Source organism: Nostoc sp. (genome assembly GCF_036917675.1).
Classification (GTDB): domain Bacteria; phylum Cyanobacteriota; class Cyanobacteriia; order Cyanobacteriales; family Nostocaceae; genus Nostoc.
Genome location: NZ_JBALCT010000017.1, coordinates 57,672 through 115,342, shown reverse-complemented (window position 1 = coordinate 115,342; position 57,671 = coordinate 57,672). Strand labels below are relative to the sequence as shown.

The following is a 57,671-nucleotide window of genomic DNA, read 5'->3' as shown; positions in this document are numbered from 1 at the left end:
GGGCGGGGTAGTTCATTCCATATTCTTTTATCCTCAAGGCAAACTGTACCCGTTGTCAAAATTTGAATTTGGAATTGCTGACGCAGATGTGGTTTTGCTTACCTTGTTTGCTGCCGTTTTTACGGATATGGCTGGAGCCACAGTTAGGACATTGCATGACCAATCACGCTAGCTTCATACTCCATTATGCAAGACCGGGTCGTCTTCCCAACAAGGTTCAGGTATCAGCCAAAACAAACTCCTGTGGATGTCGGCTTCAATTTCATCACTGTCGTCTCTATCAAATAGTTCTATTAAAGCTGTCCAATCACGTTCTCTCAGAAAGGTTAACGATGGGGCATATATCTGGAGATTATTTGAGTAATTCACGCGCCAAGTTGTGCTTGACAGCCGTAAAAAGTTAGTATATTTATTTGTAAATAGTTAGACTTTAGCTTTAACAACTATAGTTATTTTAATACTATTAAAGATTGAGTACTCTCATCAGTGTCTCACAATTTAAATAAGACTGCTATGGTATTTATTACATAATTACAAGCTGAATTTACTCACACTGGAAAAATCCTTGAGGCTGCGACTCGACTAATTCCACGCCAAACACTTCAGCAAAAGACTGCGCTACATAAAAACGTATTTCTTGACAGGTAATAGCTGGAATCCATTCGGCTAAACTGCCTACAGGTTTATCGGAAATACCGCAGGGTACAATGCGCTCAAAGCCTGTCATGTCTGGACAAACATTTAATGCAAAGCCGTGCATAGTAATCCAACGGCTGACTTTAATCCCAATAGCCGCAACTTTTCGCCCTTCTAACCAAACACCAGTAAAAGCCGGAACTCTTTCTCCCTGCAACCCATAAACTGCCAATACGCGAATTATTACTTCTTCGAGTTGCCGTAAGTACCAATGAAGGTCTTTACAATAACTTTGCAGATTTAAAATTGGATATCCCACTAGTTGACCGGGACAATGGTAAGTAACCTCGCCGCCTCGTTCTACTCTATGCACATCATATGGACTTTTGTCAATATCAAATTTGAGAAAATCTGAGTTGGCTCCTTGCCCCAGAGTGTAGACAGGTGGATGTTCTAGTAAAATTAACACATCATCTAGACTGGGGTTATGGATGCGCTCATTGAGGAGCGATCGCTGCCATCGATGAGCTTCTAAGTAAGGCATTAATCCTTGGTTATACAGCAAACAACGGTTTCTGTGTGGTTCTATACTATGAATCATGCCAAAAATCAACTGTATTGGGAACGAAATATCTTTCAAGTTACAGGATTGGAGTTAAAAAGGTTAAGTTTTGCAAAGGATTTTAAAGGAAAGTCAAGGGAAGCTGCATTAGAAAACACAAAGTGCTAGCTTGAAAAGATAACCTCAATAGGTTTTAGGAGGAATTCTCTGCAATAAGCATCATGCCAAGACAATAAGGACGTATGTACTGGCTGATGACTCTAATTATATTGTTTGAAACATAAACATTATCAAACTTGCACAAAGACTTGTATTATTGAACAACAGCAAGCAAACTTCAATCGAACAGACAAGGAGCAACTATCAACAGTTCTGTAAGCGTTGCTTTATTGGAGTTGGTAGTCATGGGAGCTACCACTCAGGTTTCCTCACCCAAGAGTTTTATGTGGACATCCAATTGGATATCAGCGCAGAGATGAGGAGGGAAATCAAGGTGTACTTAACAACAACTTAGATGCAGCAAGCTTAGAGACAGCTTACCAGCAGTACATACAAATAGGTCACAATTTGTTTTGGCGGGAGTAATAGAGCTTACCGCAACTTCTTTTCATACAAAGCAAATTCACAAATTCAAATATTCAGGGAGAGAGTTTACATGAAGCTTGTCATCCACAGCAAAAATATTGAAATAACCGATGCAATTCGTGAGTATGTACATCAAAAGATTGAAAAATCAGTTAGTCACTTTCAGAGCATTACAAATGAAGTGGATGTGCATCTTAGCGTAGCCCGTAATCCCCGAATTAATACTAGACAAGCGGCTGAAGTAACTATTTATGCTAATGGTAGCGTTATCCGTGCCGAGGAAAGCAGTGAAAACCTCTATGCTAGCATTGACTTAGTTGCAGATAAAATTGCCCGTCAACTGCGGAAATACAAAGAACGGCGTCAAGACCAGAAAACCCATGCTCAGCCAACAGAAGTAGTTGTTCCAGAATCAGTAGTAACAGATTTAATTGGCGATCGCACTCCCGAATTGCCCAACGAAGTTGTTCGCACCAAATATTTTTCCATGCCGCCGATGACCCTTGCAGAAGCCCTAGAACAACTGCAATTAGTCGGACACGACTTTTATATGTTCCGCAATTCTGAAACCGGAGAGATTAATGTAATTTACGAACGTAACCACGGCGGTTATGGTGTCATCCATCCCCGCAATGGTAACGCTCATACTAACGGCAATAATGGCAAGGCAACCCACGCTAATATTGTCATGCCCGAAAAGTCGCACTCGAATAAATAGGGAGTAGGGAGATAGGGTACAAATAACTCCTAACTCCTGTACAGACGCGATTAATCGCGTCTCTCCTAACTCCTACTTAGCTGCAAGTTGTTGCAAAGTTTTCAGCGCTTCCTCAACATGACCTTTAAAGTTAAACATTGAATCAAACACGTATTGCACAACTCCCTGTTGGTCAATGACGTAAGTAACGCGACCAGGGAACAAGCCAAAGACCGCTGTTGCGCCATATAGCTTCCGCACTTGGTCGCCTTTATCAGTTAACAGAGTAAAAGGTAGATTGTATTTCGTAGCAAATCGTTGGTGAGATTCACTGGAGTCAGCACTCACGCCGATAACTTCAGCACCAGTGGTTTTAAACACTTCATACTGATCGCGAAAGGCGCAAGATTCAGTCGTACATCCGGGTGTGTCATCCTTGGGATAAAAATATAGGATAACAGCTTTTTTGCCACGAAAATCTTCGAGGCTAATTGTTGAGCCGTTTTGGGCAGGTAGAGTGAAATTAGGAGCGGTATCTCCAACTTTGATTGGCATAGTTATTCAAAAATCTAAAATTTGTGTGCTTAAAATAACTATTATCATAATTAACAAATTATGATACCTTTAATTCTATATTCAAAGTTTATTTATTTCTCCGGTCTAAGTATATCTTGAAACCCAATCCACTGCCAAATCCGCCGCCAAATATGATAAGTATTTTCAGAATATCCTGATAAACAGCCACGTCTTTATTGACCAAAAAAACCGTTAAAAACACGAAAACAGCCACAAAAATACAAATAGCGACCAAATTATACTTTCTTGCTTCTTGTGCGTCTACAAATGCTCTTTCACTATCTTTTTCTACGCTTTCAAGTATTTTTGTTATGTGCTGTTGATTAATTTTATCTAGAATTGGTGAAATAGACGATGCGGAGAAGCGACCCATAGAAAGAAATGTTCTTATTTCCTTCTTGATTTCTGGCGGAAGATTTAAATTGTCTAATTCTTCAGGGAGTTTTTCTATATATCCACTTTCACTATCTTGCTCATCTTTTTTTTGCTCAAACTCTTTATTTGATTCATTTTCTTGATTAGACATATAATATAAACGTCAAAAATTGAGAGCTAGCTGGCTTTTAATATAGACCTTCACTTCGTAGTAATATATTTCTCCATAGCAGAGGAAAGTTTCGATTCCCAAAAATTTATGATTTTCTGCTCAAAAGCATCTTTAACTCTGGCTTCTACCTCATTTTCAATAAAAATAGAGCAAGCATAACGAACTAAAGCTTCAAATGCTTTATCACTAATTTCTCCATTCATATTCAAATACGAAAAAAAAGATAACATGCTTTTAAGCCTTACTAGATTTGATGCTGGAAAATCAACATTAGTGAATTGCACACCTTTGCTTGATGCTGAATTTGATATTACACTAAATTTTTTGTCTTTTAAAAACACAGGAAAACTTTCCAACTTCATCTTTTGTCAAGATTATCAAAACTACTTTTAAATATATGTTAAATTTTAACCATAATTCTAAAAACTTTACCCTTAATTTAGATTATATAATATTTATTCAATAATACAAATGTATTAAAAAGACGTAAGTTTGAAAGAACAGGGTCATAACTAACCAATTTTACCTTGTATTCGAGTCTATAAATTTTGCTTGATTACCTGCATCAAGCGGGGTATCTTAGATACTCATCCAACATAAAATTCCGCTTATGCGCCTGACTTCACTGGATGTTTTTCGCGGCATTACGATCGCTGGAATGATTCTCGTCAATATGGCGGGTGTCGCAGATGATGTATATCCTCCCTTAGCCCACGCCGATTGGCACGGCTGCACACCAACTGACTTGGTATTTCCCTTCTTTCTCTTCATTATCGGTGTAGCAATGACTTTCTCGCTGTCAAAGTACACTGAAGGTAATAAAGCAACCTCAGCTATTTACTGGCGCATCTTACGCCGCGCTGCCATTCTCTTTGCCTTGGGATTGCTACTAAATGGCTTTTGGAATCAGGGTGTTTGGACTTTTGACTTGAGTAGTATCCGCATTCTGGGAGTGTTGCAACGCATCAGCATTACCTATCTGCTAACTTCCCTAGCTGTTCTCAACCTGCTGCGTAAAGGTCAATGGATACTGGCAGCAGTGCTACTCATCGGCTACTGGCTAACGATGATGTATTTGCCAGTGCCAGAATATGGCGCGGGAGTGCTGACGCGGGAAGGTAACTTTGGCGCTTATATTGACCGCCTAATTATTCCCAAAGCACACTTATACAAAGGTGATGGTTTCAACTTTATGGGAGATCCAGAGGGGCTTTTCAGTACTATTCCGGCAATAGTAAATGTTCTCGCTGGCTACTTCACTGGACAATGGATACGTAGCCAAACTGTACATTCACGCACAAGTATCGGGTTAGGATTATTTGGAGTTGGTTGTTTAATTATCGGTTGGGCGTGGGGGTGGACATTCCCCATCAACAAAAAGCTGTGGACAAGTTCCTATGTAGTTTTTACCAGTGGTTGGGCGTTGCTTTTGCTAGCAGCTTGTTATGAACTGATCGAAGTACGGCTGAATCGTCGCTGGAGTAAACCTTTTGAAATTATGGGCTTAAATGCGATCGCTCTTTTCGTTGCATCAGTTTTGTTGATTAAAATCTTAGTGAAAACCACTATCGGCACAGGCAAAGACGCTCCCAGTACCTACAATTGGATTTACCAGAATTTTTTCACATCTTGGGCGGGGGCGCTGAATGGTTCCCTGTTGTTTGCCATAGTCACCGTGTTGTTGTGGTGGGCTGTTGGTGTTCTGATGTATCGACAACGTTGGTTTCTCAAAGTGTAATCTGAGAATATGTCATTGCGAGTAAAACGACGCGATCGCAAGGTTTTTTTGGGCTTGTTTCCCTAAATAGCGGTAACGCTGAGAAGAAGCGATCGCAATGACAGTTATTTGAGCGAACATGATATAAACTCTGCGTTTTTCTATCAAATGCAAATATGCAAAGTTTTTATTTGTGTAATCTTTTTTCTCCTTTACATTTGAGTGTTCGCTAGGTTACAACAGATATAAAGAAGCGTCTACAAACTTCTCTGTGTGTAGAAAATTCTTATTTATTTTAATTCACTAAATTAATCCATATAAATAATTGTGAGGTAATGAATGCGTCGCATTAGATTTTGGGTATTTTTGCCACTTATCCTAATATTTGGTTGCTCAAATCACCTGTTTCAATCTAGCCCAGCAGTAGTTCAACCAGCCAGTCCGACTTTATTAGCAAAGGCGAGTTACCTTTCATCACTGGAACAACAGGTAATAATTGAAACAAATAAAGTACGAACAAATCCCAAAGCATACCTCCCGATTCTAAAAAATTATAGAAAGCGCTTTGAGGGGAACCGAGTCAAAATTTCTAATAATACGTATTTGCGAACTCAAGAAGGAGTTAAAGCAGTCGATGAAGCGATCGCATTTCTGAAATCAGCACATCCTGTGGGAGGGTTGAGTGCATCTAAGGGTATGTCTTTAGGTGCAAAAGACCACGTTAAAGACCAAGGTCCAAAAGGTGCTACAGGTCATGATGGTAGCGATGGTAGCAGCCCCTTTACTCGCATCAATCGCTATGGTACATGGCAAACAACCGCAGGCGAAAATATCAGTTATGGGCTAAACACTGCCCAAGATATCATCATGCAGTTAATTATTGATGATAGTGTGCGCGATCGCGGTCATAGAAAAAACATTTTTAATGGTGCTTTTAAAGTGTCTGGTGTTGCTTATGGAACTCACAAATCATATAGAACAATTTGTGTAATTGACTACGCTGGCGGATATAGGGAAAAATAATTTTAGGTAGGGAATAGCGAGGAATATAGCTGACGATTTCTAAGATACTGTTGGCGAATTAATCAGGGATAAACGACTTTCTAGAAGTTTAAAATATCTAATGATTCTTCTATTTGTAAATCTAATATTTTTTCTCGTGTATCTTTGAGTGCTTCTAGCTTACCTTCTTGACGATAGATGTCTGCCGCTTTTTGAAAATCTTCAATCGCTCCCTGTTTCTCTGCTATTTCTAAACGGATATTGCCCCGATTGTAATAAGCATCTGCATAATTTGAATTAATCTGTATTGCTTGAGTATAATCTTCAATTGCTCCTTCAAAATCTCCTAAGTCAGAACGAGCGTTACCACGATTGTAATAAGCATCTACATAATTAGAATTAATCTGTATTGCCTGAGTATAATCTTCAATTGCTCCTTCAAAATCTCCTAAATCTGAACGAGCATTACCACGTTTTTTATAAGCTATGGCATCTTTAGGATTAATCTTAATTGCTTGGGGAAATCCCGGTTGAGAACCTAATAAATAACGAGTAATCCCACGGTTTTTATAAGCATCAGCATAATGGGGGTTAATTTTAATAGCCTGGGTATAATCCTCGATCGCTCCTTGATTATCTCCTACATGAGAACGAGCTTCAGCCCGATTTTTATAAGCTACGGCAACATTAGGATTAATTCTGATAGCCTGGGTATAATCATTAATTGCTTCTTCTAATCGCCCTACTTGGGACAGCGCTAAACCTCGTTTGTTGTAAGATTTAGCATCATGGATATTCGTCTGGATTGCCTCAGAATAATCTGCGATCGCCGCTTCATAATCTCCTATTTGATAATGAGCTAATCCTCGTTTATAATATAAATCAACATCGCCCTGGTTAACTTGTAATGCTTGATTATAGTTGGTAATTGCATTCGTATATTCTCCTTTTTCAAAACATTCATCACCCAACCTTACATAAAGTATATTTAAATCTTTATCACGATATTGTAAATAGTTCTCTACTTCAGGTTTAAAAGAAGATTTGAACACTTGATTGTTAGTTTGCTTAAGTGGCATTTCCTGCTTCGGGAGATATTTGTAAATTGGTGGTTGTTGCTTATAAGAATTATTAATAGAAGATTGTAACTGTTCTAGATAGCACCATAAAGCACCACCATACAATAATTGTTCTATCCCAAAGGAAATTTTACCAGTCTTCAACTTAATCATCTGGGTTGGGAGAAAGCCAGCCAAAAAAAGGTGATACTCAGATTGTGCTTCACTCACATCTTCTTGAATCAAAATGCAAACTACAACTGCATTTTTTTCAACCTCTTCAGAACTAATTGACCATCTCACTCTATCAATACTACCGTGACGAGATTTAACCTCGATACCAATAGATGGGTCAGAAGTCAAGGTAAAATCTATATTGCCATCGCCGCCGAATCGCTTTTCATAATCGACTTCGGTAATAAAATCAGCTAAACGTTCTTTGACAACTTCCTCACCCAACTTCCCTTTGAGATAGCTGATAAAAACGTCACGGACTGGCGAAACACGCTTATATTTCTCAGCCATCAGCCAGCAAAATTCCCGTAGTGCCTTTAATCTGTCTCCAGAGATTATAGTTAATTCACTATATTGACCTTCTGTTTCACAATGAAGCAGACAACCAGATGTTAACCTTTTAATAAAATCAGACTGTAGCGATCGCAGTAGTGTAATCCAGTCCATTTATGTTTCTGCGAATCTTTTGATGAGATTATTCTATTAAAATATCCATTCGGCGTAAACCTTTTAATTAGCTTGGGTGATATTCCCAAAAAACTGTTATCTAATTCTTAAAGTGCGTCCATGTCTGATTATGCCAGAGTTTTGACTGCTAGGGAGAGGTCTAAGAGTGCGATCGCTGGGAATAATACATGAAATATTACTAACCACGAATCGCGCAAATGGCCCAAAATCAAGACCCCAAACTAAATCTCACCAACTCCAGTCCCCCCTCCTCGCTTGCGGGGAGGGGGCTAGGGGGTGGGGTTCCAGGATACCCTTGGCAAACCCCACACGAACTTTGGAAAAAACTTAAGCCATTAGCGCGACAGATGCGGTGTGAACCAACTCCAGCAGAAAAGTTCCTTTGGCAGAAGTTGAGAGACAAACAACTTTTGGGTTTCAAGTTCCGCCGTCAGCAAACAATTGACCATTTTATCGTCGATTTTTACTGTAATGAAGCGCGGTTAGTGGTAGAAGTGGATGGCGAAATTCACGACTACACCTAAGAGGAAGATGCAATACGTCAAGAATTTTTGGAGAGTTTGGGGTTGCAGGTTGTGCGATTTAGAAATGAGGATGTTCTAGAGAGGATGGAGGGGGTGTTGCAGGATATTGCTGCTTGGTTGCAGAGATAGAACCCCACCCCCAACCCCCTCCCCGCAAGCGAGGAGGGGGCTAATTATTTGGTTTTTGGTGGTGTGTGCGATCGCTTTGCGTCATAATTTGACAATTATTTCACAGGATAGTGATTTTGATAGTATCTTCAGTTTACTACCAAGGTATTTGCCACACTTTCACTGTTTTGTCATAACCACCACTAGCAACATTTTTACCATCGGGACTAAAAGCTACTGACTCTACATAAGATTCATGCCCAAAAAGAGTGATCATTGTTAGTCCAGTCTGCACATCCCATAGTTTAATTGTTTTGTCATCACTACCACTCACAAGGGTTAGACCATCAGGGCTAAAAGCCAGGGATGTTACTGCATTAGAGTGACCTTTTAAAGTACGCATCAGCCTATTATTTTGCCAATCCCAAAGTATGATGTTATTGTCTTGACTACCACTTGCCAAAGTCTGACCATTTGGACTAAAAGCTATAGCACGAACACTCTGTTGATGTCCTTCTAGGGTATTAATTTCTTTGCCAGTTTGTACATCCCATAGTTTGATAGTTTTGTCGCGGCTTCCACTAGCAAGAATATTATTATTTGGACTAAAAATCAAAGAGTCAATAGAATCCGAGTGACCAGAGAAGCTGCGAATTTGTTCTCCAGTTTCTATATTCCAAAATTTAATGGTTTTGTCATCACTTCCACTAGCTATGGTCTGTCCGTTTGAACTAAAAGCAAGGGAACGAATCCAACCAGAATGCCCTGATATGGTTTTGTCATCACTTCCACTTGCACTAGAACCAAGGGAAAGAATCCAATCAGAATCCCCTGATAGAGTAAGGATTTTTTCTCCTGTGCTGACATTCCAAAGTTTAATAGTTTTTTCAGTACCCGAACTGGCAATAGTTTGACCATCAGGGCTAAAAGTTACAGCAAGAACTAAGCCTGAATTTCCATAAAGTGTTTTAATTTGTTGTCCTGTCTTTAAGTTCCATAGTTTGATAGTTGAGTCTTCACTCCCACTTGCTAAAGTTGTTCCATCAGGGCTGATAGCTACTGACCGAACCGCAGCATTAATTCCTGAATGCCCTGTAAGGTTATATGTTAATAACGCTTTACTATAATCTGCACTGATGTAATCTTTATTTGCTGCTTCTGATTCTCCAAGTTTTTCGTAAGCGATCGCACGTTTATAATATGCTTCATAATACTTAGAATCCAGCTTAATAGCATTACTTAAATCATCGATTGCTTTTTGTACATTGCCTAAATTTAAATTAATAACCCCGCGTTTATAGTAGGCATCTGGATAATATGTACTAGCATCATCTGCCTGATTATCAATAGCCTGAGTAAAGTCTTCAATGGCTTTTTCATATTCGCCCAATTCAGCCCAAACAGAACCACGTTTAAGAAAAGCAGCAGGATAATAGTCAGCAGTTAACTTTAATGCTTCTGATAAATCCTTAATCGCTTGTTGATAATCTTTTTGTTCAATATAGATAATAGCTCTGCCTAAATAAGCATCATAAAAGTCAGGATTTAATTTAACTGCTAGATTAAAATCATCAAGTGCTGCCTGATAATTGCCAAGTTTGATGTAAACAGTACCTCGTCCTAGTAATGGTTCAACATATATATCTTTGTCTTCAGCAAATTTGGGACTAACATTCATTGCTTTAGTATAATCTTCAATAGCTCTTTCCTGATCTCCTAACTCTGAATACGCACGACCTCGGCTTACATGAGCTTCTGCAAATTTGCCATCTTTACTTAAAGCATCGCTATAATGCTTAACAGCACCCTTATAATCTGCTTTTTGTTGAGCCTTTTCGACTCCTAATTTATAAGATTCTAGAGCAGGAGATACAAAGGAATCTTTTTTATCACCTATATTAATCTTAATTAAGTTAACCTCTTGAGCTTCAAAAAAGAAATCTACTCTGCCAATTAAAGATAGAGGAGCGAAAGTTGGTGCGAAAGTTGGCGCGAAAGTTGGCGCGAAAGTTGGCGCAAAAGTTGGCGCAAAAGTTGGCGCGAAAGTTGCCCTTAAAATAGAAATATCTGGAATAAAAGAACTCCCTGTGGTAATAAAATTACTAGCTTTTTGCAAAACTGCGAGTGTCTTTTCTACCTGCAAGGACGATAGATATTTATTTATGGGAACTGCCTCAGCCACTCCGTACTTTGTTATAAATATACTAGGTAAAATAATCTCTGTCATACTCAGAATCGATGCGAGTAAAATACAAAGTACAAGTTTAGATAGGTGCTGCAATACATTAGAAAATTTTCTAAATACAGCCTGTTTTGCTTTTTGTAGTATAATCGAGTTCATGTTTTTAGGAATCCAGTCTTACCTTACAAAGGAATCTCAGTTTAGTATTCCCAGTTGAGTGGCAGAAATCTCAAATCCCTATTAAGTTGCTCTAGTGTAAACCCTTCTCCCGCAGCAGCGCATCCACCCAAGCTGCATCTGCTTCTAACAACGCTGGTACTGACTGTTGACTGTAATCTACTACCAAATCATAACCGTAGATATCATATACCTCATTTAACAATGTCTGCAAATCTATAACTGGTTCCGTATCTTCAGCACGCAAAGGTACGGGAAAAGGTGGAATTATGTCTGGTAAATTAAAAGCATATAAGTCAGCATAAGGACAGCGATCGCCACGACAAACTAAAATTCGCTAGTGACTCTGAATATCATTGCCCATCATTAGCATAGGTTCACCTTTACGCAGTAAATCAATTTCAACTAAATTACTACGGCTGGCTAATACTTGTTCGTGTTTCTCTTGATATGTCTGCCTTCCTTTACCCGGAGGTTTATTGGTAGATGATAGAATTTCAATAATAGTAACTAATGCCTCTGTTCCTACTTCTCGTACTTCTAAATATCCTTATATCTCTCCTTTACTATCTCAGGTATGGGAACTATCACCGTTTTAGGTTGAACAGCAGGTGTAGCTACAGCTATATTCGGTATTTTAGGATTTCTTGCTGTCTGTGAATTTTGTACTATTACATCAGGAATACCAACCAAGAGTTTATCATCGCCAGTAGTTTGATAAATTCGTTCTTCAATGGCGACAAAATATTTAGGACGTAGTTGAGGAGAGAGATAATCTGCGTAGATGCGTTCGCGAAGCGTCTCGAAGAGAAGCAGCTTGTCGTCAGACATCGCTACTATTAGTCTCCCATGTACTCCTGGCCATAATTCAGGATCTTCTAAATACGGGTTCATTTCTGGAAATGGATAAGCCATAACAAATATCTCAAAACCAAAATTTTAAAAGTAATTCTCATAGCCCCCTCCTCGCTTGCGGGGAAGCAGGGTGGTTTCATACAACCAGAGAAAAAATAAAACTGAGTTTCAAAGCCTCTCTCCACTTCGGGGAGAGGAATGGAAGTGGGGTAAAAAGCCATGTCACAAAATGAGAATCAAGACTTATGTATTTTTCTTTCTTCGTATGAAACCACCCTGCTCCTCGCTTGCGGGGAAGGGAGACAAAGCGTAGCTTTGGAGGGGTTGGGTTATTATTTCTGATTTATGAAAGAAGTCTATTGGACAATTCCTCGCTGTTTGATGGTTTGTTCCGTTGCGTGAGACAGACCAGGCCAAGGGATGAAATTCAGCCGGAGAATCCTTTTAGAAGAGTCGTTATCCCAAGCGCTGTAAATATTCTTCCAATCTTCCAAGAAAGATGATTCAAGTTGCCCTAAAGTTTGCACCAGAGAATGATAAACTCGGTCGAGGGTTACTGCATCAGACTCTACACCTTGTCTGGTTTCCAGGTCAAAAGCCAAATATTTCATATCTTCTTCCTCAATAATTCGAGCGCGGTATAGTCCGGTGAGAATCTCATCCAGTTCTTCACATTTCACCACCGCGTCCAGCATATATTCTGTGAGATTATCACCAGCAAGGATTAAGCAACTGTCTGCTCGACCGCTAACAGCCAGCAAATCTGGGAGATCATCACTACTATCTGAAATTATCTTTACCCAAGGTTGATCCTCCAAATCTAGATACTCGGAGGTGAGAACGGCTTGTTTAAATTCTTTCCAGTTGTATAAAGCCACATGATCATAAAGAATGTAGCGTACTAGTGGAATGCCTTGCCAACGAGTTACGCACAGATGACCATCGATACTCTCCACGAAAGTATTAGTTGCAAGGAAATGAAACAAGTGCGGAATCGGGGATTCTATACCGAGGGAACTAGCGAGAGCAGAGTTTCGATATAGTATTTTTCGTAGAGCGATGCTAGCCAGGAATTCTATTCCCAGACCACCCGTATCGGCACTACCATAAAGGGAAAACATAAATGGGATTTTCTCTTCTACCCCTGCACGCTTCTGGAGAGAAATTCGCAAGCTCTCTGGAAAAGGTTCACCAGTAACCATGTACTTTAATTTCTCAAAGGGGAAAGATTTATTTAACTGACTTGCCTTAAGGTGAAGATGAGCGATCGCTGATGGAACCATAAACAGAATGATCTGATCCACAAAGGGGTTCATTTTGTAGACCATCTCGATAATTTCTTCGTGATGGCTACCTGGAGAGAATACATAGAATGGATAAGGCGTATCGATTGCCATATTTTTGATAGACCAGGAAAAAAACTCACCACCCATCCAGGATCCAAGGTTCAGCCCGATAATGGCTAGTGTCTTTTTCTGGTGTACAGCAAATACACCTTCGAGAAGCGTCCTCGTACTAGCCGATGATGACCGATTGTCTGACTTCAGCTGCGGCCAGTAGAAGCTTTGCCCAGATGACCCTGAAGAGCGAAAGATTGTAAAACATTCTTCATAATCATCCCCCAGTAATTCTTCAAATGGGTAAGCGAGGGCGTATGATTTTTTGTCTAACTGGGGTAACTGCTCAAACGTTTCTCCACCTTTAAACCCTTGGCTTTCCAAAAAATGCTTGTAAGCAGGTACAAAACCTTGGGCGCGTTCAGCAATTTCTTCAGCTATCTGTTTCGCTCCCAAAGAGTTTTTCACAAATATCTGATTCATCCAAAGACTCCTTTTGTAACTTAAAAATCAGTGACAGCTTGATTGATAAAAATCAGCCAAGCTGATATTCAGTAGAGATTTTTACCAATCGCTACCTAAAACTTTACCTCATATCATAGCCAAACAAATTCGGGTCAACTTCTCCTAACTGCAACTCTGCTAAACCATACTCCGCCCATCGTCTCTCTACCATCGCCGCTACATCTGGGTCAGATTCCAAGGGCAAACCCCATTCATGGTCTGTTTCTGGCGGAATTTTTGTAGTCGCATCAATTCCCATGCGTCCACCTAAACCAATCTTTTCACTGGCAAAATCCAAGGTATCAAAAGGTGTATTCGGCAAAATAAATACATCCCGCACTGGGTCAACTTTGGAACTAATCGCCCATACCACCTGACGCGGATCGCGAATATTTATGTCTTTATCAACAACAATGACAAATTTGGTGTACGTAAATTGTGGTAAAGCACTCCAAAACGCTAAAGCCGCCCGTCGCGCTTGTCCCGGATATGCTTTATCAATGGAAATAATCGCTGCTTTGTAACTCAAAGCTTCCATTGGTAGGAAGAAATCGACAATTTCTGATACTTGTTGCCGCAGAATGGGGGTATAAATGCGATTTAGCGCGATCGCCATCATCGCTTCTTCTTTAGGTGGACGACCGCTAAATGTTGTTAAATAAATCGGATTTTTCCGGTGCGTCATACACTCAAAGCGAATCAACGGCGAATCTTCCACGCCGCCGTAATAACCCATGTGGTCGCCAAAGGGACCATCTGGTAACACTTCCCCTGGTGTAATCGTTCCTTCCAAAACAAATTCGGAATCTGCGGGAACTTCCAAATCTACAGTTTTGCATTTTGCCAACTGCACACCAGAACCGCCATATAGTCCAGCAAACAGCCATTCTGATAAATCTACAGGGATGGGCGTAGCTGCTGCCATGATAATTAGAGGATCTACACCAAGTGCGATCGCAACTTCTAATTTCTTCCCACGTTCAGCCGCTTTTCGCAAATGCCTCGCCCCACCCCGCACCGATAACCAGTGAACCGTCATCGTATTCTGAGATTGTAGTTGCAAACGATACACACCTACATTTGGAGTACCCGTCTCACAATCTTTGGTAATTACCAGTCCCAGCGTGATAATCTTGCCAGCATCACCACAATAAGGACGTATCAAGGGCAACTTATGTAAATCTAAATCATTCCCTTGAAGCACAACTTGCTGACAAGCAGGGAAAAAGTCACGTCCTGGTTTCGCCTTCACCACATCAAACAATACTTTTGCAAAATCTATCGCCTGGGAAATCTTCTTCGGCGGTTTTGGCTGTTGCAGCATACTCAGTTTTTTCCCCAGAGTTTCCAACTCCTCTGGATGCTGCATATTCATCGCCCAGCAAATCCTTTCCACAGTTCCCATCAAATTCACCGCCACCGGGAAGGAAGCGCCTTTGACGTTTTCAAACAACAACCCTGGCCCACCTTTTTGCAGCATTCGGTTGGAAATCTCAGCAATTTCTAAATCTGGGTCAACTAAAGCTGAAATTCGCCGTAATTGTCCCTTATCTTCCAAAATTTTAATGAATCCCCGCAAGTCTCTCGCCATTGTTCTAATTAAGCTGATTATTTAAGAAGTGTGAAGCGCTTTCTTATATTATGGGGTATTGGGCATTGGGTATTGGGAAGAGACAAGCAAGAAACTTGTTCAATAATTCTCCCTTGTCCCCCTGCTCCTCATTCGCTAAATTGTTAGATTTAATTGTAAATTAACCTATTTAGTAACTTTTCTTAACTGTGTTTTTCAAAGTATTTAGTTATTGTATCTAGGGATACGCAATTATTTTTGATAAATAAGCGTTAACCTAATCAAACATGGCCAGAATATACTATACCTTCCTGGCAGGCGGCCTTGTTATATGGCTCCTGCTGGGTTTATTTATTACAAGCTTGGACTGTGCTTTGCTTTTGGGTTTTTCTGAATTTTTGTGAGTTTGCGACACCGAATAGCCCAACGCAGGCATCGCCAATACCACCTTTTTCCCCCAGCTAAGAGATCCCTGCCCCCTGCCTTATCCCAACGATAATTATTTACCGCCGACCTACTTTCATAGCCCCCTCCTCGCTTGCGGGGAGGGGGTTGGGGGTGGGGTTCTTGTACCTCACTGAACCGAAAACTGCTATATGAATAAAAAATATTTTATTTATAACTAATAATTTTTTGCAACATCATTAAACTAAAAATCCAACACCTAAAATGTGTGAGATATTCAATTAATAATGTTGACTTTACCAGTGTCAATATCGTAACAAGCACCAACAATTTTTAGTTTACCTTCACGGAGCAATTTGGCTAAAATTGTTGAGCTTTCCTGCAATTTTTCAGTCTGATATTGAATATTAGCTATAACTGCATCTTGCATATTATCACCTGTTCTTAACTTTACCCTTTCTAGAGATGGTTTGATGCCTTCAATAATCAAACCAATTCTTCCAGGAAGTGGTTCGTTTTTGATTGCTTCTGCTACTGCACCGCATCTTCTATGACCCAAAACCACAATCAACTGCGAACCCAATACTGTTGTAGAATATTCCAGACTGCCTATAACCGTGTCACTAACGACATTACCAGCAACTCGCACGACAAATAAATCTCCAAGTCCTTGATCGAACACAATTTCCGCAGGTACTCTAGAATCTGCACAGCCCAATATCGCGGCAAAGGGATATTGAGCTTTAGCAACTAATCGCAGATGTTCTAATGATTGATCGGGATATTTGCGTTTTTGATGGATAAATCTTTGATTACCATCAAGTAAGCGTCTGACGGCTTCATTCGGACTGATTGGATTAGGGTTAACTGGGTGAATATCAGCAACAGCAGTTTGCTCTGGATTCCAAAAGTTATCACCAAAAGCAGTAGCCGCAATACCTACCATACTTGCGAACTTTAAGAAATCACGTCGCCCTACAAATCCATTAATTAGACTCATCAATCTACCTAACAACAACAAAGCTGCTCTCAGGAAGATATCAGACTTAAGCAAGATCCAAGAGTACCTGATTACACGATTTAAGAGTCATTTAATCTTCATATTGCATGGTAATTTAGAACTTATCTAATGTAGAGATTGACTATTCTGTGCATCAAGTAAAATCGATTTTATCTGTCAAATTTAAAGCCAGGTTTAGCGATAACCAGGACAGTTTTTCCAATACATCATGTTCTGGTTAGGAAAGAGTATAATTCCTGTCAAAAGCCAAAACCATCTATTGTTTGCATTTCCTGTATTTTTTGGGAATACTTAACACAGTACTGGCTATAGATATGACTTTTTTGACCAAAATAAACTGGAATTTACTACGTAAAAATGCTCCAAATAGCTCTGGGATAGATCCGTCTGCTCCCGGCCAACTACCTGTAGTGCCAAAGAAATCAACAACACCATCAACCCCCAAAAATCTTGCCGAATTAGAGCATGAAATGGAGTTACAAAGGCGGGTTCTCAAAACATCCCCTCAGCAACTGCATAGCAAAGCCAAGCGGGGTATAGGTAGTAGACTTATTTGGATGGCAATACTTATAGGCATTCCCGTTGGTGTAATTTGGGTGGCGAACCAGCCTTATCCGGTGATTCGCCGGCCGATGATGCTCCATGCGCCTTTTTTGTTGCTACCCAGCTACATCAGCATGGATAATCACTATCGGCAGGCGTTGGTATCAGTCGAGCAAGCTGAAGAATTGATTGAAAAAGCTACTAGTCCTGCTGATTTGGCTTTGGGAGAACAGAAGCTACAAGAAACACAGAAACATCTAGATAAGTTACCAACTTCCTTTGTCAACGATTGGTCAGAATATAGGTATTGGTGGTATGACTCGCGCTTTAGCATCTATGGTTTTAATGCATTTCGGAGTAAAGTTGGGCAGCTAGAAGCTCAGGTTTTTCAAGAAAAGAATGCTCAGTCGTTGCTTACCTATAATATGCAGACCTTCTTAAATGCAAAACAGCAATATGAACAGGCTGCAACTGTAACTGATAAACAGACTGCAACAGCTGCTTGGCAAACGGCGCTTAATCAATTCGAGCAGATTCCTGGTCAAACTCTAGCAGGAAAAACTGCACAAAATCAACTAGATAATTATAAGCGTGAGTTTCAGGAAGTTGTTGGATTGGCAGCTGAGAACGATCGCATCAGTGCCTTAATCACCGCAGCACGGCAATTTTCCTGGCAAGCTGCCAAAGCTGGTCAAAATCCGCCGCACGCCGTAACTGAATGGCAACAGATAGAAAATTTGTGGATAGAGGCAATTGAGCGGCTTAAAGAGATTCCTTCAAAAGACGTGGCTGGTTATACCGAAGCACAGAAGTTATTAGCAATTTATGAGGCTAATTTAGGTCAAGTTAAGGTCAGGCGGCAAGCTGAAACAGATGCTGTGGAAGCTTTGGAGGCGGCGCAACGAGAAATAAAAAGCTTGCTGGCTTCAATTCCTGCTAATGCTGATGATGGGGAGCGCAATCGTGTGTCAAGCCAATTGCAGAGTATTATTAATCAATTAGAAAAAGTCCAAAATGGCACAACAGCCTATCTGAAAGCTCAAGAGTTACTACTATCGGCAAATAATAAACTCAGGCAACTACAGGTGAAATAAATGGTGGCGATCGCTTTGGTATGATCCACCTGACTAACTATGTGTTTTCTGTTTGATTTCTAGCCAGTTGTGATGAAGCGGTGACGATTTCGCTGCATCCACGTTAACGTGGTTCGGAGAGCGTGGGCGTCAACAACTGGCCATTGGGTGGGATTTTTGAGACGGGAATCGATCCCTTGTAGAACTTTCTCAATGTCCCTGTAACCCTGTCGATATCTCAATTAAAACTGCAACAGAAAAGTTTTGGATGCCAAATTGCCAAAAGCAATCAACATAATTACTAATTCGTAATTCGTTAGAACTAGCCCTTTCAAGGTGAGCAGATGTACTATCAAACTTTTTACGGCATTTCAGGCATCGGCTGGAATTGAACAAAGAATTTATGCATTAAACTCCAAATTTTTGGAGTGTAAATTAAGCGATGCCTAGGTTGGGCTACGCCTACGCATAGGCCAACATACCAAAATTGGGTTAAAACATCATTTTTCAATAGTACAAACGTTCACTTTGAAAGGGCTAATTCGTTATAACTTACGCATTGACAAAGTAGAAGAAAAATGCAGTCAGGGGGTGCAAGAGAAAAACAGGCGATGCCTACGCTAATCACTAGGGACTTTAACCTGTTCGTAATTAAGAATTAACAATTGTTAATGGGGATTTTGGCAGATCCGAATAATTTACATTTTGGTCAATTTTTCCTGAATGAATGTCCTGTTTTACCTTTCTACTCGCTGTAGATGTGATTAGAAACGCAAGGATTATTGGGGAGAATTCTTTGAGCATCGAAAACGACGGTCGCGGCAGTGGCAGGAAGTGTTATGGCTTTTGTATTAGTTATAGATAGCGTCGGCGCAGCCCAACTTAGCGATCGCTATCTCTTGGTGAAGCTCCCATATTAAACTGGTATTATGTTGAATGGGGCAAGAGTGATTAAAAAGGGTTAATGTCTCTTACCTGCTCCCAGATATAGCTCACCCACTTTCGGGTCATTCAACAATTCTTCACCAAGACCGGAGATCGCATCGCGTCCCGACTCTAATACATATCCACGATTAGCCATCTCTAAAGCTTTACGGGCATTTTGTTCTACCAGTACGATCGCAGTACCCGCCTGATTAATTTGTCTAATCTGCCCAAACACTTGTGTCACCAAGATGGGAGATAAAGCAGCAGATGGTTCATCCAAAATCAGCAAACTAGGTTCCAACATCAAAGCTTTGCCCATCGCTAGCATCTGGCGTTCTCCTCCAGAGAGAGTACCAGCGCGTTGACGACGGCGATCGCTCAGTCTGGGGAACATAGTAAATATTTTATCTTTGATTGGTTTCAGGGGAACGTTAAGCACAAAAGCACCCATCTCCAAGTTCTCTTCAACACTCAGGGAGGGGAAGACATTGGCGATTTGCGGTACGTAGCACATTCCTCGTTGGACGATTTGATTGGACTTTAGCCCCACGATATTTTCACCTTTGAAGGTAATTGTCCCTGTGTGGGGGATCAAAAGCCCAAAAATTGCTTTTGCCAAAGTAGATTTACCCGCACCATTGGGGCCAATCACTGTTACCAATTCCCCTGGTGCAACCCGAAAATTCACACCTTGCAGGATATCTACATCTTTGATATATCCAGCATGGACATTTTGAACATCTAGTAAATAGTCATTTGTCATTGGTCATTTGTCATTTGTCGTTGGTCAACAGTCAAGTCAAACATAACTATTGACTATTGACTGTTGACTATGGACTATTACGGAGTTTTTTGCAACTCTGGTCGTTCTTCTGCAAGAATCGCCCCTTCTACTGGGCAAACTTGGAGACAGATACCACAGTCTATGCAAGTGGCAAAGTCAATCCAGTACCAATCGGTGCCCTTGGCATTTTTGCCTGGACCATCATGAATACAGGCTACTGGACAAGCACCTACGCAATCAGCGACACCTTCACAGACTTCTGTAACAATCGTATGCGGCATGTTCTCGATTCCCTCTCTTCTGTATCGGTTATTTCTAGCCTAGCAGGGGAGTAGGGACACTTCGACAAGCTCAGTGCATCGCTGGAGATTGGAGATACCTCTGTCAAGGTGAGTCTGGATGAGACTGTAATTTCTATTCATTACTAGCTCATAACTCGGAATTTTCAAATTTACCCTTAGTAGTAACAAAATAAAAATTTTTGGCGTAAGTAAGCTGTCTTAGCTATTGCCGTTAGGTTTTATGGAAATTCAGGCAAAAATACTATAATTTGCTTAAAGCGTAACTTAATCCTACTCCTAAAATACCAAATGGCAGAAGTATCGCTCAAGGTATTCTTTTCCTACTCTCACAAAGACGAATCTCTACGGGATGAACTAGCTAATCACCTGAGTGGTATCACACACCCTGGTGTGATTTCAATTTGGCACTCTTCGCCATATATCAGCTGGCGAAGAGTGGGATGACGAGATTAAGGAAAATTTGAAGACAGCCGAGATCATTTTCTTGCTCATTAGTTCAGACTTTATCGCTTCCAAATACTGCTGGAGTGTTGAAGTTAAAACAGCAATAGAACGCTGGGACGATCACAAGATATCATCAGTAGAGGAGTGGGATCACCAGATTAATGACAATTTAAACACAGCCGATATTATTCTGTTGCTCACAATGCTTGCAGAAATTCGTCGCAAAATAGCTGATGATCAATTTGAATTCTCCAAACACGCTCTTGACCAATCTATTCTGCGTGGTATTCACCTACAAGAAATTAAGGAGGCAATTGCTAGTGGTAAAGTTATCGAAGACTATCCAGATGATAAATATGGATCTAGCTGCTTGATTAGTGGCTTGACGCAAGCAAACCGACCTCTTCACGTTCAATGTAGCTATCCCTCTCGCTCCTTAATCAAAATTATTACCCTTTACGAGCCTAACTCCAACCTATGGAACAATGACTTTACCCGAAGGAGAAGCAACGATGAGCAGTAACTCCAATGAGACACTAATAGAGCAAACAGTAACCTACACACTACATATCAATGGTAAATTTTACTTAATTGAAAATGTACCTGCACGGGTAAATCCAGAGACAGGAGAAGAATTTTTCTCACCGTCTACGGTAGAACGGTTGCAGCAGATTATTTACAACCAACAAGAGCCTGTCTGCATTGTTGAAACGCCAGTGTATGACTTTGCTGCTTAGGATAAATCGATAAAGTATTCGGATAGCTAGCTTATTAGCTAAAATCTCAAAATGGGAATTTTGTTAAATTCTCTCAGCATCAATAAATCTAAATCGCCACTTACAATAACTTCGGCATTAGCTGCTACAGCAGGTTTTAAAATTACAGTATCATCTAGGTCGCGTAGCTGGGGAGTGGAGATGGGGGAGATAAAGCAATGCCCCAACCCCATGTCCAATCCCCAACTCACTTAACGCAATGATTCAATGGTTGGTGAGCCATTAGCTTTAATCCAAGCAATTTGGGCTATGCTGCGATCGCGTGCATATTGGCGAATAGCGTCTGCATCTCTTTTGCCCAAATCAATTTCTACCCGCACCAAATCAGTAGAATCTCTGAGTTTTTGAGCGTAGGCAAAGGCGGCGGCGTTAGCACTCGCTGTCTCTGCTGCTACCAACCAGTCACTCGCTGGAGTTTCTTGTGGTAATTGCTGAGTAGACAACAAAACTTGGTATAAATCTTCGATGCTGAGTCCAAAACCAATTCCGGGAATGTTGTCACCTTGAGGATGATATAGCCCCAAAAGCTTGTCATAGCGACCACCGCGCCCTAAAACTCTGGCTTGGGATTCAGTATGGTTGACAACTTCAAATACAATACCAGTGTAGTAATCTATGGTCTGAATCAGGCTGAGGTCGAGGATTAACGGAAATTTTCTCTCTGATTCCAGTAATTCTACTAGGGATTTGAGGTTATTCACTGCCTCTCGCTGTTCTTCATCTAGATCGAAACTGCTAACTTTTTGTAACACGTCTGCACTAGTCCCACGCAGATCGAGCATGATTCGGGCGCGATCGCGCAGTTTATCACTTAGGGGTAAACTATCTATAGTAATGCGGTCAAGATGAGCGATCGCACTGCGAACTTTATCCTGTAAATTAGCAGGAAAGGCACTCAGGAGCGATCGGGTAATTCCCGCCTCACCTAAAATTAAATGCCATTCCTGCAAACCCAGTGCTGCCAAACAATCTGCTACTAACAGCAGGACTTCCGCATTCGCTAGCAATCCGCCAGCACCTAACAACTCCACCCCAGCTTGATAAAACTCTTGTTGGCGATTATGTCTACTTTCCCAAGTGCGGCGAAACACATTGGCGTTGTAGTACAACCGTTGCGGATAAGTTACATCTGCCATTCGAGTCACAACGGTGCGAGCAATCGATGCTGTTAATTCTGGACGTAGCCCTAACTCATCATCTTCGCCATTTTGTTCTAGTTGAATCACCATCTGGCGCTGGATTGCTTCCCCTGCCATCAGAGTATCCATGCGTTCTAAAGTCGAGGTGATAATCCTGTGATATCCCCAACGGTGAAACACCTGCTGTAACCGATCTTCAATCCAGCGTTTTTTCGCCACATCCAAGGGCAATAAATCCCTGGCTCCCGATGCTGGTTGATACACCATTATTTTTTCTTCCCACCAAACAGACCACCGAACAAACCGCCACTACCAGATTTATCTGGTTGCTTATCTTTATTATTGGGGGATGAAGTCACCTTATGATCACTATGTTGTTGTCCTAAAGCTTTATCTATTTTAGGTTTCCATTGCAGAGCCGTTTCGTCATTGGGGTCTAATTTTAGAGCGTTGTCGAAGTGGATTTTTGCCATTTTTAGCTGATTTTGCTTTAAATACACCATTGCAATTAAGCTATGACAGCGACTATTTTTAGGTTCTAGCTTTAGGGCATCTTGCAACTCTACTTTGGCTTGGGCAAATTGGTTTTTGTCAATCAAAGATTGAGCGCGACGAACATATTGTTCTATAACCAAGTCTTCTTTTGGTGGCGCTGGTGCTGGTGCTGGTGCTAGTGGTGTATTTTTTGCTGTATTTGGCTGAGGCGTATCTAAGTTAACTTTGGGTTGAGTATGTGGCGGCGGCGCTGTGGATGATTTGCCGGCACTCCGCATTAAATACACTAAATTCAACTCACTAACTTGGCCAATGACTTGCAGAGCTTGTTCTAAAGAATCATATTGAGTTTGGGCTAGTTTAGCGATCGCACTTTTATAGAAATGCTCGAGATTAGGGGCAGGGGCATCAGCTAACTGTTTAGCCAAATCGGTGTTTAGAGTTACCGAAGTAGACTCTTGTACTAAGCGCTTGCCAATTTGCGACAAAATTATAATATATTCCGGGCGAGTGCGATCGCCAAACAGTTTTTCGTAAGCTGGGTTAACCAGCTTTGATAACAATTCGTTCCCTAGCTGTTTTTGAGCCGCACTTTCAGTAAGATTACTGTCCGGGTGCAAACGGCGGGCGATTTGGAGATAACGTTTGCGAATCTCTTTGACATCTGCATCAACTGCAACGCACAATATTGCGTGATGATCTATGAAATCATATTTAAATAGTCCACGATCTATTTTAAAAGACATACAGAGCTCTTGCACCAAAGAAGCAGTTAGATTCTTTCTAGTTTACTTCGGTTGATCAGTGATTAGTCATTTGTCATTTGTCATTGGGCATTGGGCATTGGGCATTGGGCAATTCAATTTTGGATTTTGGTGAAGTAAACTGCACCAAGCCGTTCGCGTAGCGTCTCCCCTTGGGAGAAGGGATTGACGATTTTGGATTAAATTTCAATTCTTTAATCCAAAATCTAAAATCTAAAATTCTTACTCTCCCCACTCCCCCACTCCCCACTCCCCTCACACCCACGCTGACAGTGGCGGAACTTGTAAAAGTTCGTTACTGAGAGAGTCGTGAATATAACTATTTGTGGCGAGAATTCTACCTGATTCAATTTTGACGGGATTGCCATCATAGGCGGTAACTTTGCCCCCAGCTTCTTGTACCAAAATTATCCCGGCGGCAATATCCCAAGGAGAAAGTCCCCGTTCCCAGTAACCATCGACACGTCCACAGGCAACATATGCCAAATCTAACGATGCCGAACCGCTACGCCTCACTCCTTGGGTAAGATGGGTGAGGTGACTAAATTCTGCGTAGTTGTTATCAGAGGTTTCGCGGCGATCGTAGGCAAATCCTGTAACCAGTAGGCTTTTACTTAATTCAGATGTTACCGAAACCTTGATGCAACTACGGTTACGCGTTGCTCCCAAGCCAGCAGCAGCACCAAATAGCTCATTGTGAAAGGGGTCATAAATTACACCAACTTGCGGAACGCCATTAATTAACAGCCCGATGGAAACGGCAAAAAATGGGTATTGATGGGCATAGTTGGTTGTGCCATCGAGAGGATCTATTGCCCACAGGTATTCATTCTCTTGATTACCTAATTTCCCTGATTCTTCAGCAAGGATAGAGTGCTGAGGAAAGTGGCGACGCAAAATTTCTAAAATCAACTCTTCTGAGGCTTTATCAGCAACGGTGACTAAATCACCAGGGCGTCCTTTTTCAATAATTGCATCTTCTAACTTACCCAAGTAACCTAGCAAAATGGCACCAGCAGCTAAGGCCGCTTCCGTAGCAATATCTAGAAAAATTTGTAGATTAGTCATTAGTCATTAGTCATTTGTCATTTGTCATTGGGAAAACTCTTCCCTACTCCCACTCCCCAACTCTCCCCCTCAGCACTAATTAAAGATTTTGGCGGCGAAACTCGCCGGGAGTGAGGCGCATGGGTTTTTCTGGGTTCCAGATTCCTTGCCCCATGAGTCTAGCCCATTCTTGGGCACGTTCTAAACGCTGGTCATATTTGTGGTTAGGCGATCGCCCAACAAACATTGCATTCCCTTGTTTAACTAGTTCTTCATTCAACAACACCTTATTTTTCCACACATAAGCTAGAGTTCGCCCGATTTTGTCTTTTGCTTCTAAATCAAACTCCAGCGTTACCGATTGTTCTGCACCACCAATTAGATCCTCTAACTGTTCTTTTGCTGCTTCTCCCCAAGGCCGCTGTCGCAAATCTGGTGCATCAACACCAACTAACCGCACTTGGGAAATCAAATTTGGTTGTTCAGCCATGCCTAACACTTCCAAACTTTGCCCACTAACTACCCGCGCTACTTTCACCTGGGCTTCATTGTTTGGCAGCTGGTTTTTACCTTGGCAACTTACCAAGAGCAGTAAGCAAGCCAAAATCGCTATTTTTCGCACCCAGTCACCAAGACGCACAGACATCACAACTTTGGTGATTTTAAATTGTTTATTCCTCATCTAACGGTAAACCCGCTTTAACTTTTCCCCTAGCAAAATAGCGTCCAAATTGGAGTTCGTAGACTTCATCTTCGTCTTGTGTCTCCACCTCCAAGTCAGAACGGGGGTAACTCACACACAACAAGGCATAACCTTGCCGACGTAAATGTGGCGACAATCCGATCGCCTCTGGTTGGTAAATTTCTCCCGACAACACTCTCACAGCACAAGTGGTGCAAGCCCCATTGCGGCAGGAAAACGGTAGTTCCACCCCTTGTCTTTCGGCAGTGTGCAGGATGTAGCGATCTTCTGGGACTTCTAGGGTGTATGTTTTGCCAGTGGCGCGATCGCGAACTCTAATTGTGTATGTACGGGACATCTTGATTTGCGTTTTGGGATTGGGACTTTCAGATTCAATCTAAAATATCTTTCTTTATCTATCTTTGCATTTTCCGCGATTCTATAGTATGATCGTAACTTGTGGCACCTGGAGAGGTGGCCGAGTGGTTGAAGGCGCACGCCTGGAAAGTGTGTTTAGGGAAACTTAACGAGGGTTCGAATCCCTCCCTCTCCGTTCTCAAACCTAGTTTAAGCGTAATCCTACTCTTAGGGACTGACAATAAAGAAATTATCCATCTTGGGGATGTTTTTTTATCTGTCAGTCCCTTAAGCAAGCTACGCGCAGCGTAGTGTTAAATCTGACTGCTGAATTCAATACACAATCTCGCCGGAAGTAACATTTGTTTATTTTTCACTCATAATTGAGACATTTTGTAAAGTCGCCAAACTCCTACCTCACTATGGCGACAGCCTAATGAATGGATCAGGTAAATTAAGATAAGTAAAGAAAATGCTTTGAACTAAATGGCAACTCTAAGCTTACAAGAAATTTCTACTCAGTTAGAGAGTCCGAATTTACGCGATCGCATGGTAGCCCTGGCGAATCTACGTCATGTTTCTGCTGAGGATGCAGTCCCTTTGATTAAAAAGGTACTAGACGACGAATCTTTGCAACTGCGATCGATGGCAATATTTGCTCTTGGAATCAAGCCGACGGCAGAATGTTATGCAATTTTGGTAAGAATTCTCGTAAATGACCCCGATTATGGTATTCGCGCTGATGCCGCCGGTGCTTTAGGATATTTGGGTGATGCCAGAGCCTTTGAGGTGCTTTCACGGGCGTTTTATGAAGATACTGATTGGTTAGTACGCTTTAGTGCAGCCGTTTCTCTAGGTAACATTAAAGACCCCCGTGCGCGTCAAATTCTTCTTCAGGCATTGGATAGCGAAGAAGTAGTGTTGCAACAAGCTGCAATCTCTGCACTGGGAGAAATTCAAGACATTGAATCTGTCGATCAGATCCTGCGCTTCGCTCAATCAGATGATTGGTTAGTAAGGCAGCGTTTGGCAGAAGCTTTGGGAAATCTTCCTACTCCCAAGAGTGTCTCAGCTTTAAAATACCTGGAAAAAGACAATCATTTCAACGTTGCTGAGGCAGCCAGGATTGGACTGAAAAAGCTTGAGGAAATAGCCAATCAAGCTTAATATTAAAGTTTCCTACTACATTTTAATAATAATTAAGTGGGAATTTTAGCATTTTGATGTAGGGTAATTTCATTCATGAATATTGAAGAGTTTTTTCAGTTAAGTGCTGGTAAATGGTTTTCTCATCGTACTACTCAACATTTGGCTTTTAATCAATCTGAAAATAGCAAGTCAGACATCATCATTGAGACGCTGCCAATAGATCATCCAGAGGTGATCAAACTGTGTCAAAATTACAAAGTTAATCCTAGTTCTGCTTCCTGTGCTACCAAAATTACTTGGAACGGCACAAGGGAAAAGGATCAAGCAAAACACAGTGGTTCAACTGTGTTAGTTTCGGTACCTGATGCAGATAATCCGGCTCAAGGCAAGTTACTACGAGAAATAGTTGATGCCGATAAAACTCCAGTTGCCGGACGCTATAAAATTGATACTGATGGTGCTTTGACCCTAATTACAGAGGATGAAACCATGAGTTCTGAGGAGCGCCTGTGGTTTGCTAGCCCCAATTTGCGAATGCGGGTAAATGTCCTCAAAAGTTTTGGTGGACTTAGTATCACTTCCTTCACTTCTGAGATTCGTATGGGTGGTTTTCCACCTGCTGCGAAGGCTTCCGAGGCGGCTAATTCAGTATCGAATTAGTTTTAATACAGCATATTCCCCCTGTTTAGAGGGGGAATTAAGTTTAATATTTTTTATGAACGATTAAGTTAGAGTACACCCTAATTAGTCATTGGTTCTGGCAGCTTGCAATATTAGGAAGCGATTGGAGTGTTAAAACTGCTGCAACCATTAACGACAAATTGAGAATTCTATCTCGTAATCCTAACTGCTTATAATATTTTGGTTGAGCAAAAATAGCCGGGGTTAATAAAGCTTCTAAGTGCGAGGCAATCGCTTCATTATCTATAGCAGGGGTATATAGAAGCTTCAGATGGACTATATCAACCACAGAAGTGATTTTCACGGAAATGGAGACGATAATCACTCTAGTGGTCGCTTTATTGACGTGACAAAATCAGATTGAGAAGATTTAGGGAGCGAGAGTTAAGAAAGTAATTTGCTTTAAACAAACTACGACGAATTTGTGCCAAATTGTAACTTTTAAAAATTACCCAAGGAAAATCAGGGTAGCCATTACCAATGGGAAGAAAATCATTAGCAGGATACAAAGCTTTAATATAACGCTCTAGTAATATACGAAAATCATAACTCATAGGAAAATTTGCCTCTCCCATGAATGAGGATTGGAGAATCTCATCCTTTAACAAAAAATGCAGGGGAATAGCTAAGTACTGATCGCTAAAATTACTAGAGTCGCTTATTTGCTGAGTGTTACCCTCATTTTGGAGCAGGTGTTCTATAAAATCAATGGCAAACAAAATTTCATTTTTGATATTTTCTGAGTAATCACCTTGACTGATATTTTTTAGTGCATTCCTAAAGTTTGTTGTTATATAAAAGCGAATTTGAGAATAAGGATCTATGCTATAACGTGATGTTACAGTATGATTATTCATTGGGATAATCAATAATGAACCGTCCATATAAACCTGTGGACTAATTTCCATTTCTAACAATTCAGCCATACAAGAACATTGGTCAAATAAAAAATCCACTCCTAGCTCCAATAAGGACAGCAAGCTAATTTTTTTTCTAGCTGGTTGCTGGACAACAGAAGAATTGGATATGCGAGGAGATTGAATTAGAAACTCGGATGACTTAAATAAAGTAAACAGATTTTCAAAAACAAGTTTAATATCCTGGTCATCTGGATGTAGCCGCTGGTGACTTCGTAGTAACTGCATCAAAGATTTAATCCGAGTGCTGAAAGTCTCACCGCTTGAATATATGGCTTTCCCACCGACGGGAATCATGGCTACGTTGTGTCCACCTAAATTCCCAGCACCCAAAATTCGCGTCATTATCGCCGCCCGTAAGACGAGTAGAGAACCTATTAAATTCGCGGCGCGGGTACTTTTACTTTGTTGATTATTAGGTGCATTTGTAAAAACTTTTTCAATAATGTAAACTGTTATTTTCTTATGAGCGCGGTCATTATTTTGTCCCTCACCAAACTCACCTCTACCTCGATAAATTACCTGAATTATCTCCATCAGGTTATTTTCTATCTGAAATCTTGGTAGTTCAACAATTATGTGTTTAGCAAGGGGAAAAGAAATACCGCGAGCCGCAGATGATGTCATAAACACTACCCGCACCTGATTCTTGCGTTTGAGCAGCGTTTCCAGATCAGCTACTTGGGAATGTATCTCCAGATAAGTCTCATTTTTATCGAAGCCAGAAAGTCTCTTTTTGACTAGGTAAATTAATTGTCTCAGACGTTGTTTATCCTGAATATAAACAATTAATTGTCCTAAATCTGGGTGATTAACATAGTGGATTATTTCGTTTATTAAAGAATCATCTCGTGCTAATTGACCTGGTTTAATTTTAATGGAACCATCATCGTTGATTTTGTTCACTTCAAAGAACACTTGGTAAGTTAGCTCAATTTGTTTCGCCGGATATGAGTTAACATTAATAATAGCAGAATCCACATTGCCTAGCGGTGCAGAATAATCTCCAAAAGACAGATAACTAACTTCCAATGGTTCTTGCTTTTTATCAACAAAAGAACAATAGATTTTATCTGGTTCCGCTTCCTTTGTACCGAGATGTGGTTTAACAATATCAATACCTGTAAGAGAAGCATCGGCAATAATCAACTTTGTATTGAAACCGTATGAAGGGTCAAATAACTCAAGTTTTTTTCCTAACCATTTCTTCATGGAGTGAAACCACTCAACTCCAGCATTGTCACCTGTTACTTCGTCAATCATGACAATAATATGCTTCAGACGTGAAGATAATTCACTCATTAGCTCCGGAATTACATCACCATTATTTGTAACTGAACGAAATAGTCTCTCGAAATTATCTAATGAGTCACCTCCACTATTCAATTTGCGGAGGGATTGAGTTGAGCAGGTAATGACAATTTTATTTTTTTGCTGTTTGATGAGAATATGACCTGCGTCACATAAACTTCTAATAACTCCGGTTCCGGATTTGTTGTTGTAGCCGAGTGAAGAGCGGGACTGACGATTTATTAAATTCTTTCGGTTGGTATTCCGTTTTTTATCATATTCTGCACCATGAAAAGTTACCCCTAAGCTTTCAAAAGTTTGGTTATTGCCATTAGAATAATATCTCACCGTAGGCTGGTTATTATTGGTAGCAATCAGAGCGTGACTCGTGGAAATACAATACAGGTCATCAGCGAACAAATTACCTGTTTTTTTATCTATAAATTTATTAATCGTGTCTTCGTTTACAGAGAGACGTGGACTAATGTAGAAAAACAGGAAACCCTCGTCAGCATGTTCGCGGATAAAATTCACCACCGCTGTTGTTTTACCAATACCCGGATTCCCGGTTAGAAACAGATTACGATAATTACCTGACAGATGTTCCTGAATTATTTTTGCGTGGGCATTTATTAAAGAAATTTGCTCAGTTAGATGGTATTTTTCACTGATTGAAGTATCTAAAAAATCTGAGGGATTATTAAAATTTGTAAGTCTTTCACTGAAACACACAGTTTTATCTTCTGTAACATTAGTATCACATAATGAGTCCACAAATTTGTGGACTTTTTGTTCATGAGAAAGTTTATCTGGCTGAGATTTTTCTATTAATTCTTCTTTTACCGAAATTCCTACTTGTTCAAGCGAACGTGAAAGACAATATACAGCATTTTTTTTAATTAAATTAAGCATCTTAAACAGCGCATTTTCATAAGTATTGATGGAATTTTCTCTATCCGACTTTTGCCGTCCCTTCATCGATTTATATGCCTCGGCGCAAAGGTCAAGAATCTGAAAGTCCTCCCGGCTAACATTTAAGGTGCTAATTCCTCGTGTAGTGTAACCTATCGTTGTCACTTGTACGGTCGCATCCTTGGGTATTCTATTTTCTGAATCAAGAAATTTGACGAAACTTGCTGAGTATGATGCTGCCTGTACCAACTTAACAAAATCTTTGTCGTAATAAGAAAAAGCTGTAAGATAATCGTGAATATATTGCCCTATTAATTGCTGATTAGTCCCTTTTTGGGTGTCAATTTTTAATTGATGATAAACACTTTTGGACATTAAATAACGCAGTTCTGCTTTTAAATATCCAAGAATAGACGAAGCGCTTGATAAATTCCACAACTCAAACTGTTCTTGCTCATGTCTTGACTCATCATTATCTTTCTGAGAATTCAATTCATTATCCTGATTATTTTCCACAGTAAAGGCGGACAAATCAACACAAATAATGTAATATTCCTTGTTTTTTTCTCCGTCTTTCGACATCAGCATCAATGTATCCGCTTTTAAAAATTCTCCTGTGTCGGCGTACTTATTTATATATGGTGTAACCTTATCTGCGGTAATATCAAGCTGGGAAAGAATCTGAGAATATCGGTCATGTTGATGTTTTTCTAGCGTTCTCATGCTGGCTTCGTCTGAGAGGCAGCATTGCATATATAGTAGTTCCCAGTTTCTATTGGAAGCGGACGGAAATTCCAAGGAGTCCATCAATTCCTTCCATAAGCCTAAACCACCAAGATGACCTCGCAAGAGTAAAAATTTACCCCATGCTGCCCATATTCTTTGACTCTCCGCATCAATAAATCCTTCTAACAGTTTCATCTCAACAAGTTTATTGACTACTCCTCGATGATTGATACGTTTCAGGTCATCAATGAATAAATCCATGTGGGTATATTTCATCCCTGATTGATGAATAGCTGTCAATATTCCTGCGTTAAATGCTAACTCGAAAAGATGTCCCTGAGCTTCTCTTATTTTCATTTTTGATTTTATTAAAAGAATTATATTCAGATTTTGAACAATACATAATTTACTGAGATAATCAAGGTGTCGTATAAATCAAAACTAAGTATATTATGGTTAACTTAAAATTGAATTTCGACACTACCATTTACAATGATCCAACCCTTATTCTCTAGTATCAAGTAAATTCGTTCTCGTAAAATTGGATGGTTATAGTGCCTCACTAAGAAATCATTATAATCTCTAGAAAGTTCTGTCCACGGGTCTTCTATTTCGTGTTGATCTAAAAAATCCTCAATCTCTTCAAGGAAGACAAGTAGAGTTTGAGATGAATTGGCAGAATCATTAATCACATCTTTTACATCTCTTACATCTTTTGAGTCACCCAAGGCATTGTCAACTTCTGTCAACCATGCGAGATAATTCATTTGCACCCCAGGAATGCAATGCTTACCTCTTGCCGATGATCTGCCGATTGCATTATCGCCAATTATATCGTTAAGTGGGTCAAGCTTAGGTAACAATTTTTCTGACTTGCCTTGTTTCTTTTCGTATCTGGAATAATGCAATAGTGTCAAATAAAACGTAATATCATTTTTTAATTGACCTTCCTTAATTAGACCATTCATAACCTTCGTCATGTCGAGTGCATCACCTGGATGAGCATTCAAAAGTGTTGAATAAGTCGTTGCAGTGTTATAAAAAGTCCTATCTTTCTCTATGGTCTTTACTGTAAGCAAATTAAAAAATATTACCTGGGAACGATTCGGGTCATTAAATAAGTTACTGAGTTGTCGTACATCTTGAACATATAAGCTTTCTTCTTGAGTTTTCTCGTCGATGCACAAGGCACTGTAACTGTCATATAAAACAGGATATATTATTAGATCATCTGCAATCTTATTGATAAATCTGATTATATGCGGTGACATAAAAAATAATTCATTTTGCTGGTCTGTAACTCGCAATTGTTCAGAAAAAGGAGTTTTAGCGATGTATAAAACATCCTTAAAACCCTGAGAATACATCTCATTAATTACATCTCGAAGCGCCCACGGAGTACGATGCAATTCATCTAACCAGTAATTACCTGCTAAAGTTTTAACTCGATTTATCTTTATACCAGTTTCGGTGTCCTCCACCGCTACTATTTCACCTGTCAAATTCGCAATATAATTATCTTCCCAACGTGACGAACGAGCATCACACTTGTTACTAGACACCATTACTATTAATAATTTTTTTAGTATCCGTTTATCGTTATTTTTGCTATGGTATTTTTGAGGTAATACAGAGTACAGTGATTTCTTCGCATTAGCAATTCTAAAACGGTCGATTTTCGGTAACACTATCCCTTGAGAATTGATGAACATAAAGTCAGTTAATAAGTGATTCCATTCTTCAACCGTTTGATGAATTAGTGCTTCCTGTTGTGTTGTTTCTTCTTCCGGTGTTTCATGCAGTATCCACTGCCCTACAAATAAACTTTTGTTTTTTTTCACCCTACTAGTGAGAAGTTCTAGGATTATAAATCCAAGGGTCTTTAATGTAAGCTCGTATTTGAAACGCCCTTCATCTGTAGCTTTTTCTAAAGAAACCTCCCCTATTTGAAACTCTATAATTGAGCCATCAAATACAACACTGCTGAGTAAATCACTAGCTTCGTCAGCATTGTTAAGTGTATTAACTTGCTTCAGGAAATCAGATTTTTTACCTAATAATTGTGCAAGTTGTTTTATATTCTTTTTATCGCGCTCAAACTGTTGTGCATTATTAGATTTTACAAACTTATGGAAGACAGTGAGCATTTGTATATCGTCAGTTTGATAAGCCATATCAAACTCACATTTTTTTGCTGCTCGATAGAAATTATCTGTCTCAAATTTCAGCTTTACGGGTAGCTGGATAATTGCTTGTTTTGTTACCCCCTGTAGGGAAATAAAGATATGCTTGAGACATTGTTTCAAATTACCCGAAGAAAGTTCTTCTCCAAAAAATCTATCTGTACTACTTATTTCTGTCAATTCAGAAACCAGTAATTTCTTTGATATCCCAATACTTACTTGCTTCTCATCTGATAATAAAAAATTTGGATATTTTAAATATTTTTGGATAAGTTTTACTATTGCTTTTAGGTTGTGTGAAACGAAATCTTGATTAATATCACTAGTAAACTCCGCCAAAAAGTTTTGCTTATTTCCATCACTCTGATTATCTGGGTTACTGAAAATAGGCAACACTTTGTCTGTAAAATGTTTAATTACATCAAATTGGAGAACATCTTGATAACGATAATTTACTTCCGAGGGATTAGGACACGCAAATGCAAAATAATAAATAATAAAATATTTAATTATTTTTTCAACCCGCCAATCTGTTTTTCCCGAGGGATTTTCATCAATTTTTTGATTATTTAAGTTTGAATTTGGGTTAATTATGTCAAGTCCGTAAGCGAATGAAGTAGCGTATTTAACTGGATTATTTACGCGCCCATTGAATTTAAATTTTAATCCAAAAGTTATTGATGTTATACCTAAACGTGGGTCATCTGTCTGCCCAATACAACCATTAATTTGCCCAACAATAGGTAATTCAAAAAAAGCATCCCTACGAGAAAATAATTCTTTAATATTTACAGTCACACCCTGATATACTAAATCGTAATAATCATCAGCTTTCTTCGGGTCATTGATGAATTTTTCTAATAATCTAATGCGTCTACTGTAGTCTCTCAAATAAAATGATGCTTCGTTGGATGATATTTGACGTGAATTTTCTCCTTTATCATCCTTATATATGACTTCTCTGTTTTTACTTAAATCGTTACATTCTTCACCAATCACTTCTGCCCAAAATTCTAAAAAATTTATCTCCGCTTCTCTTTTTAATCTTCCGATTGTTTCTTGATTAATTAATTTTTCAAGTAATGATAATTCCTGAGAGCCATGAATCTTGATAGACTCCAGATTAGTTCTTACATTGCGAATTACATAATCAGATATATCTGACTCATCATTCATCTTCAGACGAATATAGTTTTCTAGTGCCGTTAATACAAGTTCGCGGAATCTAGTTGCACTATTTATTTCTATAGTGACTTTGTGGTTTATAATCGCAGGATTATCAAACTCAGACTCCAAGGTTAGTTCTTGGCTACTTAATCCAGGGGATTGGGGGAAATTCCAGGTAAATAAGGAAGAATCTTGAGAATTTTTTGCCAAGGGCGTAAGCATTGAATCAATTAATTGCTCAATGATATTATCTGCAATTTGTGCATTGGAATTTAAACCTGTGCTATTCCTAATTTCGTCTATTAAAAGTTTGGATAAAGTCGCTTTTATTGATTTAATTTTGTCTTTAAATACGTCACGACAAGCATCGTTTATATTTATTGTCGCTCGATATGTTTTTTCGTCTTTTGACAACGGTAATCTTATATCTTTAGCTTTAGCTAGCTGGTAAGCAAAGGCATGAATATCAATGATTAACCTTAATCTCCCGTTATTAGAGTCTTTTTTCAAAGAAAATATTTTTCCTCCTGACTCTCCATTCAATTCCTCATCTATTTTTGAGAGCAAATCTCTATAATCTGGTTGCGGTAGTTGATTTCTTTCTTCCTTTAACTGATTCTGATTTTCCACTCTGTGTCGCTCCTTTTTTAGTTAAGTGAAACCGGGTTGTATGTTGCTTACTTTGCCATCATTGGCTCAATATAATACAACTACTATTGCTAAAATTCCCTTTATATTCACAAAAGTAGATCATTCTCAGGGACAGTACCGGGGTTGAAAATTTTAAGCAAAAACGAACAACATCATACTCAAACACCTCAACATCGGTATTCTTTGTGTACATTGCTCCCCATCGGTAAGAGGTTAAATTTATAGAGCTTTTGTCAATAAATAATAGTAGTTAGAATTATGCTGAAAATCGGGCTAGTCAACAGAATTTTTAGGCGTGCGATGCCTACCTACGACTGGCTACGCCTACGCGTCACATTTAAAAGCATGATTCATTCTTGCCTCAAAATCCAGTACAAAGATTAATTTAATACTCTATTTATAAGTGAATTTTCAGCATTATTACTAATTGACAAGAATGATTTTGTCTTAACTCTCACTAATGGCGGAGTAAAGGCTATTGTTTAATACTGTTTATAATTTCAATAAAAAATCCCAACCGATGGTTAATTTCATAGTTGGAAAAAAATAAAATTTAGAGACTTTGCTATCTCTGTGCTGATACTTTTTAAATTTGCAAAAAGTTAGCGATCGCCTGCGGTAATGGCAAAACAATTACAATCAACAAAGCGATCGCCAGTAATCCCCAAATGTCACGTACATTATCCAATTCTGTCACATCATTCAGCGCTGGTTCATCAACCAACGGCATAAATAATAAGATAATCGCCCACACCAAAAATTCTTCCCGAACTAAAGAAAGTAATAGCAACAACACGCGAGCAATTTGACCAATTACCATTGCAATTCGTTGTCCAAACATCGCATGGACAATGTGACCTCCATCTAGTTGTCCCACAGGCATTAAATTTAACGCTGTGACAATTAATCCCAGAAGACCAGCTACTGCAACTGGATGTAAGTCAAGGGCTGATTTTGCTGTTAACTGGCTTCCCAAGGCCAACTTCGAGAGTAGCGCCAGTAAAATTGAATACTTGGGATTAAGAGCATCAAGATTTAAAACTCGGGTTTTTTCATTCAGGGAAACCACGTCAGAATGAGCCAAGCCCCATATTAGTAATGGCAAGGTAACAACAAAACCTGCAATTGGCCCAGCGATACTAATATCAAATAAAGCTTTGCGGTTAGGAATAGGACTACGCATCTGAATAAATGCGCCAAAAGTTCCCAAGAAGAAAGGCACGGGAATAAAGTAAGGCAACGTCGAGCGAATATTGTAAAATTTAGCTGTCAAATAATGTCCCAATTCATGAATGCCCAAAATTGTCATCAGTCCTAAAGCATAGGGCAATCCTTTGAATAGGACATTTTGGTTAGATAGAACTTTGAACAAAGAGCCAATTTCCCAGATCGGCGGCAGAGAAACACCAGCATTTTGCACCCCCACCAAGGTAGTAGTTACCAAAGTGGCTGCTAGCAGCAGAAGTGCTAATCCGGGTCGAGTTAAGCGTTCTTGGTTGCGTGGTGGTGTATTTCTCTCTTTAGCAGCTTGAGTGTTGGGAACCAGCACAAAGAAAGGTTTGTCATTTAAACCTTCTTGAAAGATCAGCACGAAGCGATCGCCAAATTGTGCTTCAATATTAGTCTTAATCTGCTGGTAGGCGTTGCTGGCTTTAGTTCGCAACTGACCACGGCAAATCACAGCTTGTGGTCGATACTCAATATTTTGAACGTAGTATACAGACCAAGGAAAACAATTTCGTAGTTGGGTTTCTTCCGTTAGCTCAATGGGACGCACTATTGGTTCTGGGGTAGGCTGGATAGTCGGCTGTGATTCTGAGGCTTGAGCTTGGCCTTCGGTCTGTGTATCTGTTGGCGTTTGACGCCCCCATTGAAACAATGTCCAGTACAACAGTGTGCAGACAAATAACGACCAGAGAATCAGCGCTGGCGGCGGAGGTTGTTTGGGCCCGTACATCAGCGTCCATCCACTCAACAGAAATGCTGGTGTCATTAAAACCAGCCACAACAACCATACTGGCGTCCGGGTAATGTGAGCGACGTTGTGCTGCACCATTAGATAAGTAGCTAGCCCCAGTAGGAGGATAAACAGAAACCAAAATGCCATATTATCTTTAGTAATTTGGACAAAATGCCCCACTAGTAGCTTCAGCACCATAGCATTAACTACAAGGTAGAGCTGAAACCCCAATTTTATTCACAACGGTTAACAGGGTTGGTTAACGCTCAAGTTTCAATTCTTCAGAATTTCCACACTGTAATCAGATTGTTCACAACTTCTCAGTTTCGGTTCTTTGATCATGTGCCTTTTACCTCAAGTGCCAAGTCATACAACTAAGCCACCACGGGCTGTCTTCCTTGACGAAGTTCCTAGCGGAGTTTCTCTGCAATCGGACTTCGTACAAGAGAGCATTGGTTGAGTCGATGGCGGGTATTATCCCGCGCACCTCTCAGTTAAATCTGGGCATGCGGCTTTCACCGCACCCAGCTTCCGATGTTCTCAGCTTGCGCTTTTGCTCATGTGTTTGTAATCGTGGCAACTCTCGTGAATTGCTTCAAGATTATTTTTCTTCCAGTTGGCGTGGTTTCCGTCGATGTGGTGCAGATGTACCTTTTCTTCATCGATGAATTTCAGACCGCAGGAAGCACATTTATGGTTTTGCTTTTTGAGAGTTTTAGAGGTTTCGCCGTCGTAGAGCTTGCTTTTACGTTCGCTCCAGTAGGCTGTATTTCCGTCATAGGGGGATTTTGTTCCTTGAACCATGACGTGTTTATTTTCGGAGTGGGAAACTGCTGGGAATGCCTTGTCTAGTACTTTTTTGCTAGAGTAGCGGTTTTGCTTGGTTTCCTTGTTGAATACCGTGTAAGCTCTTTTTTTAATGTGGTATAACGAGTTTCTAGACCCGTCCATCTTGCAGAACTTATGGTAATTTCTCCAACCTCTAACTACCGGGGCTAATTTCTCAGCCTTTGTGGTAGAACCATAATTCGAGTTGTTGACGATGTGTTTTACTTTCTTACGAAAAGCTTTGAAGTTGTCCACTGAGGGGCTACATCTGAACTTTCCGTTTTTCTGCACTTTAAAGTGCCAGCCGAGGAAATCAAACCCATCTGTCGCGGCGGTAACTTTGGTTTTCTTTTGGCTTACATTCATTCCGCGTTTGCGGAGGAACTCGCTGATTCTTTCAAGTATCTCTATCGCATCATTTTCGGGTCGAATTATAATAACCATATCGTCCGCGTATCGGACTGATGGCTCGGTGATTCTTCCTTGGTTGTCCTTGGATTGATAAATACTTTCTACCCCATTAAGTGCGATGTTCGCTAGTAGTGGGCTGACCACTCCCCCTTGAGGTGTACCCTGTTCGGGGAATTCTGGGTTAATTCCTGCCTTGAGGCATCGGTATATTCCGAGTTTTAAGCCTTTAGGGGCAATGAGTTCGTCCATTATTGCTGAGTGGTTAATCCTGTCGAAGCATTTTTCGATATCGAGTTCAATAACTCGCTTGTTTATTCCGTTGGCTTTGGAGTTTAGGTTGGTGAAAATATACCGTTGGGCATCATGGGCAGAGCGCCCAGTTCTAAACCCATAGCTCCTAGCGTGGAAAGTGGCTTCGTGTGCTGGTTCGAGTGCATATTTTGCGAGGCATTGCCAAGCTCTATCCGCGATGGTTGGTATTTTAAGCATTCTGGTTGTCCCGTCCTTTTTAGGGATGGGGATTTCCCGTAAGCCCTGATGCTTCCAATTTCCACTATTCATTTTCAGTAGTTCTTCAAGGTTGAAGCGTTCCATGAATGAGAGGGATTTCTTCCCATCGATACCAGCCGTCTTTTTACCAGCGTTTAGCTGAGATACTTGTCTTATTGCAAGAAATCGAGCCGAGGTTGATTTTAGAATAAGCTTTTGGAGTGACCGCGCTTTCCGCTTGTCTCCAACTTGAACAGCTTTAAATACGCGCTTTTGAAGGCGGAAAAGATTTCGGCGGAATTTCTTCCACGGTAGTGCTTTCCAAGATTCACTAGTATGTCTACTGTGTCTAATCATTTTCTCTTCTAGAGTTTGTATTTTCTGAACACCTCAGACCAATTACGGTCTGTCCTACCCGAATTGTGGGGATTCCTCCGCTCGTCTGGGCTACTTGGGGTTCGACTGCCCCTAGACCCACAACTCGTTTTTATTCGTTCCCTCGGAGAGATTGATTGTTCCGTTAGATGTAGCCAATTCGACTACTGGATTCCCTTGACTCTTGCCGATACTAAACCCATGTTCCGGCGGGAATGGACTCCAGTGGGGTCAGGGGTTTTTGGTTGCGCCCTGCCTAAGAGTAAGTCGCTTTTCTAGGCTCTGTTTCATCATAGGAACTCCCTATTAGCGCCAGTGTCAACCCGCAACGGTCGTCTGATTGCGCCCTGTTCCCAGCTTCACTCTACAAGAACCGAGCTTGTTCGGTGTGGGCAGATAAGGAGTCAATTCTGAGTCTGAATGGCAAGGCTTACACTTGCATCAAACCGAGAGTTCAGCCTTTAGTGACAGTAATCTGCTGTCGGGCTGGGTTAGTTATTTACGGGCTGATTACCGTGATTCACTAACCAACGAATCGCACTTTGCTTTTCCACCCAATCGGGACACATTAGGGGGAACCTCTTATTTTATTGTAAGAAATGAAGGCAATATCCTCATAGATTGCCCTGCCCTAGATCAAACAAATCAAGATTTTTTCGGAGCGCATGGAGGCGTGCGTTGGTTATTTCTTACCCATCGAGGTGCTATTGGCAAAACTGCTGAAATTCAGCAAACCTTTGGCTGCGAGGTGCTGGTTCAAGAGCAAGAAGCTTATTTATTACCAGGCTTAACTGTAACTACCTTTAGGCAGGAATTTACTCTCGATGCCGCTACACAAGTGATTTGGACACCAGGCCATTCTCCCGGCTCATCTTGCCTCTACTACAGGGAATTTGGAGGTATCTTGTTTTCTGGTCGCCATTTAGTTCCTAACCAGCAGGGTCAACCAGTACCATTACGCACAGCGAAAACCTTTCACTGGCCTAGGCAAATTAACAGTCTTCGATTATTGTTAGAACGTTTTACACCAGAAAGTCTTCAGTATATTTGTCCTGGAGCTAATACAGGCTTTCTCAGAGGCAAGCGTGTCATAGATCAAGCTTATCAACACCTCGCCTCTCTAGATTTACCAGCTTTGCTGCGGATACAGCCCCTACTTTAGAGGCTACCGTGTATACACAAGTTATCCGATTACCCAAAAGTCCTCTAAAACCTCAAAGAGTCCTATCTTTAATCCCTCTCCTTAGTAAGGAGAGGGACAGGTTTTACGTAGTAAAACCTTTCTTGAGGTATCTCAGGGACTATGAGACTTAACCGGAAATTGCGTCTACACCGTAGTCCGCCTCTGCGGACTAAAGAAAAAGCGATCGCCACATCTACTAAAGTGCTTTGCTGTTTAATGCAAGTTTTGTAACGTTTGTTAACTAAGATATTGTCCTGGGAATTCTAACCTTAGTACACAAGAATTCTCACAAAAGTTTATGAGCTCAAAAGTTGATGGAACTGTAACGATCACTGGCTACCAAATCATAGAGCAACTTTATTCAGGTTCTCGCACCCAAGTGTATCGGGCAGTTCGAGAAGGCGATCGCCTACCAGTTGTGATCAAGCTCTTAAAACGAGAATACCCTACCTTCAGCGAATTAGTACAGTTTCGCAACCAATATGCGATCGCTAAAAACCTAGATATTCTCAGCATCATCAAGCCCTACACCCTCGAAGCTTATCGCAACGGCTACGCCCTAGTCATGGAAGACTTTGGTGGTGTTTCCTTGCGGGAATTTACTCAAGGAAAACCACTGACTTTAGAGCAATTCTTTGCAATTGCTCTGCAACTATTAGACACGCTACACCTGTTACATCAACAGCGCGTCATTCACAAAGACATTAAGCCAGCCAACATCCTGATTCATCCTGACAGCAAACAAATTAAGCTGATTGACTTCAGTATTGCCTCGCTTTTACCACGAGAAACCCAGGAGATCCAGAGCATCAACGGACTAGAGGGAACACTAGCGTATCTTTCCCCAGAGCAAACCGGACGAATGAACCGGGGCATTGACTACCGCAGCGACTTCTATTCATTAGGTGTGACTTTCTTTGAACTATTGAGCGGACAACTGCCCTTTGACTCCCATGACCCGATGGAGTTGGTGCATTGCCACATTGCCAAGCTTCCACCCTTCCTCTGCGATTTCAGCCCCGATTTGCCCTTGATGCTGGGCGAGATTCTTCGCAAACTGATGGCGAAGAATGCCGAAGACCGCTATCAGAGTGCGTTAGGACTTAAACATGACCTTGTGACCTGCTTAGAACAGTGGCGAGAAACAGGCAAGCATACTTGGTTTGATTTGGGACAGCGCGATATCAGCGATCGCTTTCTTATACCCGAAAAACTCTACGGACGCGAATCAGAAGTGCAGACATTACTGGCGGCATTTGGTCATGTTGCCAATGGTGGCTCCCAACTGATGCTGGTGGCAGGTTTCTCTGGCATTGGCAAAACCGCAGTCGTCAATGAAGTGCATAAGCCGATCGTCCGGTGGAACGGCTACTTCATCAAAGGGAAATACGACCAGTTCAACCGCAACATTCCTCTGTCTGCTTTTGTCCAAGCCTTTCGTGATTTGATGGCACAGTTGCTGAGTGAAAGCGATAGGCAACTGGAGCAATGGCAGAGCAAGATTTTAGCGGCAGTTGGCGAGAACGGGCAAGTTTTGATCGAGGTGATTCCTGAATTGGAGCAGATAATCGGCAAACAGCCTGCGATCGCCGAACTATCGGGCAGTGCGGTACAAAATCGCTTTAATCTGCTGTTCCAAAATTTCATTCAAGTCTTCACCACAACAGAACATCCGTTGGTGATGTTTCTCGATGATTTGCAATGGGCAGATTCGGCATCGCTGAATCTGCTGAAGCTGTTGATGGTAAGCAATCGCGGTTATCTATTCATTATTGGCGCATACCGCGATAACGAAGTGTTTGCGGCTCATTCACTGATGTTAACGCTAGATGAAATCGAAAAGACATCTTCAGGTGTCAACACTCTGACTCTAGCTCCCTTGAGTCAAGCAGATGTGAATCATTTAATCGGCGACTCCCTCAGTTGTGCAACTGAACTGGCATTGCCGTTGACAGAGTTAGTTTATCAAAAAGCCAAAGGAAATCCCTTTTTCACGACTCAGTTTCTGAAAGCGCTGCATGAAGATGGGCTGATTACCTTTGATTGGGAGACAGGTTTTTGGCAGTGTGATGTAGCACAAGTGCGATCGCTTGCTCTCACTGATGATGTGGTGGAATTTATGGCCCAACAGCTTCAGAAATTGCCCAACATCACTCAAGATGTTTTGAAACTGGCAGCTTGTATTGGCAATCAGTTTGATTTGGCGACGCTGGCGATCGTTTTGGAAAAGTCGCACACAGAAGCCGCTTCGGATTTGTGGAAAGCATTGCAAGAAGGATTTATCATTCCGATCAATGAGGTTTACAAGTTTTATCAAACTGAAGCATCAGCCGCCACAGTTCAAACATCAGCAGAGAAAGTTGACACCTGTGCTTACAAATTTCTGCACGATCGCGTCCAACAAGCGGCATATTTCCTGATTCCAGACGAGCAAAAACAGGCAACTCACCTGAAAATTGGGCAACTGCTGCTGAATAATACGCCAGTCACAGAATCAGACAAAAACCTATTTGAGATTGTCAATCAACTCAATATCGGGAAATCCCTGATAATTGAACCATCCCAGCAAATAGAACTGGCTCAACTCAATTTGAACGCTGGACAAAAAGCTAAAGCCGCAACAGCTTATGCAGCTGCATTGGAGTATTCCATCACAAGCATCGCCTTGCTGAACCTGAGCAAGGGGCAGTCTTGCTGGCAAACCCACTACAACCTCACCCTCGCACTGTATGAACTAGCAGCAGAAACCGCGTACCTCAACGGCGATTTTCAGCAGATGCAGCAATGGGCAGATATTGTCCTGCAACAGGCAAAAACTCCCATTGACAAAGTGAAAATCTATGCCGTCAAAATCCAAGCTGATATGGCGCAAGTCAAAAAGCTAGAAGCAGTCAAAATTGGGTTAGAAGCCTTGAAACTTTTGGGGGTAAGCATACCAGAATCACCCGAACCCTCAGACATTCACCAAGCACTCACTCAAACCGCCAGCAATCTGGAGGGGAAGAATATCGAAGAATTGATTAATCTACCATTGATGACAGATATCGAGCATCTATCGGCTGCCAGGATGTTAGCCAATATTGGCCCTGCTATCTATCAAGCTGCACCGATACTATATCCATTGGTGATATGTGAACTGGTGAGCTTATCAATCAACTATGGCAATTCAGCTTTCTCAAGTTATGGTTACGCTTGTTACGGTTTACTGTTAAATGCAGTGTTTCAGAATATTGAATCGGCTTATCAATTTGGTAAATTAGCCTTAAACCTAACAGAAAAGTTCAATGATCCAGACATGAAAGCGTCTGTATTTTTTGTAATGGGAGTTTGTATAGCTCATGCCAAAGTTCATGTCAGAGAAACGTTGCCAATTCTTTGGGATGCCTACCAAAGCGGACTGGAAGGCGGCAATTTTGGATTTGCTGGCTATGCTGCCATACATAAATACCAGCACACGTATCTGATGGGACAGGAACTGACAATAGTTGCACAAGAAATGGTAACCATCAGTGATGTCCTAACTCGACTCAAGCAAGAAAATGCTTTAAGCTTTCATCAAATCTTTCAACAATCAGTCTTGAACTTGCTGAATCCCTCAGAAAATTCATGCATCTTAAAGGGTGAAGTCTATAACGAGGAAACAGCTTTACCACGGCTGAAAGATGCTAATGATATAACTGGGCTTCAGCACTTTTATTTTAATAAATTGATTCTTTGCTACTTGTTTGGAGACTATCCACAAGCACAGGAAAATGCGCTGCAAGCTGAACAGTATTTAGATGGAGTGCGAGGTCTTCTGGTCGTACCAGTATCGTACTTCTATGATTCTTTGGCGCACTTAGCAGTTTACTCATCTGTGCCAGATTCACAACAAGAATCTCTTTTGAGTAGAGTAGCAAAGTACCAAGAAAAAATGAAGAAGTGGGCAGACCATGCGCCGATGAATTTATTGCACAAGTTTCATCTAGTGGAGGCGGAACAGCAGCGAGTGCAAGGAAATAAAGCTGAGGCTATGGACTTGTACGATCGCGCTATTAAAGGAGCCAAAGAAAACGGTTATATCCAAGAAGAAGCCCTCGCCAATGAACTAGCAGCTAAATTTTACCTCGACTGGGGTAAACAGCGCATTGCCCAGTCATACATGACGAACGCCTACTACGGCTATGCTCGTTGGGGCGCTAAAGCCAAAGTCGCCGACTTGGAACGACGCTATCCCCAACTTCTCGCCCCCATCTTAGAGCAAACCCGTTCTCCCCTCTCAACTAACGAAACGATTTTCAGATTGGAGAGTGTCACCTCCACCAGTTCTGCCACTTCCAGCAGTAGCAGCGTCTCTGTTGCTTTAGATTTAGCTACCATTCTCAAAGCTTCTCAAACCCTTTCTGGCGAAATCGAACTCGAAAAACTGCTCTCGGTATTGCTGCATATCGTCATTGAAAATGCCGGAGCCGATAAGTGTGTGTTCATGCTTTTGCAGTCAGATCGGTTGTTAATTCAGGCTTTAGCACAGCTTTCACTTGGTGTTGCATCTGGACAGAACAAGGGAATTGCCCACATCGATTTTTACCCAATGTTGCTTAACCCGCAACCCGTGGAAGACTCTGGTGATGTGCCAGTTAGCTTAATTAATATCGTCAAACGCAGCTTAAAACCAGCAGTAATTGTTGATGCCACGGTGCATCTGCAATTAATCAATGACCCGTATATTCAGCAACAGCAGCCCAAGAGTATCTTGTGCAGCCCGATTTTGCATCAGGGTAAGTTGCTAGGCATATTGTATCTGGAAAATAATTTGACAACCGGAGCTTTTACCAGCGATCGCGTCGAACTCCTGAACTTACTTTGCGCTCAAGCTGCCATTTCTTTGGAAAATGCCCGACTTTATCGAAATTCCCAGAACTATGTTCAACAGTTGGAACAATCTTTAGCAAAATTGCAGGCTAATGAAACCCGCTTCCAAAATTTGGCGAATAATATTCCTGGTATGGTGTACCAATTTCGTCTGGCGGCCGACGGTTCAACTTCAACACCCTACGTTAGCTCTGGCTGCCTGGACTTGTATGGTTTAGCACCAGAGTCGGTGATGGCAGGGACGCATAGCCTTTACGCCATGAATCATCCTGACGATCAACCAGCTATTACCCAAGCGATCGCTTACTCTGCCCAAACTCTGACACCGTTTGACCTAGAATGTCGGATTATCCTGCCTTCAGGAACCGTCAAATGGATTCAATCTCTTGCTCGTCCAGAGCGACAAGTCGATGGCGCAATCTTATGGGATGGGGTGATGATTGATATTAGCAATGTCTACGAAGAGCTTCGCTTACGCAAACAGGCCGAAGCATCTCTAGCCAAAGAACGAGAGTTCTTGAATGCCATTATTCACAATATTACCGATGGAATTGTTGTTTGTGATGCTAGTGGCAAATTGACCTTATTCAATAACGCAACTCGTGAGTTTCATGGCTTACCAGTAGAATCATTACCAGCAGAACAATGGGCAGAACACTTCGATCTCTATCAACCTGATGGTCAAACACCTCTGTCAATCACAGAAATCCCTCTGTTTCGCGCCTTGCAAGGGGAAATAGTCGAAAATGCCGAAATGGTAATTGCGCCGAAGCATGGTTCTAAGAAAATTTTGTTAGCAAGCGGACAAGCAATCTTCGATCCTTTGGGTAACAAAGTCGGTGCAGTAGTTGTGATGCGAGATATTAGCGAAAGGGCGCGGCTTGAAGCCGAACGTAAACTTGCTGAACTTGCCTTGCAGCAAAAATCACTTGATTTACAACAAGCGCTAACTGATCTGCAAAACGCCCAATTACAAATGGTGCAAAGTGAAAAAATGTCTGCACTGGGCAACTTAGTTACTGGTGTAGCTCACGAAATGAATAATCCCCTCGGTTTTATTGCTGCCAGTCTAAAACTTGCTAAACCTACGATCGCTGATATTGTTGAACACTTAAAACTCTATCAATCAAGCCTGCCCAATGGCAGTGATGAAATCAAAAATCATGCTGAAGATATCGACTTGGATTATAGTTTAGAAGACTTGCCCAAGATGATTGATTCCATGACGATGGCGTGCGATCGCCTAAAAAATATCAGCACTAGTTTACGAACTTTCTCCCGTGCTGATCAAGATTATAAAGTACCATTTAACATTCACCAAGGCATCGATAGTACAATTTTAATTTTAAAACATCGTCTCAAGGCGAATGAACAACGTCCAGCGATTGAAGTTGTCACCAACTACGGTAATTTACCTCAAGTCGAATGCTTTCCTGGTCAATTAAATCAGGTATTCATGAATATACTGGCAAATGCTATTGATGCATTAGATGAATCTAATCATGGACGTAGCTTTGAAAAAATAAAAGCCAATCCTAACGGGATTACAATTACAACTTCAGTCGAAAATAATCTAGTTAAAATTGCCATTGCTGATAATGGCCAGGGGATGAATGAATCAGTCAAACAAAAGATATTTGACCATTTATTCACGACAAAAGCTGTCGGGAAAGGAACAGGATTAGGACTAGCGATCGCCCGTCAAATCGTCGAAGAAACTCATAGTGGCAAATTGAGTTTCAACTCTATTATCGGTGAGGGAACAAAATTTTTCATTGAAATTCCGGTATAATTTTTGCTATTTTTGTTGAGTAACTTCAGATATCTGGGAATACTAAATCTAGAAGTCTTAAGGATTTAGCAGCATGGTTAGTACAAGAGTCAATATTCCCGGATATCGCATCAGTGAAGAACTCTACAATGGTTGCAGAACCCAAGTTTATCGTGGGTATCGAGAAACCGACTCCTTAAGAGTAGTGATTAAACTGCTGAAAAATCCTTATCCGAGTTTCGGCGAACTCTTGTCGTTTCGCAATCAGTACACTATAGCTAAAAATCTCAACTCACCTCTTTTTATCCAAACCTACAGCCTCCAAGCCTACCAAAATGCCTATGCGTTGGTGATGGAAGATTTTGGCGGGATTTCTCTCAAAGATTATTTTACCTCTGTAGAGACGCGATATATCGCGTCTCTACAACAGTTTTTAGAAATAGCGATCGCACTGTGCAATATCTTAGATATACTCTATCGGGAGCGGATTATTCATAAAGACATCAAACCCGCCAATATTCTCATTAATCCTGAAACCAAACAAGTTAAATTAATTGACTTTAGCATTGCATCTTTACTACCACGCGAAACCCAAACACTCATTAATCCCAATGTATTAGAAGGAACACTCGCTTATATTTCTCCAGAACAAACAGGCAGAATGAATCGAGGGATTGACTATCGGACTGACTTTTATTCTTTGGGTGTCACTTTTTACGAATTACTCACAGGAGAGTTACCATTTCCATCAAATGATGCGATGGAATTGGTGCATTGTCACATTGCAAAAGAAGCGCTTTTAGTAGATGAAATTAACCTAAAAATCCCGCCTGTACTCTCAGAAATTGTCAAAAAATTGATGGCGAAAAATGCAGAATCCAGATATCAGAGTGCTTTAGGACTGAAATTTGATTTAGAAAATTGTTTACATCAGTTGCAAGAAAGTGGTAATATTGAAGACTTTGAAATTGCGCGAAGGGATGTGTGCGATCGCTTCATCATTCCTGAAAAATTATATGGACGAGAAACCGAAGTATCAACCCTACTGCAAGCCTTTGAGCGAGTTAGCCTTGGTGCAACAGAAATGATGCTGGTAGCTGGTTTTTCCGGGATTGGTAAAACAGCAGTTGTGAACGAAGTCCATAAACCCATTGTGCGGCAACGCGGTTATTTTATCAAAGGTAAATATGATCAATTTCAACGTAATATTCCCTTCAGTGCCTTTGTGCAAGCATTCCGGGATTTAATGGGACAATTGTTAACAGAAAGTGATGCTCAAATCCTGCAATGGAAAAATAAGATACTAGAAGCATTGGGAGATAATGGGCAAGTAGTTATTGAAGTCATTCCCGAATTATCAAGAATTATTGGTCAACAACCAGCAGCCGTAGAATTATCAGGAACTGCTACTCAAAATAGATTTAATTTATTATTCCAAAGATTTACCCAAGTCTTTACAAGTTTTGAACATCCCTTAGTAATGTTTTTAGATGATTTGCAGTGGGCAGATTCCGCCTCGTTGAATTTAATGCAGATATTAATGACGGATACAAGTTATCTATTCTTAATTGGTGCGTATCGTGATAACGAAGTTAGCCCAGCCCATACCTTAATGTTAACTTTGAGTGAAATGCAAAAAAAACAAGCAACAATTAATACGATTCTTTTAGCACCCTTAAATCAAGGCCAAGTGAATCAATTAGTTGCTGACACCCTTAAATGTACAGAAAGTTTGGCATTACCTCTTTCTCAATTGATATCGCAGAAAACTCAGGGTAATCCATTTTTTACTACCCAGTTTATCAAAGCATTGTATCAAGATCAATTAATTCAATTTGATTTTAAGTTTGGTTGTTGGCAATGCGATATTGCTCAGGTAAGTCAGCAAGCAGCTACAGATGATGTGGTGGAGTTTTTGGCATTGCAGTTGCAAAAGTTGCCAACACAAACTCAGGAAGTATTCAAATTAGCGGCTTGTATTGGCAATCAATTTGACTTAAGCACATTGGCAATCGTTTCTCAGCAGTCGGAAACGGAAACGGCAGCTTACTTGTGGCGGGGACTGCAAGAAGGGTTAATTTTGCCTATTAGTGAAACCTACAAGTTTTTCCAGTCGAAGGAATCAGATCAGACAAATCATAATTTTGATATTACAGTTCCTTACAAGTTTTTACACGATCGCGTTCAGCAAGCGGCGTATTCCCTGATTCCAGAAGAGCAAAAGCAGCATACTCATTTACAAATTGGACGGTTACTGTTGGCAAATACTCCAGCCCAACAGCAGTCAGAAAGGCTATTTGAAATTGTTAATCACTTGAATATTGCTATTGCCCTGCTCCATGAGCAATCTGAAAGAGAAATGCTGGCTCAACTCAATCTTCGTGCTGCCGAGAAAGCAAGAGCTTCAACTGCTTATACTGCTGCCTTTAACTATGCTCAAATAGGTACTCAATTGCTGGGAACATCTGGTTGGAAAAAACAATATTCTCTGACATTAGCACTTTCCGAAACCTTAGCCGAAGCCGCCTTCCTCAATAGAGACTTTGAGGTAGTTCCCGCACTGGTCAAATTGGTGTTAGATCACGCTCAGATACCTCTCGATCGCGTCAAAACCTATGAGACAATTATCCAATTTTATACCGTTCAAAAGCAATATCAAGAAGCGATCGCTTGTGGTTTAGAAATTTTGCAACAGTTGGGAATTAAATTATCTCCCCAACCCCATCGATTGATTCTCTTACAAGAATTAGTCAAAACTAAAATCGCCTTGTGGGGTAAATCTAACGAAAGGCTGCTAGCTTTACCAGAGACTACCGCCCCAGAAAAAACAGCTCCATTGCAGATTTTAGATATCTTGCTAATCCCAGCTTACTTTTGTTGCCAAGAATTGATGGTGGTTTTAGCTACGGTTGGCGTACAGCTGACATTGCGCTATGGTAGCACCCCTTGGGCAGCTAGTTTTTATGGTACTTACGGCTTGATCCTGTCGAGTTTGGGAGATTTGAAACAAAGTTATCGCCTGGGGAAACTGGCAATTATTCTTAGCGATCGCTTTACCAATCTATCAATTACGGCAAAGGTGAAAGCGCTCACCCCTTGGTTCTCTCAACCCTGGCGAGAAGATTTCCACTCTAGTTTGCCTATAATCGAAGATAGTATCAAGGCCGCAACAGACAGTGGTAATCTGACATCTATGGGTCTGGCTGCATATTTGTCCGTTGTCATCAGGTTCTATTTAGGTATTCCGTTAGATGAACTAGAAGCAAAAATGTCAACTATTGCAGGTATAGTTGCACAATCTAAGGATGAATCTAGTCAACAATTATTAGCAATCTATCATCAAACTTTTTGCAATTTACGAGAAACATCCACAGAACCATTCAACCTATTGGGGGTTGGTGGTGATGAGATGAAATTAATATCCCTGTGGGAAGAGCGTGATGAAGCCTCCACACTAGCAACCTTTTATAGCTTAAAAACTTTTTTAGCCTATGTTTTTGAAGATATCCCCAAGGCTTTAAGCTATGCCGATGCTCAGTTACCATACGAATATTCCGAGACTGGCTGTTACCCAATTACTCAAATTTGGATGGTTGATGCTCTCACCCGACTAGCAGCCTATGCCCAAAGTAGCGATCGCGTCAAAAAACAATTACTCAAGCGGGTGATTGTCAATCAACGCCATTTATGGAAACGCGCTCAGTTAATGCCAGCGAACTTTCAACATAAGTACGATTTAGTAGAAGCCGAAAAATGTCGAGTGTTGACTAACTTTACCAGAGCAATGGAACTTTATGATCGGGCGATCGCTGGAGCTAAACAAAACAACTACATCCAACAAGAAGCACTGAGCAACGAACTTGCAGCGAAATTTTACCTCAACTGGGGCAAAGAAAAAGTGGCTGTTGCATATATGCAAGAAGCATACTATTGCTACGCTCGCTGGGACGCAAAAGCCAAAACCGACGACTTAGAAAAACGCTATCCCCAACTACTTCAACCCATCCTGCAACAGCAACAAATCAACCTCACACACAACGAAACTATAGCTACCATAGCCCAGACATCAAATTTCTCATCTACTTACACTTCTATAATTAGTATTTCCGATGTCCTAGATTTGACTTCCATCCTCAAAGCTGCTCAAACTATCTCCAGCAGTATTAAGTTAGACGAACTCGTCGCCAGTCTCACCAAAATCATCCTGGAAAATTCCGGTGCGAAAAAATCTGTACTCATTCTCCCCCTGGAAGATACTTGGCAAGTCCAAGCAATTACCTTGATTAATCATCGAGACAATTCTCAAGCTCAAATACAAACTATCCTTGAACCACAACTAATAGATACTTGTCAAGATATCCCTAGAAAAATTATCAATTACGTCAAGAATACCCAAAAAACAATTGTCATAGACAATTGTCAAACAAATATTTCTGGGGTGATTGGGGAATATATGCTGCAACATCAACCCCAAAGTGTCTTATGTACACCTATTATTAACCAAGGGAATTTAGTAGGAATTCTCTATCTAGAGAATCAGCTAACAAGCGGCGTGTTTACTACCGAACGCTTACAAGTAATTCACCTCCTGGCTTCTCAAGCTGCAATCTCTCTAGAGAATGCCCGACTGTATCAACAAGCCGGGCAAGCATTACAAGATTTACAACAAGCACAATTACAAATTGTCCAAAGTGAAAAAATGTCTGCATTAGGTAATCTTGTTGCTGGTGTCGCTCACGAAATGAATAATCCCCTCGGTTTTATTTCTGCCAGTCTAGAACAAGCTAAACCAACGTTTACTGATATTATCGAACACTGGAAATTATATCAAGAAAATTTCCCCAACAAGAGTGAGGAAATCAAAAGCCACGAGTCAGAAATAGATTTGGAATATACTTTAGAAGACTTACCCAAGATAATTGATTCCATGTCTATGGCGTGCGATCGCCTCAAAAATATCAGCACTAGTTTACGAACTTTCTCCCGTGCTGATCAAGATTATAAAGTAAAATTTAACATTCACGAAGGCATTGATAGCACAATTTTAATTTTGAAACATCGTCTCAAGGCGAATCAACAACGCCCTGGGATTGAAGTTGTCACCAACTACGGTAATTTTCCTCAAGTAGAATGTTTTCCTGGTCAATTAAATCAGGTATTTATGAATCTTATAGCTAATGCTATTGATGCCTTAGATGAATCTAATCATGGACACTCTTTTCAGGAAATTAAAGCCAATCCTAACTGCATTACAATCACAACCTCAGTCAAAAATGATTTAGTTAAAATTGCTATTGCTGATAATGGTAAGGGGATAAATGAATCAGTGAAACAAAAGATTTTTGACCACTTATTTACTACAAAAGGTGTGGGTAAAGGGACAGGATTAGGATTAGCGATCGCTCGTCAAATCGTTGAAGAAACCCACGCCGGAAAATTGAGTTTTAACTCGGTTCTGGGTGAGGGAACAAAATTTATTATTGAAATTCCGGTGTAAATAAAATTTTGGTGTTTTTTATAAACAACTTCAGATATCTGGGAATACTAAATCTGGAAGCCTTCAGGATTTAGCAATATGGTAAGCACTCTAGCCAATATTCCCGGATATCGCATCAGTGAAGAACTCTACAATGGTTCTAGAACTCTGGTTTTTCGAGGGAATCGAGAAACCGATTCATTACCCGTAGTGATTAAACTGCTGAAAAATTCTTATCCGGGTTTCAGCGAACTGGTGCAGTTTCGCAATCAGTATACCATTGCCAAAAATCTTAACTCACCTTTGTTCATCGCCACCTACAGCCTGGAACCCTGCCAAAATGGCTATGCGTTAGTGATGGAAGATTTTGGCGGGATTTCTCTAAGAGATTATTTCACCCATGTAGATGCGTTGCACACAACGTCTCTACAGGAGTTTTTAGAGATAGCGATCGCACTCTGCAACAGCTTAGATATCCTCTATCGCGAGCGGATTATTCATAAAGACATCAAACCCGCCAATATTCTCATTAATCCTGAAACCAAACAAGTTAAATTAATTGACTTTAGCATTGCATCTTTACTACCACGGGAAACCCAAACACTGATAAATCCCAATGTATTAGAAGGAACACTTAGTTATATATCCCCAGAACAAACAGGAAGAATGAATCGGGGAATTGATTATCGGACTGACTTTTATTCTTTAGGTGTAACTTTATACGAATTACTGACTGGTGAATTACCGTTCAAGTCAAACGACCCGATGGAGTTAGTACATTGTCATATTGCGAAACTTCCACCCTTAGTACATAAAATTAACCCACAAATCCCGTCTGTACTCTCAGAGATTGTCAACAAATTGATGGCAAAAAATGCTGAAGACCGCTATCAGAGTGCATTGGGGCTGAGATTTGATTTAGAAAATTGTTTATCTCAACTTCAAGTTTCTGGTGAAATTAAGAGTTTCCCAATTGCAGAACGGGATGTGTGCGATCGCTTCCTCATCCCTGATAAACTTTATGGAAGAGAAACCGAAGTAGAAACGTTACTCCAAGCATTTGAAAGAGTCAGCTTTGGCGCAACAGAAATGATGCTGGTAACGGGGTTTTCCGGTATTGGTAAAACCGCAGTTGTCAACGAAGTCCATAAACCGATTGTGCGGCAACGCGGTTATTTTATCAAAGGGAAATTTGACCAATTTAATCGCAATATTCCCTTAAGTGCCTTTGTGCAAGTATTCCGTGATTTAATGGGGCAGTTGCTCAGTGAAAGCGATACGGAATTACACATCTGGAAAACTCAGATTCTTCAGGCTATAGGGGACAATGGGCAGGTAATCATTGAGGTGATTCCCGAATTAGAACGCATCATCGGTAAGCAAGCACCCGCGACAGAATTATCAGGAACTGCGGCACAAAATAGATTTAATTTACTGTTCCAAAAATTCATTCAAGTCTTCACAACTAAAGAACATCCCTTAGTGATGTTTTTGGATGATTTACAGTGGGCTGATTCTGCCTCACTCAATTTGATGCAACTTTTGATGAATGAGTCGGAAAGTCGCTATTTATTGATGATTGGGGCTTACCGAGATAATGAAGTTTCACCGGCGCATCCCTTAATGTTGACCTTAGATGCTGTAGCCAAAGCTAACGCCACCATCAATACCATTACTTTGCGCCCTCTCAGTCAGGGTAGCTTAAACAAGCTAGTCGCTGATACGCTCAACTGCAATATTTTGACGGCTCTTGCCTTGACAGAACTGATTGCCTTGAAAACAAAAGGCAATCCCTTTTTTGCTACCCAGTTTCTCAAAGCATTGTATCAAGATGGATTAATTCATTTTGATCTCAACGTGGGACATTGGCAGTGCGATCTGGCAGAGATTCGCACTGTCGCCATGTCCGATGATGTCGTGGAATTTATGGCATCACAGTTACAAAAACTGCCCTCTTATACCCAAGATATTCTCAAATTAGCCGCTTGTATTGGCGCACAGTTTGATTTGAATACGCTGGCGATTGTCTCCCAACAATCGGAATCTGATGCCGCCGTCGCCCTCTGGAAAGCCTTGCAGGAAGGATTAATCCTCCCCCAAAGTGAACTTTATAAGTTCTATGTGGGCGAATTGGATACAACCCAAAACACACAAACTGAAACGCTCAATTATAAGTTCCTCCACGATCGCGTCCAACAAGCTGCTTATTCACTGATTCCCGAAGAGCAAAAACAGACGACTCATTACCAAATCGGGCAACTACTTTTACAACAGATTTCCCCAGATGCTAGAGTTGACCGGATTTTTGAAATAGTCAATCAATTAAATTACGGAACTGCTTTAATTAACCAACCCAAAGAACGAGAAGAATTAGCAAGACTTAATCTGATTGCCTGTCGCAAAGCCAAAAGTGCCACTGCATATCAAGCAGGGCGTGAATATGCCAGCACGGGATTATTCCTGCTAGGAGAACAGGCTTGGCAGCAACAATATGAAATGACTCTATCATTCCATGAAGATGCGGCGGAATTGGCTTCGCTCATCGGTGACTTTGAGGCAATGGAACAGTTGATTGAGACAGTCATCACCTCTGCACACTCTTTACTGGAAAAGCTCAATGTTTACCGGATTAGAATTCAAGCCAATACCACCCAAAATAAACTGACCGAAGCCCTGGCGATTGGTACACAACTTCTGCAACAGCTTGGTGTAACTTTGACCGAATCACCCACACCAGCTGATATTCAACAGTCAATCCAAGAGATTAGCGACCTGATTGGCGATCGGGACATTGCAGAGTTTGTTCACCTGCCGATGATGACCGATGCCCACACCATTGCCATTGTCCAAATTACCACCAGCATCGTGGCAGCAGCTTACCACTGTGGCTCTCCCTTGTTCCCCTTACTGGTTTCCTTGTCAGTCAAATTATCCTTGCAGCACGGAAACATCGCTATTTCCGCTTTTAACTATGGTTGCTATAGCATGATTGTCTGTAATCTCTTGCAAGATGTGGATTTAGCAACACAGTTTGGTCAGTTGGCATTGAATGTGGTCTTAAAACTTGATGCTAAAGCGGCTAAACCTGACGTATTAGTGACGGTGGGATCGTCTATCTTACACCGCAAAGCTCACATCAAAGAAACATTACCACTCTTGAGGGAGGGCTACACGACTGCCCTGGAAGTGGGAAATCTGCAATTTGCCGCATATAGTGCCTACTGTTTCTGTGTGAATACTTTCTGGTGCGGTCAGTCCCTTGCCACCTTAGAGCAGGATACGCGCGCTACAATGCTTTGGTGCAACTTAACCAATTGGCATCAGCCAATTACTGCCTGCTTTGTTGGCAATCTATTTTAAACTTACTAGGTTTGGCGGAGCATCCCACCCTGCTGTCTGGTTCAGCCCGCCAAGAGACGGAACTTTTGCCCCTGCTGCTGTCTGCAAATGATCTATTTGGGCTGTATCACTTCTATTTGTATAAGCTGACCCTTTGCTTTTTGTTTGGGGAAATTGAGCTAGCGAACAACCATGCAGTTGAGGCTAGAAACTATTTAATCGCTATTGCGGGAATGGTCAGCGAACCTGCATTTTATTTCTATGATTCTTTGATTGCCATAGCACAGTTAAATCAACCGTCAGGCGAGGGTTCAACCGCTTTAGAACGGGTGGCACAAAACCAAACCCAGTTACAGCACTGGGCGCACCATGCCCCGATGAATCACCAACATAAGGTGGATTTGGTAGAAGCAGAAAAATGTAGAATTTTAGGCAAAAATTATGAAGCAGGGGATTGGTACGATCGCGCCATATCTGGAGCTAAAGCCAACGAGTACATCCAAGAAGAAGCCTTAGCCAACGAACTAGCCGGCAAGTTTTATCTCAATTGGGGTAAAGAAAAAGTTGCCGCAGGTTATATGCAAGAAGCCTATTACTGCTATGCCCACTGGGGAGCTAAAGCCAAAACTGATGATTTGGAAAACCGCTATCCAGAGTTGCTTTGCCCGATTTTACAGCAGTCCGAACCCTCAGTGACGATGTTAGGCACATTAGCAACAATCTCCACTCCCAACTATTCCCTTCATTCCAACACCAACAAAAGTTCTAGCAGTTCCAGCATCAATACAACCCTCGATTTTGCTGCCATTCTCAAAGCCTCCCAAGCACTTTCGAGGACGATTCAATTAGAGGATCTACTCCACCAACTGACCCAAGTTATTCTGCAAAATTCGGGGGGCGATCGCTGTGCCTTAATCTTACCCAACGAGAATCAAGTCTGGGAAGTCCGGGCGATCGCCACACCCACTGCAACCGAACTCTACTCCGAACCCCTGGAAAACAACCCCAATCTACCCGTCAAACTGATTCAATATGTCAAAAACACTCAACAAGTCGTGATCATTGACGATTTAAAAACCGATTTACCCGTAATTGAGGATTATTTGAGACTACACCAGCCTAAAAGTGTCCTGTGTTTACCCATTCTCAATCAAGGACATTTGGTTGGTATTTTATATCTCAACAATCGCTTAACCAGTGGTGTGTTTACCAGC

The 57,671-nt window shown here is 41.0% G+C and carries 34 protein-coding genes, 1 tRNA gene and 5 pseudogenes (1 of these 40 only partly in view); 14 read left to right on the top strand and 26 right to left on the bottom strand.

What is annotated here, in order from left to right; translation table 11 throughout:
* Nucleotides 1-79: 79 nt before the first annotated feature.
* From V7K31_RS07705 to lipB, 3 genes and pseudogenes are all read right to left on the bottom strand, one after another.
* Nucleotides 80-157, bottom strand: a pseudogene (locus V7K31_RS07705) (transposase-like zinc-binding domain-containing protein); the annotation flags it as partial.
* A gap of 17 nt (nucleotides 158-174) precedes the next feature.
* A complete protein-coding gene (locus V7K31_RS07700; protein WP_335093574.1) occupies nucleotides 175-369 on the bottom strand; it encodes a hypothetical protein in 195 nt (64 codons plus the stop codon).
* 175 nt (nucleotides 370-544) lie between these two features.
* A complete protein-coding gene (lipB, locus tag V7K31_RS07695; RefSeq protein ID WP_335093573.1) occupies nucleotides 545-1,237 on the bottom strand; it encodes a lipoyl(octanoyl) transferase LipB in 693 nt (230 codons plus the stop codon).
* A 616-nt stretch (nucleotides 1,238-1,853) separates the two neighbouring features.
* On the opposite strand from lipB, the gene hpf reads away from it, so the two are divergent.
* On the top strand, nucleotides 1,854-2,501 hold the full coding sequence (gene hpf / locus V7K31_RS07690; RefSeq protein WP_335093572.1) for a ribosome hibernation-promoting factor, HPF/YfiA family: 648 nt from the start codon (nucleotides 1,854-1,856) through the stop codon (nucleotides 2,499-2,501).
* A 72-nt stretch (nucleotides 2,502-2,573) separates the two neighbouring features.
* On the opposite strand, the gene V7K31_RS07685 is transcribed toward hpf, so the two are convergent.
* The 3 genes from V7K31_RS07685 to V7K31_RS07675 all read right to left on the bottom strand — a co-directional run bounded on the left by V7K31_RS07685 (nucleotide 2,574) and on the right by V7K31_RS07675 (nucleotide 3,965).
* A complete protein-coding gene (locus V7K31_RS07685; RefSeq protein WP_335093571.1) occupies nucleotides 2,574-3,035 on the bottom strand; it encodes a peroxiredoxin in 462 nt (153 codons plus the stop codon).
* A gap of 88 nt (nucleotides 3,036-3,123) precedes the next feature.
* Nucleotides 3,124-3,582: a hypothetical protein gene (locus V7K31_RS07680; protein WP_335093570.1), complete on the bottom strand. Its 459-nt coding sequence runs from the start codon at nucleotides 3,580-3,582 to the stop codon at nucleotides 3,124-3,126.
* Nucleotides 3,583-3,632: 50 nt separating this feature from the next.
* Nucleotides 3,633-3,965, bottom strand: a complete 333-nt coding sequence (locus tag V7K31_RS07675; protein ID WP_335093568.1) for a hypothetical protein — start codon at nucleotides 3,963-3,965, stop codon at nucleotides 3,633-3,635.
* A 248-nt stretch (nucleotides 3,966-4,213) separates the two neighbouring features.
* Here V7K31_RS07675 and V7K31_RS07670 point away from each other — a divergent pair, with 248 nt between their 5' ends.
* Together V7K31_RS07670 and V7K31_RS07665 are read left to right on the top strand one after the other, a co-directional pair.
* A complete protein-coding gene (locus V7K31_RS07670; RefSeq protein ID WP_335093566.1) occupies nucleotides 4,214-5,341 on the top strand; it encodes an acyltransferase family protein in 1,128 nt (375 codons plus the stop codon).
* Nucleotides 5,342-5,659: 318 nt separating this feature from the next.
* Nucleotides 5,660-6,343, top strand: coding sequence for a CAP domain-containing protein (locus V7K31_RS07665; protein ID WP_335093564.1), 684 nt, complete (start codon nucleotides 5,660-5,662; stop codon nucleotides 6,341-6,343).
* 80 nt (nucleotides 6,344-6,423) lie between these two features.
* On the opposite strand, the gene V7K31_RS07660 is transcribed toward V7K31_RS07665, so the two are convergent.
* On the bottom strand, nucleotides 6,424-8,061 hold the full coding sequence (locus tag V7K31_RS07660) for a tetratricopeptide repeat protein (protein ID WP_335093563.1): 1,638 nt from the start codon (nucleotides 8,059-8,061) through the stop codon (nucleotides 6,424-6,426).
* Between the two features lie 218 nt (nucleotides 8,062-8,279).
* Here V7K31_RS07660 and V7K31_RS07655 point away from each other — a divergent pair.
* A pseudogene (locus tag V7K31_RS07655) lies at nucleotides 8,280-8,735 on the top strand (endonuclease domain-containing protein).
* Between the two features lie 136 nt (nucleotides 8,736-8,871).
* Here the strand turns inward: V7K31_RS07655 and V7K31_RS07650 are convergent.
* From V7K31_RS07650 to V7K31_RS07630, 5 genes and pseudogenes are all read right to left on the bottom strand, one after another.
* Nucleotides 8,872-11,055 (bottom strand): tetratricopeptide repeat protein, encoded by a 2,184-nt coding sequence (locus tag V7K31_RS07650; RefSeq protein ID WP_335093561.1) that lies wholly within the window; start codon nucleotides 11,053-11,055, stop codon nucleotides 8,872-8,874.
* A gap of 91 nt (nucleotides 11,056-11,146) precedes the next feature.
* A pseudogene (locus tag V7K31_RS07645) lies at nucleotides 11,147-11,988 on the bottom strand (DUF4058 family protein).
* A gap of 296 nt (nucleotides 11,989-12,284) precedes the next feature.
* Complete coding sequence (locus V7K31_RS07640; RefSeq protein WP_335093559.1) at nucleotides 12,285-13,748, bottom strand: hypothetical protein; 1,464 nt, start codon at nucleotides 13,746-13,748, stop codon at nucleotides 12,285-12,287.
* A 103-nt stretch (nucleotides 13,749-13,851) separates the two neighbouring features.
* A complete protein-coding gene (locus V7K31_RS07635; protein ID WP_335093558.1) occupies nucleotides 13,852-15,360 on the bottom strand; it encodes a UbiD family decarboxylase in 1,509 nt (502 codons plus the stop codon).
* 661 nt (nucleotides 15,361-16,021) lie between these two features.
* A complete protein-coding gene (locus V7K31_RS07630; RefSeq protein ID WP_335093556.1) occupies nucleotides 16,022-16,744 on the bottom strand; it encodes a carbonic anhydrase in 723 nt (240 codons plus the stop codon).
* A 335-nt stretch (nucleotides 16,745-17,079) separates the two neighbouring features.
* Between V7K31_RS07630 and V7K31_RS07625 the strand changes: the two genes are divergently transcribed.
* On the top strand, nucleotides 17,080-18,402 hold the full coding sequence (locus V7K31_RS07625; protein WP_335093554.1) for a hypothetical protein: 1,323 nt from the start codon (nucleotides 17,080-17,082) through the stop codon (nucleotides 18,400-18,402).
* Between the two features lie 940 nt (nucleotides 18,403-19,342).
* On the opposite strand, the gene V7K31_RS07620 is transcribed toward V7K31_RS07625, so the two are convergent.
* The gene (locus V7K31_RS07620) at nucleotides 19,343-20,071 is read right to left on the bottom strand and encodes an ABC transporter ATP-binding protein (RefSeq protein WP_335093553.1); all 729 of its coding nucleotides are present in this window, start codon (nucleotides 20,069-20,071) and stop codon (nucleotides 19,343-19,345) included.
* A gap of 77 nt (nucleotides 20,072-20,148) precedes the next feature.
* Nucleotides 20,149-20,373: an indolepyruvate ferredoxin oxidoreductase subunit alpha gene (locus tag V7K31_RS07615; protein ID WP_334783591.1), complete on the bottom strand. Its 225-nt coding sequence runs from the start codon at nucleotides 20,371-20,373 to the stop codon at nucleotides 20,149-20,151.
* A gap of 505 nt (nucleotides 20,374-20,878) precedes the next feature.
* Between V7K31_RS07615 and V7K31_RS07610 the strand changes: the two genes are divergently transcribed.
* Both V7K31_RS07610 and V7K31_RS07605 read left to right on the top strand, forming a co-directional pair.
* Nucleotides 20,879-21,361 carry a DUF4258 domain-containing protein gene (locus V7K31_RS07610; protein ID WP_335093551.1) on the top strand — a complete coding sequence of 161 codons (483 nt, stop codon included), beginning with the start codon at nucleotides 20,879-20,881 and terminating at the stop codon, nucleotides 21,359-21,361.
* Nucleotides 21,351-21,575: a YgiT-type zinc finger protein gene (locus tag V7K31_RS07605; RefSeq protein ID WP_335093549.1), complete on the top strand. Its 225-nt coding sequence runs from the start codon at nucleotides 21,351-21,353 to the stop codon at nucleotides 21,573-21,575. The genes V7K31_RS07610 and V7K31_RS07605 overlap by 11 nt, the downstream gene beginning before the upstream one ends.
* Nucleotides 21,576-21,613: 38 nt before the next feature.
* Here V7K31_RS07605 and V7K31_RS07600 read toward each other — a convergent pair whose 3' ends face one another.
* The 7 genes from V7K31_RS07600 to V7K31_RS07570 form a co-directional block, all read right to left on the bottom strand.
* Nucleotides 21,614-21,805 carry a hypothetical protein gene (locus V7K31_RS07600; protein WP_335093547.1) on the bottom strand — a complete coding sequence of 64 codons (192 nt, stop codon included), beginning with the start codon at nucleotides 21,803-21,805 and terminating at the stop codon, nucleotides 21,614-21,616.
* Nucleotides 21,806-23,020, bottom strand: a complete 1,215-nt coding sequence (locus V7K31_RS07595; RefSeq protein ID WP_335093544.1) for an ATP phosphoribosyltransferase regulatory subunit — start codon at nucleotides 23,018-23,020, stop codon at nucleotides 21,806-21,808. It abuts the gene before it with no gap.
* Nucleotides 23,020-23,994, bottom strand: a complete 975-nt coding sequence (locus V7K31_RS07590) for a J domain-containing protein (protein ID WP_335093542.1) — start codon at nucleotides 23,992-23,994, stop codon at nucleotides 23,020-23,022. The genes V7K31_RS07595 and V7K31_RS07590 overlap by 1 nt, the downstream gene beginning before the upstream one ends.
* 73 nt (nucleotides 23,995-24,067) lie before the next feature.
* On the bottom strand, nucleotides 24,068-24,202 hold the full coding sequence (locus V7K31_RS07585) for a hypothetical protein (RefSeq protein WP_335093540.1): 135 nt from the start codon (nucleotides 24,200-24,202) through the stop codon (nucleotides 24,068-24,070).
* A 65-nt stretch (nucleotides 24,203-24,267) separates the two neighbouring features.
* A complete protein-coding gene (locus V7K31_RS07580) occupies nucleotides 24,268-25,080 on the bottom strand; it encodes an inositol monophosphatase family protein (protein ID WP_335093538.1) in 813 nt (270 codons plus the stop codon).
* A gap of 79 nt (nucleotides 25,081-25,159) precedes the next feature.
* Nucleotides 25,160-25,741, bottom strand: coding sequence for a thermonuclease family protein (locus V7K31_RS07575; RefSeq protein WP_335093536.1), 582 nt, complete (start codon nucleotides 25,739-25,741; stop codon nucleotides 25,160-25,162).
* Nucleotides 25,731-26,099: a 2Fe-2S iron-sulfur cluster-binding protein gene (locus V7K31_RS07570; RefSeq protein ID WP_334828665.1), complete on the bottom strand. Its 369-nt coding sequence runs from the start codon at nucleotides 26,097-26,099 to the stop codon at nucleotides 25,731-25,733. The genes V7K31_RS07575 and V7K31_RS07570 overlap by 11 nt, the downstream gene beginning before the upstream one ends.
* A 110-nt stretch (nucleotides 26,100-26,209) precedes the next feature.
* Between V7K31_RS07570 and V7K31_RS07565 the strand changes: the two genes are divergently transcribed.
* The 3 genes from V7K31_RS07565 to V7K31_RS07555 all read left to right on the top strand — a co-directional run bounded on the left by V7K31_RS07565 (nucleotide 26,210) and on the right by V7K31_RS07555 (nucleotide 27,907).
* Nucleotides 26,210-26,294, top strand: a tRNA-Ser gene (locus V7K31_RS07565).
* A 290-nt stretch (nucleotides 26,295-26,584) separates the two neighbouring features.
* Nucleotides 26,585-27,265 carry a HEAT repeat domain-containing protein gene (locus V7K31_RS07560; protein WP_335093534.1) on the top strand — a complete coding sequence of 227 codons (681 nt, stop codon included), beginning with the start codon at nucleotides 26,585-26,587 and terminating at the stop codon, nucleotides 27,263-27,265.
* Between the two features lie 75 nt (nucleotides 27,266-27,340).
* Nucleotides 27,341-27,907 carry a phycobiliprotein lyase gene (locus V7K31_RS07555; protein ID WP_335093532.1) on the top strand — a complete coding sequence of 189 codons (567 nt, stop codon included), beginning with the start codon at nucleotides 27,341-27,343 and terminating at the stop codon, nucleotides 27,905-27,907.
* Between the two features lie 127 nt (nucleotides 27,908-28,034).
* Here V7K31_RS07555 and V7K31_RS07550 read toward each other — a convergent pair.
* The 5 genes and pseudogenes from V7K31_RS07550 to V7K31_RS07530 all read right to left on the bottom strand — a co-directional run.
* Nucleotides 28,035-28,175, bottom strand: a pseudogene (locus V7K31_RS07550) (IS4 family transposase); the annotation flags it as partial.
* A gap of 91 nt (nucleotides 28,176-28,266) precedes the next feature.
* Nucleotides 28,267-32,130 (bottom strand): ATP-binding protein, encoded by a 3,864-nt coding sequence (locus tag V7K31_RS07545; RefSeq protein ID WP_335093529.1) that lies wholly within the window; start codon nucleotides 32,128-32,130, stop codon nucleotides 28,267-28,269.
* Nucleotides 32,131-32,234: 104 nt separating this feature from the next.
* Nucleotides 32,235-35,753, bottom strand: coding sequence for a hypothetical protein (locus V7K31_RS07540; RefSeq protein WP_335093527.1), 3,519 nt, complete (start codon nucleotides 35,751-35,753; stop codon nucleotides 32,235-32,237).
* Nucleotides 35,754-36,360: 607 nt separating this feature from the next.
* Entirely contained in the window at nucleotides 36,361-37,881 is a 1,521-nt protein-coding gene (locus V7K31_RS07535; protein WP_335093582.1) for a site-2 protease family protein, read from the bottom strand.
* A 393-nt stretch (nucleotides 37,882-38,274) separates the two neighbouring features.
* On the bottom strand, nucleotides 38,275-39,819 hold the full coding sequence (locus tag V7K31_RS07530; protein ID WP_335093526.1) for a group II intron reverse transcriptase/maturase: 1,545 nt from the start codon (nucleotides 39,817-39,819) through the stop codon (nucleotides 38,275-38,277).
* Nucleotides 39,820-40,315: 496 nt separating this feature from the next.
* Between V7K31_RS07530 and V7K31_RS07525 the strand changes: the two genes are divergently transcribed.
* From V7K31_RS07525 to V7K31_RS07510, 4 genes and pseudogenes are all read left to right on the top strand, one after another.
* Nucleotides 40,316-40,999, top strand: coding sequence for an MBL fold metallo-hydrolase (locus V7K31_RS07525; protein ID WP_442941234.1), 684 nt, complete (start codon nucleotides 40,316-40,318; stop codon nucleotides 40,997-40,999).
* Between the two features lie 319 nt (nucleotides 41,000-41,318).
* Nucleotides 41,319-47,663 (top strand): ATP-binding sensor histidine kinase, encoded by a 6,345-nt coding sequence (locus tag V7K31_RS07520; protein ID WP_335093524.1) that lies wholly within the window; start codon nucleotides 41,319-41,321, stop codon nucleotides 47,661-47,663.
* A gap of 73 nt (nucleotides 47,664-47,736) precedes the next feature.
* Nucleotides 47,737-53,139, top strand: coding sequence for an ATP-binding sensor histidine kinase (locus V7K31_RS07515; protein WP_335093522.1), 5,403 nt, complete (start codon nucleotides 47,737-47,739; stop codon nucleotides 53,137-53,139).
* A gap of 78 nt (nucleotides 53,140-53,217) precedes the next feature.
* Nucleotides 53,218-57,671, top strand: a pseudogene (locus tag V7K31_RS07510) (trifunctional serine/threonine-protein kinase/ATP-binding protein/sensor histidine kinase) (it continues 939 nt past the right edge of the window).

Coding starts and splice junctions, on each gene's coding strand:
- V7K31_RS07560 (WP_335093534.1), top strand. CDS start 26,585: ATGGCAACTCTAAGCTTACAAGAAATTTCTACTCAGTTAGAGAGTCCG.
- V7K31_RS07575 (WP_335093536.1), bottom strand. CDS start 25,741: ATGAGGAATAAACAATTTAAAATCACCAAAGTTGTGATGTCTGTGCGT.
- V7K31_RS07615 (WP_334783591.1), bottom strand. CDS start 20,373: ATGCCGCATACGATTGTTACAGAAGTCTGTGAAGGTGTCGCTGATTGC.
- V7K31_RS07650 (WP_335093561.1), bottom strand. CDS start 11,055: ATGAACTCGATTATACTACAAAAAGCAAAACAGGCTGTATTTAGAAAA.
- V7K31_RS07515 (WP_335093522.1), top strand. CDS start 47,737: ATGGTTAGTACAAGAGTCAATATTCCCGGATATCGCATCAGTGAAGAA.
- V7K31_RS07625 (WP_335093554.1), top strand. CDS start 17,080: ATGACTTTTTTGACCAAAATAAACTGGAATTTACTACGTAAAAATGCT.
- V7K31_RS07685 (WP_335093571.1), bottom strand. CDS start 3,035: ATGCCAATCAAAGTTGGAGATACCGCTCCTAATTTCACTCTACCTGCC.
- V7K31_RS07545 (WP_335093529.1), bottom strand. CDS start 32,130: ATGAAAATAAGAGAAGCTCAGGGACATCTTTTCGAGTTAGCATTTAAC.
- V7K31_RS07680 (WP_335093570.1), bottom strand. CDS start 3,582: ATGTCTAATCAAGAAAATGAATCAAATAAAGAGTTTGAGCAAAAAAAA.
- V7K31_RS07530 (WP_335093526.1), bottom strand. CDS start 39,819: ATGATTAGACACAGTAGACATACTAGTGAATCTTGGAAAGCACTACCG.
- V7K31_RS07520 (WP_335093524.1), top strand. CDS start 41,319: ATGAGCTCAAAAGTTGATGGAACTGTAACGATCACTGGCTACCAAATC.
- V7K31_RS07660 (WP_335093563.1), bottom strand. CDS start 8,061: ATGGACTGGATTACACTACTGCGATCGCTACAGTCTGATTTTATTAAA.
- V7K31_RS07675 (WP_335093568.1), bottom strand. CDS start 3,965: ATGAAGTTGGAAAGTTTTCCTGTGTTTTTAAAAGACAAAAAATTTAGT.
- V7K31_RS07665 (WP_335093564.1), top strand. CDS start 5,660: ATGCGTCGCATTAGATTTTGGGTATTTTTGCCACTTATCCTAATATTT.
- V7K31_RS07535 (WP_335093582.1), bottom strand. CDS start 37,881: ATGGCATTTTGGTTTCTGTTTATCCTCCTACTGGGGCTAGCTACTTAT.
- V7K31_RS07580 (WP_335093538.1), bottom strand. CDS start 25,080: ATGACTAATCTACAAATTTTTCTAGATATTGCTACGGAAGCGGCCTTA.
- V7K31_RS07630 (WP_335093556.1), bottom strand. CDS start 16,744: ATGAGTCTAATTAATGGATTTGTAGGGCGACGTGATTTCTTAAAGTTC.
- V7K31_RS07640 (WP_335093559.1), bottom strand. CDS start 13,748: ATGAATCAGATATTTGTGAAAAACTCTTTGGGAGCGAAACAGATAGCT.
- V7K31_RS07620 (WP_335093553.1), bottom strand. CDS start 20,071: ATGACAAATGACTATTTACTAGATGTTCAAAATGTCCATGCTGGATAT.
- lipB (WP_335093573.1), bottom strand. CDS start 1,237: ATGATTCATAGTATAGAACCACACAGAAACCGTTGTTTGCTGTATAAC.
- V7K31_RS07595 (WP_335093544.1), bottom strand. CDS start 23,020: ATGGTGTATCAACCAGCATCGGGAGCCAGGGATTTATTGCCCTTGGAT.
- V7K31_RS07570 (WP_334828665.1), bottom strand. CDS start 26,099: ATGTCCCGTACATACACAATTAGAGTTCGCGATCGCGCCACTGGCAAA.
- V7K31_RS07670 (WP_335093566.1), top strand. CDS start 4,214: ATGCGCCTGACTTCACTGGATGTTTTTCGCGGCATTACGATCGCTGGA.
- V7K31_RS07590 (WP_335093542.1), bottom strand. CDS start 23,994: ATGTCTTTTAAAATAGATCGTGGACTATTTAAATATGATTTCATAGAT.
- hpf (WP_335093572.1), top strand. CDS start 1,854: ATGAAGCTTGTCATCCACAGCAAAAATATTGAAATAACCGATGCAATT.
- V7K31_RS07635 (WP_335093558.1), bottom strand. CDS start 15,360: ATGGCGAGAGACTTGCGGGGATTCATTAAAATTTTGGAAGATAAGGGA.
- V7K31_RS07605 (WP_335093549.1), top strand. CDS start 21,351: ATGAGCAGTAACTCCAATGAGACACTAATAGAGCAAACAGTAACCTAC.
- V7K31_RS07555 (WP_335093532.1), top strand. CDS start 27,341: ATGAATATTGAAGAGTTTTTTCAGTTAAGTGCTGGTAAATGGTTTTCT.